The organism is Kribbella sp. NPDC049227 (assembly GCF_043197265.1).
GTDB lineage: Bacteria > Actinomycetota > Actinomycetes > Propionibacteriales > Kribbellaceae > Kribbella.
On sequence record NZ_JBICST010000006.1, the window covers coordinates 222,799 to 279,818 of the forward strand.

Annotated in this window: 51 protein-coding genes (2 of these 51 only partly in view); 31 read left to right on the forward strand and 20 right to left on the reverse strand. The window is 68.5% G+C overall.

The window, feature by feature from the left end:
* Window positions 1–485: the 5' portion of a TetR/AcrR family transcriptional regulator gene (locus ACGFH6_RS27105; protein ID WP_393389313.1), read on the reverse strand. Its footprint begins 88 nt before the window's first position; 485 of the gene's 573 nt are visible here — the first part of the coding sequence; its start codon is at window positions 483–485; the stop codon falls past the left edge of the window.
* A 44-nt stretch (window positions 486–529) separates the two neighbouring features.
* Here ACGFH6_RS27105 and ACGFH6_RS27110 point away from each other — a divergent pair, with 44 nt between their 5' ends.
* A complete protein-coding gene (locus ACGFH6_RS27110) occupies window positions 530–1,408 on the forward strand; it encodes an MFS transporter (RefSeq protein WP_393389316.1) in 879 nt (292 codons plus the stop codon).
* Window positions 1,409–1,708: 300 nt separating this feature from the next.
* Here the strand turns inward: ACGFH6_RS27110 and ACGFH6_RS27115 are convergent, their stop codons facing one another.
* From ACGFH6_RS27115 to ACGFH6_RS27125, 3 genes are read right to left on the reverse strand one after another with little or no spacing between them, the layout of a single operon-like run.
* On the reverse strand, window positions 1,709–2,392 hold the full coding sequence (locus ACGFH6_RS27115) for a class I SAM-dependent methyltransferase (protein ID WP_393389318.1): 684 nt from the start codon (window positions 2,390–2,392) through the stop codon (window positions 1,709–1,711).
* Window positions 2,385–3,965: an ATP-dependent DNA ligase gene (locus ACGFH6_RS27120; protein WP_393389321.1), complete on the reverse strand. Its 1,581-nt coding sequence runs from the start codon at window positions 3,963–3,965 to the stop codon at window positions 2,385–2,387. The genes ACGFH6_RS27115 and ACGFH6_RS27120 overlap by 8 nt, the downstream gene beginning before the upstream one ends.
* A gap of 36 nt (window positions 3,966–4,001) precedes the next feature.
* On the reverse strand, window positions 4,002–4,967 hold the full coding sequence (locus ACGFH6_RS27125; RefSeq protein ID WP_393389324.1) for a Dyp-type peroxidase: 966 nt from the start codon (window positions 4,965–4,967) through the stop codon (window positions 4,002–4,004).
* 48 nt (window positions 4,968–5,015) lie between these two features.
* Between ACGFH6_RS27125 and ACGFH6_RS27130 the strand changes: the two genes are divergently transcribed.
* From ACGFH6_RS27130 to ACGFH6_RS27140, 3 genes are all read left to right on the forward strand, one after another.
* Window positions 5,016–6,242: a CPBP family intramembrane glutamic endopeptidase gene (locus ACGFH6_RS27130; protein WP_393389327.1), complete on the forward strand. Its 1,227-nt coding sequence runs from the start codon at window positions 5,016–5,018 to the stop codon at window positions 6,240–6,242.
* A gap of 46 nt (window positions 6,243–6,288) precedes the next feature.
* A complete protein-coding gene (locus ACGFH6_RS27135; RefSeq protein ID WP_393389330.1) occupies window positions 6,289–7,005 on the forward strand; it encodes an HAD family hydrolase in 717 nt (238 codons plus the stop codon).
* Between the two features lie 99 nt (window positions 7,006–7,104).
* Window positions 7,105–8,004, forward strand: coding sequence for an endonuclease/exonuclease/phosphatase family protein (locus tag ACGFH6_RS27140; protein ID WP_393389332.1), 900 nt, complete (start codon window positions 7,105–7,107; stop codon window positions 8,002–8,004).
* A 60-nt stretch (window positions 8,005–8,064) separates the two neighbouring features.
* Here the strand turns inward: ACGFH6_RS27140 and ACGFH6_RS27145 are convergent, their stop codons facing one another.
* From ACGFH6_RS27145 to ACGFH6_RS27160, 4 genes are all read right to left on the reverse strand, one after another.
* On the reverse strand, window positions 8,065–9,024 hold the full coding sequence (locus ACGFH6_RS27145; protein ID WP_393389335.1) for an RNA polymerase sigma factor RpoD/SigA: 960 nt from the start codon (window positions 9,022–9,024) through the stop codon (window positions 8,065–8,067).
* Window positions 9,025–9,416: 392 nt separating this feature from the next.
* Complete coding sequence (locus ACGFH6_RS27150; RefSeq protein ID WP_393389338.1) at window positions 9,417–11,495, reverse strand: S9 family peptidase; 2,079 nt, start codon at window positions 11,493–11,495, stop codon at window positions 9,417–9,419.
* A gap of 57 nt (window positions 11,496–11,552) precedes the next feature.
* Window positions 11,553–12,356, reverse strand: coding sequence for an exodeoxyribonuclease III (gene xth, locus ACGFH6_RS27155; RefSeq protein ID WP_393389341.1), 804 nt, complete (start codon window positions 12,354–12,356; stop codon window positions 11,553–11,555).
* Window positions 12,357–12,365: 9 nt separating this feature from the next.
* Window positions 12,366–12,956, reverse strand: coding sequence for a TetR/AcrR family transcriptional regulator (locus tag ACGFH6_RS27160; RefSeq protein WP_393389342.1), 591 nt, complete (start codon window positions 12,954–12,956; stop codon window positions 12,366–12,368).
* A gap of 73 nt (window positions 12,957–13,029) precedes the next feature.
* Between ACGFH6_RS27160 and ACGFH6_RS27165 the strand changes: the two genes are divergently transcribed.
* The 4 genes from ACGFH6_RS27165 to ACGFH6_RS27180 all read left to right on the forward strand — a co-directional run bounded on the left by ACGFH6_RS27165 (window position 13,030) and on the right by ACGFH6_RS27180 (window position 16,261).
* Window positions 13,030–13,914 carry an SDR family oxidoreductase gene (locus ACGFH6_RS27165; RefSeq protein WP_393389345.1) on the forward strand — a complete coding sequence of 295 codons (885 nt, stop codon included), beginning with the start codon at window positions 13,030–13,032 and terminating at the stop codon, window positions 13,912–13,914.
* A complete protein-coding gene (locus ACGFH6_RS27170) occupies window positions 13,911–15,047 on the forward strand; it encodes a saccharopine dehydrogenase family protein (protein WP_393389348.1) in 1,137 nt (378 codons plus the stop codon). The genes ACGFH6_RS27165 and ACGFH6_RS27170 overlap by 4 nt, the downstream gene beginning before the upstream one ends.
* A gap of 93 nt (window positions 15,048–15,140) precedes the next feature.
* The gene (locus ACGFH6_RS27175; protein ID WP_360445936.1) at window positions 15,141–15,533 is read left to right on the forward strand and encodes a YccF domain-containing protein; all 393 of its coding nucleotides are present in this window, start codon (window positions 15,141–15,143) and stop codon (window positions 15,531–15,533) included.
* Window positions 15,530–16,261 carry an MBL fold metallo-hydrolase gene (locus ACGFH6_RS27180; RefSeq protein ID WP_393389350.1) on the forward strand — a complete coding sequence of 244 codons (732 nt, stop codon included), beginning with the start codon at window positions 15,530–15,532 and terminating at the stop codon, window positions 16,259–16,261. Before ACGFH6_RS27175 ends, ACGFH6_RS27180 begins: the two co-directional genes overlap by 4 nt.
* A 3-nt stretch (window positions 16,262–16,264) precedes the next feature.
* Here ACGFH6_RS27180 and ACGFH6_RS27185 read toward each other — a convergent pair whose 3' ends face one another.
* Complete coding sequence (locus ACGFH6_RS27185; RefSeq protein WP_393389352.1) at window positions 16,265–16,774, reverse strand: hemerythrin domain-containing protein; 510 nt, start codon at window positions 16,772–16,774, stop codon at window positions 16,265–16,267.
* 69 nt (window positions 16,775–16,843) lie between these two features.
* On the opposite strand from ACGFH6_RS27185, the gene ddaH reads away from it, so the two are divergent.
* Window positions 16,844–17,605 carry a dimethylargininase gene (gene ddaH / locus ACGFH6_RS27190; RefSeq protein ID WP_393389354.1) on the forward strand — a complete coding sequence of 254 codons (762 nt, stop codon included), beginning with the start codon at window positions 16,844–16,846 and terminating at the stop codon, window positions 17,603–17,605.
* Window positions 17,606–17,696: 91 nt separating this feature from the next.
* Here ddaH and ACGFH6_RS27195 read toward each other — a convergent pair whose 3' ends face one another.
* Window positions 17,697–19,052 carry a DNA polymerase IV gene (locus ACGFH6_RS27195; RefSeq protein WP_393389356.1) on the reverse strand — a complete coding sequence of 452 codons (1,356 nt, stop codon included), beginning with the start codon at window positions 19,050–19,052 and terminating at the stop codon, window positions 17,697–17,699.
* A 36-nt stretch (window positions 19,053–19,088) separates the two neighbouring features.
* Here ACGFH6_RS27195 and ACGFH6_RS27200 point away from each other — a divergent pair, with 36 nt between their 5' ends.
* From ACGFH6_RS27200 to ACGFH6_RS27245, 10 genes are all read left to right on the forward strand, one after another.
* Complete coding sequence (locus tag ACGFH6_RS27200; RefSeq protein WP_393389358.1) at window positions 19,089–19,850, forward strand: MBL fold metallo-hydrolase; 762 nt, start codon at window positions 19,089–19,091, stop codon at window positions 19,848–19,850.
* 79 nt (window positions 19,851–19,929) lie between these two features.
* Complete coding sequence (locus ACGFH6_RS27205; RefSeq protein ID WP_393389360.1) at window positions 19,930–21,408, forward strand: glutamate--cysteine ligase; 1,479 nt, start codon at window positions 19,930–19,932, stop codon at window positions 21,406–21,408.
* Between the two features lie 379 nt (window positions 21,409–21,787).
* On the forward strand, window positions 21,788–22,201 hold the full coding sequence (locus ACGFH6_RS27210; RefSeq protein WP_393389363.1) for a universal stress protein: 414 nt from the start codon (window positions 21,788–21,790) through the stop codon (window positions 22,199–22,201).
* Window position 22,202: 1 nt separating this feature from the next.
* Window positions 22,203–22,823, forward strand: coding sequence for an HhH-GPD-type base excision DNA repair protein (locus ACGFH6_RS27215; protein WP_360445922.1), 621 nt, complete (start codon window positions 22,203–22,205; stop codon window positions 22,821–22,823).
* A gap of 273 nt (window positions 22,824–23,096) precedes the next feature.
* Window positions 23,097–24,416 (forward strand): RNA polymerase sigma factor, encoded by a 1,320-nt coding sequence (locus ACGFH6_RS27220; RefSeq protein WP_393389367.1) that lies wholly within the window; start codon window positions 23,097–23,099, stop codon window positions 24,414–24,416.
* Entirely contained in the window at window positions 24,416–24,682 is a 267-nt protein-coding gene (locus tag ACGFH6_RS27225; protein ID WP_393389370.1) for a DUF6412 domain-containing protein, read from the forward strand. Before ACGFH6_RS27220 ends, ACGFH6_RS27225 begins: the two co-directional genes overlap by 1 nt.
* A gap of 47 nt (window positions 24,683–24,729) precedes the next feature.
* The gene (locus ACGFH6_RS27230; protein WP_393389372.1) at window positions 24,730–25,407 is read left to right on the forward strand and encodes a YidC/Oxa1 family membrane protein insertase; all 678 of its coding nucleotides are present in this window, start codon (window positions 24,730–24,732) and stop codon (window positions 25,405–25,407) included.
* Window positions 25,408–25,496: 89 nt separating this feature from the next.
* The gene (locus ACGFH6_RS27235; RefSeq protein WP_393389375.1) at window positions 25,497–26,657 is read left to right on the forward strand and encodes an ROK family protein; all 1,161 of its coding nucleotides are present in this window, start codon (window positions 25,497–25,499) and stop codon (window positions 26,655–26,657) included.
* Entirely contained in the window at window positions 26,654–27,496 is an 843-nt protein-coding gene (locus ACGFH6_RS27240) for a sugar phosphate isomerase/epimerase family protein (RefSeq protein ID WP_393389378.1), read from the forward strand. Before ACGFH6_RS27235 ends, ACGFH6_RS27240 begins: the two co-directional genes overlap by 4 nt.
* Window position 27,497: 1 nt before the next feature.
* Entirely contained in the window at window positions 27,498–28,553 is a 1,056-nt protein-coding gene (locus ACGFH6_RS27245; protein WP_393389380.1) for a Gfo/Idh/MocA family protein, read from the forward strand.
* Window positions 28,554–28,565: 12 nt separating this feature from the next.
* On the opposite strand, the gene ACGFH6_RS27250 is transcribed toward ACGFH6_RS27245, so the two are convergent.
* A complete protein-coding gene (locus ACGFH6_RS27250; RefSeq protein WP_393389383.1) occupies window positions 28,566–29,297 on the reverse strand; it encodes a TetR/AcrR family transcriptional regulator in 732 nt (243 codons plus the stop codon).
* A 134-nt stretch (window positions 29,298–29,431) separates the two neighbouring features.
* On the opposite strand from ACGFH6_RS27250, the gene ACGFH6_RS27255 reads away from it, so the two are divergent.
* Window positions 29,432–30,934, forward strand: a complete 1,503-nt coding sequence (locus ACGFH6_RS27255) for an MFS transporter (protein ID WP_393389386.1) — start codon at window positions 29,432–29,434, stop codon at window positions 30,932–30,934.
* A gap of 24 nt (window positions 30,935–30,958) precedes the next feature.
* On the opposite strand, the gene ACGFH6_RS27260 is transcribed toward ACGFH6_RS27255, so the two are convergent.
* A complete protein-coding gene (locus ACGFH6_RS27260; RefSeq protein ID WP_393389388.1) occupies window positions 30,959–31,777 on the reverse strand; it encodes a phosphotransferase in 819 nt (272 codons plus the stop codon).
* 114 nt (window positions 31,778–31,891) lie between these two features.
* Between ACGFH6_RS27260 and ppk2 the strand changes: the two genes are divergently transcribed.
* Window positions 31,892–32,800, forward strand: coding sequence for a polyphosphate kinase 2 (gene ppk2, locus ACGFH6_RS27265; protein WP_393389391.1), 909 nt, complete (start codon window positions 31,892–31,894; stop codon window positions 32,798–32,800).
* Between the two features lie 24 nt (window positions 32,801–32,824).
* On the opposite strand, the gene ACGFH6_RS27270 is transcribed toward ppk2, so the two are convergent.
* The 4 genes from ACGFH6_RS27270 to ACGFH6_RS27285 form a co-directional block, all read right to left on the reverse strand.
* Entirely contained in the window at window positions 32,825–34,318 is a 1,494-nt protein-coding gene (locus tag ACGFH6_RS27270; RefSeq protein ID WP_393389394.1) for a sensor histidine kinase, read from the reverse strand.
* Window positions 34,318–35,019: a response regulator transcription factor gene (locus ACGFH6_RS27275; RefSeq protein ID WP_360448976.1), complete on the reverse strand. Its 702-nt coding sequence runs from the start codon at window positions 35,017–35,019 to the stop codon at window positions 34,318–34,320. Before ACGFH6_RS27275 ends, ACGFH6_RS27270 begins: the two co-directional genes overlap by 1 nt.
* Before the next feature lie 69 nt (window positions 35,020–35,088).
* Window positions 35,089–35,622 (reverse strand): hypothetical protein, encoded by a 534-nt coding sequence (locus ACGFH6_RS27280; protein WP_393389397.1) that lies wholly within the window; start codon window positions 35,620–35,622, stop codon window positions 35,089–35,091.
* Between the two features lie 112 nt (window positions 35,623–35,734).
* Entirely contained in the window at window positions 35,735–36,220 is a 486-nt protein-coding gene (locus ACGFH6_RS27285; protein ID WP_393389400.1) for a DUF456 domain-containing protein, read from the reverse strand.
* A 42-nt stretch (window positions 36,221–36,262) separates the two neighbouring features.
* On the opposite strand from ACGFH6_RS27285, the gene ACGFH6_RS27290 reads away from it, so the two are divergent.
* Window positions 36,263–38,254, forward strand: a complete 1,992-nt coding sequence (locus tag ACGFH6_RS27290) for a glycogen debranching N-terminal domain-containing protein (protein ID WP_393389403.1) — start codon at window positions 36,263–36,265, stop codon at window positions 38,252–38,254.
* Here the strand turns inward: ACGFH6_RS27290 and ACGFH6_RS27295 are convergent, their stop codons facing one another.
* Window positions 38,255–38,878 (reverse strand): LysE family translocator, encoded by a 624-nt coding sequence (locus ACGFH6_RS27295; protein WP_393389406.1) that lies wholly within the window; start codon window positions 38,876–38,878, stop codon window positions 38,255–38,257.
* Between the two features lie 88 nt (window positions 38,879–38,966).
* On the opposite strand from ACGFH6_RS27295, the gene ACGFH6_RS27300 reads away from it, so the two are divergent.
* Window positions 38,967–40,442 (forward strand): PLP-dependent aminotransferase family protein, encoded by a 1,476-nt coding sequence (locus ACGFH6_RS27300; protein ID WP_393389408.1) that lies wholly within the window; start codon window positions 38,967–38,969, stop codon window positions 40,440–40,442.
* 193 nt (window positions 40,443–40,635) lie between these two features.
* On the opposite strand, the gene ACGFH6_RS27305 is transcribed toward ACGFH6_RS27300, so the two are convergent.
* Window positions 40,636–40,878: a hypothetical protein gene (locus tag ACGFH6_RS27305; protein WP_360448960.1), complete on the reverse strand. Its 243-nt coding sequence runs from the start codon at window positions 40,876–40,878 to the stop codon at window positions 40,636–40,638.
* A gap of 459 nt (window positions 40,879–41,337) precedes the next feature.
* Here ACGFH6_RS27305 and ACGFH6_RS27310 point away from each other — a divergent pair, with 459 nt between their 5' ends.
* Window positions 41,338–43,422: a type IIA DNA topoisomerase subunit B gene (locus tag ACGFH6_RS27310; RefSeq protein WP_393389412.1), complete on the forward strand. Its 2,085-nt coding sequence runs from the start codon at window positions 41,338–41,340 to the stop codon at window positions 43,420–43,422.
* Window positions 43,422–44,066, forward strand: coding sequence for an HAD family hydrolase (locus ACGFH6_RS27315; RefSeq protein ID WP_393389415.1), 645 nt, complete (start codon window positions 43,422–43,424; stop codon window positions 44,064–44,066). The genes ACGFH6_RS27310 and ACGFH6_RS27315 overlap by 1 nt, the downstream gene beginning before the upstream one ends.
* Here ACGFH6_RS27315 and ACGFH6_RS27320 read toward each other — a convergent pair.
* Window positions 44,035–46,056, reverse strand: a complete 2,022-nt coding sequence (locus ACGFH6_RS27320) for a hypothetical protein (RefSeq protein ID WP_393389418.1) — start codon at window positions 46,054–46,056, stop codon at window positions 44,035–44,037. The two genes, ACGFH6_RS27315 and ACGFH6_RS27320, sit on opposite strands and share 32 nt — an antisense overlap.
* 219 nt (window positions 46,057–46,275) lie before the next feature.
* Here ACGFH6_RS27320 and ACGFH6_RS27325 point away from each other — a divergent pair, with 219 nt between their 5' ends.
* The 6 genes from ACGFH6_RS27325 to ACGFH6_RS27350 all read left to right on the forward strand — a co-directional run bounded on the left by ACGFH6_RS27325 (window position 46,276) and on the right by ACGFH6_RS27350 (window position 55,339).
* On the forward strand, window positions 46,276–47,376 hold the full coding sequence (locus ACGFH6_RS27325) for a LacI family DNA-binding transcriptional regulator (RefSeq protein ID WP_393389421.1): 1,101 nt from the start codon (window positions 46,276–46,278) through the stop codon (window positions 47,374–47,376).
* A gap of 210 nt (window positions 47,377–47,586) precedes the next feature.
* On the forward strand, window positions 47,587–50,721 hold the full coding sequence (locus ACGFH6_RS27330; RefSeq protein ID WP_393389423.1) for an endo-1,4-beta-xylanase: 3,135 nt from the start codon (window positions 47,587–47,589) through the stop codon (window positions 50,719–50,721).
* A gap of 4 nt (window positions 50,722–50,725) precedes the next feature.
* Entirely contained in the window at window positions 50,726–52,207 is a 1,482-nt protein-coding gene (locus tag ACGFH6_RS27335; protein ID WP_393389426.1) for an extracellular solute-binding protein, read from the forward strand.
* Window positions 52,207–53,199 (forward strand): carbohydrate ABC transporter permease, encoded by a 993-nt coding sequence (locus ACGFH6_RS27340; RefSeq protein WP_393389429.1) that lies wholly within the window; start codon window positions 52,207–52,209, stop codon window positions 53,197–53,199. The genes ACGFH6_RS27335 and ACGFH6_RS27340 overlap by 1 nt, the downstream gene beginning before the upstream one ends.
* The gene (locus ACGFH6_RS27345) at window positions 53,196–54,026 is read left to right on the forward strand and encodes a carbohydrate ABC transporter permease (RefSeq protein ID WP_393389432.1); all 831 of its coding nucleotides are present in this window, start codon (window positions 53,196–53,198) and stop codon (window positions 54,024–54,026) included. The genes ACGFH6_RS27340 and ACGFH6_RS27345 overlap by 4 nt, the downstream gene beginning before the upstream one ends.
* 11 nt (window positions 54,027–54,037) lie before the next feature.
* Window positions 54,038–55,339: a Gfo/Idh/MocA family oxidoreductase gene (locus tag ACGFH6_RS27350; protein WP_393389435.1), complete on the forward strand. Its 1,302-nt coding sequence runs from the start codon at window positions 54,038–54,040 to the stop codon at window positions 55,337–55,339.
* Here ACGFH6_RS27350 and ACGFH6_RS27355 read toward each other — a convergent pair.
* On the reverse strand, window positions 55,336–57,020 hold the end of the coding sequence (locus ACGFH6_RS27355) for a BTAD domain-containing putative transcriptional regulator (protein WP_393389437.1). The gene runs 2,395 nt beyond the window's last position; the window shows 1,685 of its 4,080 coding nt (coding positions 2,396–4,080); the start codon falls outside the window, past its right edge; it ends in the stop codon at window positions 55,336–55,338. The two genes, ACGFH6_RS27350 and ACGFH6_RS27355, sit on opposite strands and share 4 nt — an antisense overlap.

Sequence of the window (57,020 nt, forward strand, 5' to 3'; positions counted from 1 at the left end):
AGTTGGAGCAGAGTGCCGTCGAGCGTGATGAGCGAATACGTCACCAGGTGGTCCAGCGGGACATCGGTACGCACGGATCCTACGTCCCGCAGGGTCTGCAGCCGGTCGCGGACCGCCTCGACGACGACCTGTCCCCGCTGCTCCCAGCGCTGCCGGAAGTCCGGATCCGTCAGCAGCTGGCGCCCGACCTCGAGATAGCTCGCGGTGTACCTGAGCCCGGTCTGCGCGTAGTCGTCGACGACCGCACGCAGACCGCCTTCACGCCACCGCTGGGCGCCGCGGGCGGAGTCCTCCTCGGCGAGAGCGATGAAGATGTCGAGTTTGGTGGGGTAGTAGTTGAAGATCGCCCCGCTCGACAGCCCGGACTCGGTCTCGAGTTCGCGGATCGTCGTCAGTTGGTAGCCCTTCCGGGCGAAGCAGGTGCGGGCGGCGTCGAGGATGAGCGTCCGTCGAGCGGCCTTGTGGGTGTCCGAAACGCGCGGCATGGGTCCCAGTTTACAAAACCGAGCGCGCGCTTTATTTTGGCTGGGTGGACACTCTGAGCGCGCAGCGTGGTCTCCGGCCGCTACTCGTCGCCGAGATCGCGTCGTCGTTCGCGCTGGCCGTGCAAGCGATGGCGATTCCGTGGCTGGTGCTGACCAACGGCGGCAGCGCGACGGACGTCGGTGTCGTGATGACCGCGGGGCTGGCGCCGGCGATCGTGCTCGGGATCCCGCTCGGTGGGCTGGTCGAGCGGGTCGGGGCGCGCCGCTGGATGATCGGATCCGACGTGGTCAGCGTCGCGTTGGTGGCCGCCATCGTGACGCTCGCCGAGGCGGATGCCCTGCCGTTGTCGGCCTTGGCCGCGCTCGTCTTCGTCCTCGGGTCGCTGCGGACGCCGTACATGGGAAGCCAGCAGGAGCTTCTGTCCAAGCTGGTCGGCGACCGGGAGAGTCTGCTGGCGCGGGCGACCAGCATTCTTCAGGGTGCGAACCGCACCTCATTGCTGCTCGGTCCGCCGATCGCCGGCGTACTCGTGACTGCGATGGGAGCGGCGCCAACGCTGCTCGTGACGATCGCGACCCTGATCGTGGTGATCGCGATCCTGCGGCTCGCCGTACCCCGGGAGACTCGGCAGGTGACGGCCGCTCGGCCGCGCCTTCTCGACGGGCTGCGCGAACTCCGGCGCGACCGGCTGGTGAGTTCCTGGATCTCGGCCAGCACGTTCAGCGAGGCCGCGTACCAGGCGCTGTTCGTGGCGATCCCGATCCTCACGGTTCAGCGGTACGACGCGACCGCCGCGGCAGCCGGCGTACTCACCGGAGCCTTCGGCGGCGGCGCCGTCGCCGGAAGCTTCGCCGCGATGGCGTTGGCCTCCCGAGTCCGGTCTGTTCGGCTGGCCCTGGCCGGGAAGTTCCTGCAGGCGTGACGTTCGCGGGCCTGATCCTCGCCGTCCCGCTGTGGGGCGCTGTCGCCCTGATCGCGGCGCTCGGCGTCGCGAACGGGCTGACGAACGGCCCGTCATCTGCGGTGATGATCCCGCGACTGGGCGAACGCCACCGTGGCAACGCGCTGACCGCCGCAGCGACGATCATCATGAGCGGAGGTGCTGTCGGGAGCGCCGCGGCCGGACCGGCGCTCGACCACACCTCGGCGGAGGCACTGTTCACCGTCGCCGCGATCCTGATGGGCGTGAGCTGCGCACTCTATGTCCGCGGCGCGGTCCTGGCTAGTCGCGGAGGTACTCCGCCCGCCAGCGAAGGATCGTGGGATCGACCGGACTCGGAGACTGATCGAGTTGGATCAGGCGCAGGTCCGGCGTCGCGAACGACTCGATAGCGGTACGGGTCAACGGCCACGGCGGACCTTCGACCTCGGAGTCCGGAACGTCCTCCGCGCGAGAGGCCGCGATGACGAGCAACGTCCCGTCGGGGGCGACCTGCTCGCCGACCTGTTTGATGGCGGCAGGCTGGAGGTCGAGCGGCAGCGCCTGCACGGTGTAGATCTCGACGACCAGGTCGAAGGCGCGGTGCCACTCCGCCGGCGGGGCGAGCAGATCAGCGGTGACGTACTGCGCCTTGGAGTCGGGATGGTTGCGGTGCGCGGCCTGGACGGCTGTGGGGGAGATGTCGAACGCGGTGGTCTCAAAGCCGAGGTCCGCGATCAGCTCCGCGTCCCACCCGGTGCCGGCTCCCACGATCAGCGCGGTCTTCCCGGTCCCGTCCGGGTGCGATTCGTCGACCCATTCGGTGAGCATCGGGTGCGCCGTACCTCGGTCCCACGGGACGACGGCGGCACCGTCCTCGGCTGCGGAGTAGAGCCGATCGAACCAGCCGGTCGGATCGTCCTGGGACAGCGACTCGTGGGCGATCCGGCGCGACACGACGTCCGGATCCTCTTGTGGCTCAGGCATCCGCGCCACCTTCTCGCTTCGCGTCGGCTTCGAGACCTTCGTGGATGGCTCGCACCGTCTGGACGGTATCAACTTGATCAGGTCGCTTGTCGTCCCGGTAGCGCAGTACCCGGGCGAACCGCAGCGCCATGCCCGCGGGGTAGCGCGGCGAGGTCTGAACGCCGTCGAAGGCGATCTCCACGACCACCTCCGGGCGGAGATAGACGGTGTACTCGTCGCGGCGCTCCTCGAGCTCCTGGAATCGCTCGGTCTGCCACCGCAGCAACTCGTCGGTCAGCCCTTTGAACGTCTTGCCGAGCATCACGAACTCGCCGGTCGCCTCGTCCCGCGCGCCCAGATGCAGGTTCGACAGCCAGCCAGTACGACGCCCGTGGCCCCACTCGGCCGCGAGCACGAGCAGGTCGAGCGTGTGGGTCTGCTTGACCTTGACCCAACCGGACCCGCGCCGGCCGGCCTCATAGGGAACGGTCAGGGACTTCACCATCACGCCCTCGTGGCCGCGCTTCACCGCGTCGAGGAAGAACGCATGTCCGGCCTCCGCGTCGTCGGTCACGAGCCGCGGGATCCGTTGTTCCTCAGGGATCAGCTTGCTCAGCCACTCGTGCCGCGCGGCGCCGTCGAGACCGATCAGGTCCTGCCCGTCCTGATGCAGGATGTCGAAGAAGTACGGCGTCAACGGCACCGACTCGGGCCCGGTCGCCGCCCGAGTCGCCGTCCGCGACCCGGTGACCTGGAAGGCCTCCGGCCGGCCGTCCCGCCGCAGGGCGATCAGCTCACCGTCGAGCACGACCTGCTGCGCGTCGAGCGCCAGTACGGCGCTGACCACCTCGGGCACCCGCTTGGTGATGTCGTCGAGCGTGCGGGTGTAGACCACCACGTTGTCGCCGTCGCGATGCGCCTGGATCCGGATCCCGTCCAGCTTCCACTCGAGGGCGGCCGGCGTACCGGTCTTGGTGAGAGCTTCCGCGACGCTCGTCGCGGACTGGGCGAGCATCGGCTGCACGCCGCGCCCGACCTCCAGCCCGAACTGCGCCAGCCCCGCCTCGCCCTCGGTCAGTACGGCCACCGCGACCGGCGCGGCCGCGCCACGCAACATCGTCGCGGCTCGAATCTTCTCCAGCGGGATCCCGGTCGCTCGGGCGACCGCATCGGCCATCACGCCGTCCAGCGCGCCCTGCCGCAACTCACCGCCGACCAGCAGCCGCAGGAACCGCTGCTCGTCCTCGGTCGCACGGCCGAACAACGCGTCGATCGCCTCCCGTCGGCGGGCCTGTGACCCGGCACCGGACATCTCGGCCAGCTCGGCGAACGCGCTGTCGACCTCCTCGACCGTCAGCGACGGGGTTTCGGCGGGCGTCGGCGCGTCCATCAACGTCCGCCACCCGACGCCGGTACGTCGCTGGCGCAGCTCACCGGACAGGTACGTCACCACGATCTCGGTCTCCGCCGGCTCGGTCGCCCGCGACAGCAGCCCGGCGATGAACTCCGCCTTCTTCAGCCGCGACCGCGTCCCGGCCAGCGCGGTCGATGTCTCGACCACCTCGGTGAGCAACATGACCCCAGTCTCGCCCATCCCACCGACAGTCCGGCGTACCCGGAATTCCGAGGGTCAGGGTGCGGGCGGGAGATCGTCGAGGAACTCGGCGGTGGGGGTGAAGAACAGCGATCCGGTGACCGCGGTGGAGAAGTCGAGGATGCGGTCGTAGTTGCCCTCGGGCTCGCCGATGAACATCCGCCGCAGCATCAGCTCGGTCACCGACGGGGTCTTGGCGTAGCCGATGAAGTAGGTGCCGAACTCCTGCGTCCCGATCGTCCCGAACGGCATGTTGTCGCGCAGGATCTGCAGCTCGTTCCCGTCCTCGTCCTCGATGACGTTCAGCGCGATGTGTGCGTTGCTCGGCTTGTCGCCGTCGGACAGTTCGATGTCGTCGAGCTTGGTCCGGCCGATCGCCAGCTCCTGCTGCTCGACCGTCAGCGCGTTCCATGCCTTCAGGTCGTGCAGGTACTTCTGCACGATCACATAGCTGCCGCCCGCGAAGTCGGGATCCTCGGCACCGATCAGTACGGCGTCCTCCGCCTCTGAACCGGCCGGGTTCTCGGTGCCGTCGACGAAGCCCAGCAGGTCGCGCATCTCGAAGTACTTGAAGCCGTGGACTTCGTCGACGACGGTGGCGGCGCCGTCGAGCGACTTCATGATCTGGCCGGCCAGCTCGAAGCACTGGTCGAGGTGCGCGGCGCGGATGTGGAAGAGCAGATCGCCGGGAGTGGAGACGGCGCGGTGCTTGGCGCCGTCGAGTTCGATGAACGGGTGCAGGTGGGCAGGCCGCGGCCCGCTGAACAGCCGGTCCCAGGCGTCCGACCCGATGCTGGTGACGCAGGACAGATTTCCGGCTGGAACCCGGAAGCCGACGGACCGGATCAGACCGCTGACCCGTTCGAGCAGATCGCGGGTGGTCTCCTCGCCTCCCGGCTCGATCCGGACCACGAGGAAGATCGCCGAACCGGTCAACGGCATCAGCACCGACTGCGGCAAGGCCCGCGTCGTGGCTGCTGCACCAAGGGTCGGATCAGTCACCACTGTGTTCTCCTCCAGCTCCTTGGCCCGATCTTCTAGAGTCCATTCATGGACCCGCAATCGGGCGAACCGCGCCCACAGGACCCGCCGCCCCCCGGCAACCAACCGAACCCGTGGGTCCCGCCGTACCAACCGGGCCCATCCTCGCAGCCCGGTCAGTACCCGCCGCCCCCGCCCTACCCCCAACCGGGTCCCTACCAACAGCCCGGCCCCTACCAGCAGCCCGGCCCCTACCAGCCGCAGTGGCCCGGGCCGCACCAGCAGCAGCAGTACGGCGCACCGCCGCCGTACCCGGGTCAGTACGCCTACCGCGAGCCGCGCATCATCCCGGCTCCTCCGGGTACGCCGTACCACCGGCTCGCGCGGACGCCGAAGCACAGATGGTGGCGGCCGATCGTCGGGACGCTGTTCCTCGCCTCCGGCGCCTTCTTCCTCACCGCGGCGGTGCTCGTCGGCTGGGAGATCGTCCACACGCTGATCGCCGGCGAGTTCGTCCAGCCGCAGGGCAATGACATCTTCCCGAGCGACACCGAGAACCTGGCCGTCACGCTGGTCATGCTCGGAGTCCTCACGCCGTTCGTCATGCTGACCGCCTGGGTCGTCCAGCGCCGGCCGGCCTGGAGTGTGGCGTCCGTCCTGAACCGGATCCGCTGGCGCTGGCTGCTGATGTGCTGCCTGCCCGGCCTCGGCTACCTGGCGCTGTCCTACGGGCTGGGGATCGTCGCCGACGCGATCTTCCCGAGCAGTGACGCGACGGCGACCGACGACGGTTCGTGGGTCGGCTTCAGTCGGTTCATCGTGCCGGCGCTGGTCATCCTGCTGCTGGTGCCGTTCCAGTCCGCGGCCGAGGAGTTCGTGTTCCGCGGCTGGCTGCTGCAGGCGATCGGCGCCTACGGCCCGGACCGGCCGGAGGGTCGCGCCCGCAGGCTCCGGGTGCTGTTCCGTTCGCCCTGGCCGGGCATCGTGATCAGCAGCCTGGCGTTCGTGTCGGCGCACGGGTACACCGGGTGGGCGATGGCGGACATCTTCCTGTTCGCGGTCACCATCGCGTGGCTGACAGTGCGGACCGGTGGGCTGGAGGCCGGCATCGCGCTGCACGCGATGAACAACCTGTTCGCCTTCTTGTTGCCTGCGGCAACTGGACAGCTGGACGGCTGGGACCAGCAGGGCGGCGCCCCGTGGACCCTGCTGGCGCTGGACATCCCGTGCCTCGCGTTCTACGCGGCCGCCGTGGTGTGGCTGGCGAAGCGGAACCGGATCGCCCGGGTGAGCTGACAAAAACCGGGCGAGAATTGTCCGGGCCGTCTGCCAGGGTAGACGCGTGACGAACACGAAGATCGAGGCCGTCCTGTTCGACTGGGGCGGCACACTGGCGACCTGGCACACCATCGACCTGTACGCCGTCTGGCGGACGGTGGCGGCGGCGATCGACGAGGCCCGGGCGGACGAGCTCGCCGGCCGGCTGTTCGAGGCGGAGACCTCGGTCTGGGCCCGGTCGCGCGACCAGCACCTGAGCAGCACGCTCGAGGAGGTCTGCCTGCTGGCCGACGTGGTGATGACCCCGGCGGCCCAGGTCGAGTACGAGCGGCAGTGGCACCCGCACACCGAGCTCGAGTCCGACGCGATCGACACGCTGCGCGATCTCCGGGCCCGCGGGCTCAAGGTCGGCGTGCTGTCGAACACGATCTGGTCGCGGAGCCGCCACGAGGAGATCTTCGAGCGGGACGGCGTACTGGGGCTGCTGGACGGGGCGGTCTACACCAGCGAGATCCCGTACACGAAGCCGCACCCGGAGGCGTTCCTGTCGGCCATGCGGGCGGTGGGGGAGTCGGAGCCGTCGCGGTGCCTGTTCGTCGGCGACCGGCTGTTCGACGACGTGTGGGGCGCGCAGAACGTCGGGATGCGGGCGGTGCACATCCCGCACAGCGCGATCCCGGTGGAGCAGATCGGTCACACCGAAGGCGAGCCGGACGCGACCGTCCAGCGGCTGTCCGAGCTCCCCGCGCTGATCGACACCTGGAACAAGGCCGTCGCCTGACCGGTCACGTCATGTGCTCGACGCGCTACGGCTAGCGGCCGGCCACCGAGTCTGGTTAACGTCCAACCTCCGAGCATCCCGCCCTTGGAGGTTTCCAACATGTTCACCCGTCGTACCTTCACCGCGCTCGTGGCGGCGGCTGCCGCCGGCCTGACCCTCGTCAGTGGGGTCTCGCCGGCGGCCGGCGAGACCGAGGCCGAGGCCGCCGTCACCGACGGTCCGCTCCACGTGATGTCGTTCAATCTGCGCTACGCCAGCGACACCCCACCGAACACCTGGACCGACCGGCGTCCCGTGATGCGCGAGCTGCTGCGCCGGGCGCGGCCGGAGCTGATCGGGACCCAGGAGGGGCTGTACTCCCAGTTGCAGGACATCTCCGCCGACCTCGGGCCGACGTACGACCACATCGGGCTCGGACGCGAGGGTGGCAGCAAGGGGGAGTTCATGATGATCTTCTTCGACCAGCGCCGGCTGGAGCCGCTCGAGTACGACCACTTCTGGCTGTCGGACACCCCGAACGTGATCGGCTCCCAGACCTGGGGTGGATGCTGCCCGCGGATGGTGACGTGGGTCCGGTTCAAGGACAGGGCGACGTCGCAGGAGTTCTATGCCGTCAACACGCACCTGGAGGCGTTCGACGCGACGGCACGGTCGAAGTCGGCCGACCTGATCCTGCAGAAGCTGGCGGCGTTCGACCCGGCGCTGCCGGTGATCATGACCGCCGACTACAACGAGGCCGCCAAGCCGGGGCTGACGGTCTACGACAAGCTCGTGACCAGCGGCAAGCTCGCCGACAGCTGGGTCACCGCTGAGCAGCGCAGCCCCCTCTACGCCACCTTCCACGGCTACAAGCCGCTCACCCCGAACGGCGACCGGATCGACTGGATCCTCACCACCCCCGGGATGCGTGTCTCGAAGGCGAACATCAACACCTTCAGCCGCGATGGTCAGTTCCCGAGCGACCACCTGCCGGTGGAGTCGTGGGTCCACCTGGGCTGAGAAATGAAGGACCCCCAGCCGGTGTGGCTGGGGGTCCTTCGAGGGGTTTCGGGGTGGGGGTTACGCGGCGAGGGTCGGGTCTGCCAGCAGGCGGAGGCGGCCAAGGGCCTCGCGCTCGATCTGGCGGACGCGCTCGGCGGAGATGCCGTGCACGGCGCCGATGTCGGCGAGTTTGGCCTGCCGGCCGTCGTGCAGGCCGTACCGCCGCCGGATCACGTCGGCCGAGCGCGGGTCGAGCTGGTCGACCAGGCTGAACAGGCCCGAGCGGTCCGACGCGTCGGCGACCAGCTGGTCCGGGCCCGGCGCGGTCTCGGCCGCGATCAGGTCGCCCAGCGAGGTCTCGCCCTCGTCGTCGATCGGGTTGTCCAGGCTGATGTGGTCCCGGCCGATCCGGATCAACTCGGTGACCCGCTCCACGTCCAGGTCCAGCTCCGCCGCGATCTCGTCCATCTCCGGCTCACGGCCGAGCTTGCGCTCGAGCGTCCGCCGGGCGGACCCGATCTGGTTCAGCTGCTCCACCACGTGCACCGGCAGCCGGACCACTCGGGCCTGCTGCGCGATACCGCGGGTGATGGCCTGCCGCACCCACCAGGTCGCGTACGTCGAGAACTTGAATCCCTTCCGGTAGTCGAACTTCTCCACCGCCCGGATCAGACCCGTGTTGCCCTCCTGGACCAGGTCCAGCAGCGGCATCTGGGATCGTCCGTACCGGCGTGCGATCGACACCACCAACCGGAGGTTCGCGGTCACGAACCGCTGCTGCGCGCGCTGGCCCTCTTCGGCCAGCCACTCCAGCTCTTCCTCCGTCGCATATTTGGGCGCTCCGCCCTTCTTGCGTCCAACCCGCCCCTCGGCCAGCAGTTGCTCCGCCAGGAGTCCTGCCTCGACCGTTTCAGCGAGCTCGACCTCTTCCTCAGCCGTCAGCAAAGGTGTCCGCGCGATCTCCTCGAGATAGAGACCGACGCTGTCCTTGCCGTCGATACCGTCGTCCGCCGAGCGGACACGAGCCATGCGAGCCACCGAAACTCCCTTCGTCGTTACATGGAGAGCAACGCTCGAGTGAGGTTCAAGATTCCACGACGAGTGTGTAAACACCCTGAAGGTTCCCTGAGAGTTCCTGGCACGATCACGCCCTGGAAACCGATGTCCAGGAGCCGCTCGTGTCCGCTTCCCGGCCGCCTTTGCGTCCGCGCGTCCGAATTCCCCTTTGCTTTGCGCGGGAATTCGCCTCCGGTGCCCGGCGGCACCCCGCGGAAGAAACCTGAGAATCTGTCCAGAATCACCACCGCCTCCGGTGCCTTGTGTGTTGCACAACACACGCCGTGCGTGGTGCCGGGGGAACCCAGCCTCCAACCTCTCCAACCAGCAGCAACGCCGCCGGTACCCGCCGTGTTCCCGCCCGAAACGCGGGGTCAGGCCAGACCGAGGGTGTCGAGCTCCCAGGCCAGGCTGAAGGCGATCTCGTGCCACGCGTCGTACCGTCCGCTGCGGCCGCCGTGGCCGGCGTCCATTTCGGTTTTCAGCAGTACGTCGGCGTCCGCGACCGCGCGGAGTTTGGCCACCCACTTCGCGGGTTCGACGAAGAACACCCGGGTGTCGTTCAGGCTGGTGATCGCGAGGATCCGCGGATACCGCTGGGCGGTGACGTTTTCGTACGGCGAGTAGGACTTCATGTACTCGTACACGTCCGCGTCTTCGAGCGGATTACCCCATTCCTCCCACTCGATCACCGTCAACGGCAGCGACGGATCCAGGATCGTGGTCAGCGCGTCCACGAACGGCACCTCGGCGACGACTCCGCCGAACGCCTCCGGCGCCAGGTTCGCCACTGCGCCCATCAGCAGGCCGCCGGCGCTTCCGCCCTGCGCCACGATCCGCTCCGGCCGGGTCCAGCCTTCCTTCACCAGGTGCTCGGCCGCGGCGACGAAGTCGGTGAACGTGTTCCGCTTGGCAAGCATCTTGCCGTCGTCGTACCAGTGCCGGCCGAGCTCGCCGCCGCCGCGTACGTGCGCGATCGCGAACACGACGCCGCGGTCCAGCAGCGACAGCCGCGGGATCGAGAACCACGGGTCCATCGAGCTCTCGTAGGAGCCGTACCCGTACAGCACGACCGGCGCGTTGCCGTCCTTCGCGACGTCCTTGCGTGCGACCAGCGAGATCGGCACCTTTGTCCCGTCGCTCGCCGTCGCCCACTCGCGGTACTGCGTGTACGCGCCGAGGTCGACCCCGCCGAGCACGGGTTGCCGCTTCAGCAGCCGGCGCTCACCGGTCGCCACGTCCACGTCGTACGTGGAACCGGGCGTGACGAGAGACGTGTAGCCGAACCGGTAGCGGGTCTCGTGCCACTCGTCGTTGCGGCCGGGGGACACGGTGTGGATCGGCTCGTCGAACTCCAGCACCTCGGGCGCCCCGAAACCCCCCTCGGTACGGCGCATGATCGCGAGCTCGGTGAGGGCGTCCCGACGGCGGTGCAGGACGACGTGGTCGGCGAACGCGTCGACACCGAGCAGCCGGCTCGACGCGTCGCCCTCGAGCAGCGTGGTCCAGGAGCCGGGGGAGTCCAGCGGCGCGGTCGCGAGGGAGAAGTTCGCCGCGTCCGCGTTGTGCGTGATCAGCAGTTGGTCTCCGGCGTGCTCGACGTCGTACTCGACGCCGTCGCGGCGGGGCGCGACGACGACCGGCTCGCCGGTGGGGTCGTGGGCGTCGAGCAGCCAGACCTCGCTGGTGATCTTGCTGCCGAGCGCGATCAGGATCGCCTGCTCGTTGCGGGCCAGGTCGACCCCGACCCAGAACCGCTCGTCGGGCTCCTCCTTCACGAGCACGTCCTCGGTCGCGCCGAGGGTGTGCCGCCAGACCTGGTACGGCCGCCAGGCGTCGTCGACCTTGGTGTAGAAGATCGTCGACCCGTCCGCGGACCAGGCCGAGCCGTAGTGCACCTCGGGCAGCTCGTCCGGCAGCAGTTCGCCGGTGGCGAGGTTCTTGATCCGCAGGGTGAACCGCTCGTCGCCCTTGAGGTCGACGGAGTACGCGAGCAGCCGGCCGTCGGGGGAGACGTCGACGGTGCCGAGGGAGAAGAACTCCGAGTCGCCGGCCACCTCGTTGCCGTCCAGCATCACCTCTTCGCCGGCGATCTCGCCGTCGGTGGCCGGGGGCTGGTCGCCGTCCACCTTCACCCGGCAGTGGATGCCGTACTGCTTGCCCTCGATCGTGCGGGCGTAGTACCAGTACCCGCCGCGCCGGGCCGGCACGCTCAGGTCGGTCTGCAGGGTGCGGTCCGAGATCTCCTTGAAGATTGCCTCACGCAACGATTCGAGGTGCGCCGTCCGGGCCTCGGTGTAGCTGTTCTCGGCGCGCAGGTGGTCCAGCACCTCGTCGTCGGTCTTGTCCCGCAGCCACTCGTAGTCGTCGACGAACACGTGGCCGTGGTGACTGCGTTCGATCGGCTTCCGGGCAGCGACCGGGGGCTTCGGGAGAGAGTTCAAGTCGGACATGCCGCGAGACTACCTGCCGGACACCGGACGTGGCTGCCGGTTTCCGTAGCCGCCCGATCAGACGTCGTACGTCGCGACGACCGGGGCGTGGTCGCTCCAGCGTTCGGCGTACGTCGGGGCGCGGTGGACGACGCAACCGGTGGCGGATCCGGCGAGTTCGGGAGAGGCGATCTGGTAGTCGATGCGCCAGCCGGCGTCGTTGTCGAACGCCTTGCCGCGCCAGGACCACCAGGAGTACGGGCCGGGGCCTTCGCCGCCGAAGCGCCGGCCGAGATCGACCCAGCCGGACTCGAACAGGCGGTCCATCCAGGCGCGCTCCTCAGGGAGGAAGCCGCTCTTCTTCCGGTTCGCCTTCCAGGCCTTCAGGTCGACCTCGCGGTGCGCGATGTTCAGGTCGCCGCACATCAGCACGTACCGCCCGTCGGCGCGCAACTCGGTCAGCCGCGCGGTGATCGCGTCCAGGAACGCGTACTTCTCCTCCTGCCGCGGTGGCGTCTCGAATTCACCCGTGAACACATACGTGCTCACCGCCGTCAGCGTCGTGCCGTCGTCCAGTACGACGTCCGCCTCGACCCACCGGCCACACCCGGCGAACCGCTCCGGACCGATGTCTCTCCGCTCGTCCTTGATCGGCCGGCGGCTCGCCACTGCGACTCCCGCACGCCCCTTGTGCCCGTCGATCGACGGCTCGGCGTGCGCGATGTTCCAGTCACCGCCGAGCTGCTCCCGCAGTACGTCGTCCGTCGCGCGAACTTCCTGCATCAGCAACAGATCCGGATCGGTCTGTTGCAGCCACGGACCCATCCCGCGCCGGAACGCGGCCCTGACACCGTTCACATTCACCGTGGCAACCTTCAGCACCCGTGAACCCTAACCCTCGGTGGTCGTGAGGATGGCGTCGAGGGACTGTTCGCAGAGGTGTTCGAGGGCCTCGGCGGAAATGGTGGGGTTGTCGATCCAGGTGAGCAGAGTCTGCTCGACGTACCCCTGCCAGCCGTGGCAGGCGAGCTCGACCGTCGGGGTGATCTCGATGCCGCTCTGGGCGACCGCGCTGACGACCCACGTGCTGAAGACCCGGCGGATCTCGGAGTGCAGTGCGCGTACGTCGGGGTCGCCGGCGGCCGACATCAGCAGGGTGGCGCGGTAGAGCTGAGGTGCTTCGAGGACCGCACGGACGAAGGCGCGGATGCCGGACCGGAGTTGCTCGCCGGGAGGCAGCGACGGGTCGGGTGCGGTGCGCAGCATGACTTCGGCAGCCGCTTCCTCGATGACGGCGTACTGGAACTTCTTCTTCGAGCCGAAGTAGTGGAACAGCAGCGCGGGGGACACCTTGGCCTCGGCGGCGACCAGTTCGACCGTGAGTTCGCGGTGCGGGTCGGCGACCAGGACGCGGCGGGCGGCCGCGAGGATCTGGTTGCGGCGTTCGCCGGGGCGCAGCCGGGCGGACGAGGTCTGGGTCATACGGCCAGTCTATTGAGTAATCGGTCAACAAGCACTTACTGTTGAGTATCCACTCAACAAGCTGGAGGTCCAGATGCGTGGTCAGGTCGTCCTCATCACCGGTGCGTCCCGCGGAATCGGCGCCGCGGTCGCCCGGAAGCTGGCGCGGGACGGCGCCACGCTGGCACTGATCGGTCTGGAGCCGGACGAGCTGAAGAAGGTCGCCGAGGACTGCGGGCCGGACGCGGGGTGGTGGGAGGCCGATGTCACCGACACCGAGTCGCTGCGGGCCGCGGTCGAGGCGGTGGCCGAGCGGTACGGCCGGATCGACGTCGTGATGGCGAACGCCGGCATCGCCGCGCCAGGGTTCAGCCGGAGCATGGACCCGGCGATGTGGGAGCGCGTCGTGGACGTCGACCTGTTCGGCGTCTGGCGGACCGTCCACCTGACGCTGCCGTATCTGCTGGAGAGCAAGGGCTACCTGCTGCTGGTCTCGTCGCTCGCGGCGATCGTCCATATCCCCGGGCTGGCGGCGTACAACGTGGCGAAGGCCGGCGTGGAAGCGATGGGGGACACGCTGCGCCCGGAGCTCAAGCACCTGGGCGTACGGGTCGGTGTCGCACACATGACCTTCGTCGACACCGACATGGTGCGTGGCGCCGACGAGCACCCGGTGTTCGGCAAGATGCGCACCGGCATCCCGCTGGCGAGCAAGGTGTACCCGCTGGACTTCGCGGTCGACAAGTTCGTCGACGGGATCAGGAAGCGCCGTCGGACCGTGCACGTGCCGGGCTGGATCGGGGCGATGAAGGTGTTCCGCTGGGTGATCCCGCACGTCATCGAGGCGGGCTCGCGGTTCAGCGTGCCGAAGGCCGATCGGGCCGCGCTCGCCGACGTCCAGGCGCGCGGCGCCGCGGCCTCCTCCCGGGCGACCGGCGCCGGCGGCCGCGCCGACGCCGAGAAGGCCGCGGGCAGATGAGCCGCGAGTACGACGTCGTCCTGCTCGGCGCCAGCGGCTTCACCGGAGCCCTGACCGCGGAGTACCTGGCCAGGAGCGCGCCGCCGGACCTCAAGTGGGCCGTTGCCGGACGCAACCAAGGCAAGCTCGAGGCCTTCGGCAAGGACGTCCTGCGCGCCGATGTCACGGATCCCCAGTCTCTGCAGGCCCTTGCCGAGTCGGCCAAGGTCGTAGCCACCACCGTCGGTCCCTACATTCGGTACGGCGAGCCAGTGGTGGCAGCCTGTGCGGACGCGGGGACCGACTACCTCGATCTGACCGGTGAGTCCGAGTTCGTCGATCGCATGTACGTGCGCCATCACGGACGTGCCGTTCAGACCGGTGCCCGGATCGTGCACGCCTGTGGCTTCGACTCGATCCCGTACGACCTCGGCGTCCAGTTCACCGTCGAGCAGTTGCCGCGGCGCGTCCCGATCCAGGTCGACGGTCTCCTGCGGGCCGGCGGCCGTCCGTCCGGGGGCACCTTCCATACCGCGATCACGGCGTTCTCCCGGCCGAAGCAGCACCTCGAAGCACACCGGGCACGTCGCCGCGCCGAGCCAGGGCCGGACGGTCGGAAGGCCAGGGCGGTCTCCGGCAGGATCCACCGGCAGCAAGGCTTCTGGGCGGTTCCGTTGCCGACCATCGACCCACAGATCGTCGGCTACTCCGCCCGGCTGCTCGAGGAGTACGGCCCGGACTTCCGGTACTCGCACTACGCCGCGCTCAAGCGCCTCCCGATGGTTGCCGGAGGCATCGGTGGGGCCGCCCTGCTGATGGCGGCCGCCCAGATCCCGCCGGCCCGGAACGCGTTGCTCAAGCGGCTGCAGCCAGGCGACGGGCCGAGTCCGGAGCGCCGGGCGCGGTCCTGGTTCAACGTCCGCTTCGTCGGCCGTGGTGGCGGCAAGCAGGTCATCACCGAGGTGGCCGGCGGCGATCCCGGGTACGACGAAACCGCCAAGATGCTGGCCGAGAGCGCTCTGTGCCTCTGTCGCGACGACCTCCCCACGACAGCCGGCCAGACCACCACGGCCGCCGCGATGGGACCGGCGCTGCGGCAGCGCCTGGTGAACGCCGGGATGACGTTTGCCACCCTGAGCACCGACGAGTACTAGGACGCCTGCTCCCGAGTCAGGGTGCCCCGGAATGATCCCGGGCTTATGGCGCGGAGCGGTCTGGAGCACCCCGTGGGGTGGCACGCTGGCAGCATGAGGACACTTCTCAACCTGATCTGGCTGGTGCTGGCCGGGTTCTGGCTGGCGGTCGGCTACGCGATCGCCGGTGTGATCTGCTGCGTGCTGATCGTGACCATCCCGTTCGGCATCGCGTCGTTCCGGATCGCCGGGTTCACGCTGTGGCCGTTCGGCCGGACCATGGTCGACAAGCCGAGTGCCGGGGCGGGCGCCGTACTGGGCAACATCATCTGGGTCGTCTTCGCCGGCTGGTGGCTGGCGCTCGGACACCTGGCCACCGGGATCGCGCTCTGCGTGACGATCATCGGGATCCCGCTCGGCCTGGCCAACTTCAAGCTGATCCCGATCTCGCTGCTGCCGCTGGGCAAGGAGATCGTGCCGACCGACCAGCCGTTCGCCGTCCGTTGAGGGCGCTCACCGTCCTCGGCTCGTGCGGCGCCTGGCCGGAGGCCGGGCGAGCGTGCGCCGGCTTCCTGCTCGAGTACGACGGCTTCAGCGTCGTACTCGATCTCGGGTACGGCGCTCTGCCGCGACTGCTGGAGCATCGGCCCAGGGGTGAGGTCGACGCGGTCGTCGTCACGCACCAGCATCCCGACCACTGCGTCGACGTGAGCGGTCTCGCGCGCGTTCGCTTCTACGAGGCACCGGACGCACCGCCGGTCCCGCTGCACTGTCCGCCGGGGGTGGTCGACGTACTGCGGGCGCTCGAGCCGGACCCGGATCCGGCGACCGTCTTCGACGTACACGACCTCGCGGCGACCAGACGGCTCGGTCCGTTCGCGGTCGAGACCGTGGAACTGCCGCACTACAAGACCAACTTCGGTGTCCGCCTGACCGCGCCCGGGGTGTCCGTCGCCTACACCGGCGACAGCGGTCCGTCACCCGATCTGCGGAAGCTGGCCGAGGGAACGGATCTGTTGATCTCGGACGCGACCCATCAAGGCCCGTCACCGGACACGACGCCGCGCTATCTGATGACGGCGACCGAGGCTGGTCGGCACGCGCGCGGAGCGAAGCGCTTGCTGCTGACGCATTTCTGGCCCGGCTCCGACCGGTCGATCTCTGTCGCCGAGGCACAGCAGGAGTTCGGCGGCGAGGTGATCGCGGCCGAGGAGGGCCTCACAGTCCCGCTGTGAGCCTCAGGCACTCTCGACAATCTTGCGGACGTTCGTGATGTGGCCGCAGCCGGACTCGATCAGGCGGGCGCGTTCTTCGGCGAAGGCGTCGCCGAGGTTGCGCCGGGTCTCCTCGGACACGTCGGTGCGAGCGGGGTTGAGAACATCACGCTCCTCCTCGTCCAGGTGGTGCGTGAGGGCCTCGGACAATTCATGCAGGTTCTCGCTGAACTTCTCGCTGCCGGTGTCGTCGACCTCCATCAGCGCGAGTAGCGCTGCGTTGCCTTCGTCGTGCTCGTGTTCGGAGTGCTCGACCTCGTCGGCGTCGATCGCGTCCTTGCGGCGCAGCATCGGGTAGACCTTCGACTCCTCCGCCTCCGCGTGCGCGATCAGCACGGTCGCCAGGTCGGCCAGTACGGCGGACCGATCGCTGCGCACGTCCCGCAGTTCACGTAGCGCCTCCTCGAACCACCGGTGGTCCGCCAGGATGATCTCGACCACGTCGCCGCCGGTCGCCGGCAGGATCTTCGGCATTGGTTGCCCTCCACATCTAGAAACGTCAGCCCGGCCGGTACCCAGGCCGGCACCGGCTAACCTGCACGCATGCCGTCCGCCCTGGTCCGACGCCCCAGCCCGCGCCTCGCCGAGGGCCTGGTCACCCACATCCGACGCACGCCGGTCGACGTGGACCTCGCCGTACGCCAGTGGCAGCAGTACGTCGACGCCCTCGAGGCGCACGGCTGGACCACGATCGAGGTGCCGGCGATCGACGGGTGCCCGGACGGCGTCTTCGTCGAGGACACGATGGTCGTGTACGGCGACCTCGCGGTGATCGCCCGATCAGGCGCGGACGAGCGACGACGCGAGGCAGCCGAAGCCGAGCGCACCGTCGCGGCACAGGGCTACCGCACCACCCACATCACCGAGCCCGGCACCCTCGACGGCGGCGACATCCTCAAGATCGGCTCGATCGTGTACGCCGGCCAAGGCGGCCGCACGAACGACGAGGGCATCCGGCAACTCCGTGAGGCCTTCGCGCCACTGGGAGCCGAGGTCCGCGCCGTGCCGGTGCAGAAGGTGTTGCACCTCAAGTCCGCGGTCACGGCGCTACCGGACGGGACCGTGATCGGCTATGAGCCGCTCGTCGACGACCCAGAGGCGTTCGAGTCGTTCCGCCCGATGCCTGAGGAAGCCGGGTCGCACGTCGTACTGCTGGGGGAGGGTCGCCTGCTGATCGCCGCCTCGGCACCGGAGTCCGCGAAGCTGCTCGAGCAACTCGGCTACAGGCCGGTCGTCGTCGACATCAGCGAGTTCGAGAAGCTCGAAGGCTGCGTCACGTGCCTGTCGGTGCGCCTTCGGCGGTGAGCAAGGCCTCGCAGCCTCGACCGCCTGAAGATCGCGCCTCTTACCGCGCGCCGCACCGACACCGCAGGCCTCGATAGGCCCCCGCTGTTCCTCATTCGTTCAACCCGTTCTGGCCGGGCTCGGGTTCGTCGTCTCCTTCCGCTGAGGCGATAACAACTTTGGTCAAGGCCGGGTCGTCGATCGCGAAGGTCCGGACCGGACCCGGCGGCGTGTCCGCGGTCTCGAACCGCACGGTCACGCGGCCGCGGCCCGAGCCCCAGACCCAGCCGCGCCCATAGTCGGGATGAGCGACGTCCTGACCCGGGTAGAACCCGAGCTGGTCGCGCGTCCGCTCCGGCAACTCGACCACCTCGACCGGGGCGTCGGCGTACTCGCTCTCGGTGAAGAGGTCGTCCTGGATCCAGTCGGCGAGCGAGGAAACGCCCACTCCGAGCAGGCGGATCCCGCCGCCGATCTCGCTGTCGTCGAGCAGCCGTCGCGCCACTCGCGCGATCACCCGGGCGTCGTCGGTCGGCCCGGCCAGCGTGGACGACCGCGTGTGCGTGGTGAAGTCGTGCATCCGCGTCTTGACCGTGACTGTGCGGCCGGAGAGCTGCGCCTTCTGCAGCCGCTCGGAGACGCGGTGCGCCATCCGGTCGCCGATCGCGGCCAGCAGTGAACGGTCGATGATGTCGGTCTCGAAGGTGTCCTCGACGCTGACCGACTTGGTCTCCCGGTCGCTCACCACCGGACGGTCGTCGGCCGCGATCGCCAGCCGGTACAGGCTGCTGCCGTGCGCGGAGCCGACCTGGCGGATCAACTCGTCCTCGTCGAGTTGCTGGAGGTCGGCGACGGTGCGCACGCCGGCCATACTGAGCCGCTGCGCGGTCGCCGGCCCGACACCAGGGATCACGGTGACCTGCATCGGCGCGAGGAACTCCGCCTCGGACCCGGCCGGCACGACGACCACGCCGTCGGGCTTGTCCAGGTCGCTGGCGATCTTCGCGATCAGCTTCGACGTACCGGCGCCGACCGACGCGGTCAGGCCGCCGCTTGCCTTCCGGATCGCGGCCTTGAGATCCAGGGCGATCGCCTGCACGTCCTCGACGGTGAGCCCGGTCAGCCCGGACGCGGACAGATCGACGAACGCCTCGTCGAGCGACAACGGCTCGACCAGCGGCGACAACGCCCGCATCTCGGCCATCACCGCCTGGCTGCTCCGCCGGTACACCTCGAAGCGTGGACCGAGGTACGCCGCGTGCGGACAGCGGGATCGTGCCTCCGCGGTCGACATCGCGGAACGCACGCCGTACTTGCGGGCCTCGTACGACGCGGTCGAGACGACACCGCGGACGCCGACGCCACCGACCACGACCGGCTTGCCCCGCAACGACGGCTTGTCGCGCTGCTCGACCGCCGCATAGAACGCGTCCAGGTCGACATGCAGCACCGACGGATCCCCTCGCACGGCACCAGTCTCCCTGGCATGACCGACAATTCTGGAATGACATTCCCCACGCACTGGGACGACGGCACCGACCCGGCCAGCCCAGAACACCAGATCCACTGGTACGACGAACGTACGGCGATCATCCGCCAGTCGCTTCGGACCAGTTTCGAAGGACCGTTCATCTACCTGTTGCTGGGCACCGAACGTGCCCTGCTGCTCGACACCGGCACCGGTGACGCCAAGCTGCGGCCGGTGGTGGAGAGTCTGCTGTCCGGTCAGGAGCTGATCGTCGCGCACACCCACAGCCACGGCGACCACGTCGGTGGCGACGACGAGTTCGACCAGGTCGTCGGCAGGACGGCCGAGGACGTTGCGGCGTACTTCGGGATCGCGGACTGGCCGAACGAGGTGGTCCAGCTCGATCTCGGCGACCGGGTGCTGGACATCATCCCGATCCCGGGGCACCACGCGTCGCACATCGCCGTCTACGACCGGACGTCGAAGGTGCTGTTCAGCGGCGACTCGCTGTACCCGGGCCGGTTGTACGTCTTCGACTGGCCCGCGTTCCGGGCGAGCGTGGCCCGGCTGGCCGGGTTCGTCGCCGCGGGCAATCCGGTCGAGCAGATCCTGGGTGCGCACATCGAGCTGACCCGGGAGCCCGGCCGCGACTTCGAGATGGGCGCCGACAAGCATCCGGACGAGCACGAGTTGCCGCTCGATCCCGGCGTACTGACCGAGCTGGCCCAGGTCCTCGACGAGGCCGGCCCGGAGCCGGTCCGCATCGTGCGCGATCACTTCATCGTCTATCCGGTCTGACTCCAGCACGCGATTGCGTCTCACACAGGTGGGCACCCTTCAGGCACACTGAGGCCAGTAGCCACCAGGGGAGGCGCAGATGGGCGAGGAAGTCGACCGGGTCGAATTCACCCGGGCGGATCGGACGGCGTTCCGCAACCAGGTCCATCGCAATCTCGACGCCTTCGCGCGGATGCTGCGCGAGGCCCGGTTCGCGCCCGAGCGGCCGATGACGGGGATCGAGATCGAGCTGAACCTGGTCGACGAGAACTGCGATCCGGCGTTCAAGAACTCCGAGGTGCTGAGCGCGATCGAGGACGACGCGTTCCAGACCGAGCTCGGCCAGTTCAACATCGAGATCAACGTTCCGCCCGGGCAGATCGACGGCATCGGCCTGGACACGATGGAGTCGAACATCCGCGACAGCCTGAACGCGGCCGAGGAGAAGGCGGCCCGGACCGGCTCGTCGATGGTGGTGGTCGGGATCCTGCCGACGCTGCTGACCGAACACATCCATCGCGAGGCGCTGAGCACGAACCCGCGCTACGCCTTGCTCAACGACCAGATCTTCGCCGCCCGCGGCGAGGACGTGCAGATCGGGATCGACGGCATCGAGCGGTTGCAGGTCACCGCGGACAGCATCGTGCCCGAGGCCGCGTGTACGTCGACGCAGTTCCATCTGCAGGTGACACCGGAGGCGTTCCCGCGGTACTGGAACGCGGCCCAGGCGATCTCCGGCGTACAGCTCGCCGTGGGTGCGAACTCGCCGTTCCTGTTCGGTAAGGAGCTATTGCGGGAAACGCGGATCGCCTTGTTCGAGCAGGCCGCCGATACCCGCACCCACGAGTTGAAGACGCAGGGCGTCCGGCCGCGGGTGTGGTTCGGTGAACGATGGATCACCTCGATCTTCGACCTGTTCGAGGAGAACTCCCGCTACTACCCGGCGCTGCTGCCGGTCACCTCCGACGAGGATCCGATCGCCGTTCTCGATCGCGGCGACACCCCAGCTCTTTCGGAGTTGCGGCTGCACAACGGGACGATCTATCGCTGGAACCGGCCCGTGTACGACGTTGTCCGGGAGAAGCCGCATCTGCGGGTGGAGAACCGCGTGCTGCCGGCCGGCCCGACCGTGGTCGACACGATCGCGAACGGGGCGTTCTACTTCGGCCTGGTCCGTGCCCTGGCCGACGACGAACGGCCGATCTGGTCACAGATGTCGTTCAGCGCGGCGGAGGAGAACTTCCACGAAGCGGCCCGGCACGGCATCGACGCGGAGGTGTTCTGGCCGGGCGTCGGGACCGCCCGGGCGACCGAGCTTGTGCTCAGACGCCTGCTCCCGTTGGCTTCTCGCGGTCTCGACGCCTGGGGCGTCGACGCCGCGGTGCGCGATCGGCTGCTGGGAATCATCGAGCAGCGGTGCCTGACCAACCGCAACGGTGCGTCGTGGCAGGCCGACGAGTTTCACCGACTGTATACAAAGGGATCGCACGGACGGCGGGACGCGCTGCGCGGAATGCTCCATCGGTACCGCGATCACATGCACGAGAACACGCCTGTGCACGAGTGGCCGGTGGACTGAACCGGTTAGTTGGTTTCCGACAACGTCGGACAGTCCGGGCGGAACTGAGGTCCCTCCGGCGGAACCGCTGCGACCTTGCCCAAGGCAACTGGGTGGACGAGTTCGATAACGACCCGGACTACAGGGGTGGCGCGTCGGGTGACAGCCCTGCAAAGGTGTGGCCACCGGAAGGTTAGACAGTCTTCTCGCGGGTAGTACTCGGGCACCGGCGTGGCTGCCACATCGGCGGCCGGGGCGGTGGTGGAGTACTACCCGCGCGACGATCAGCCGTCCGTCACGGCCGCGACACAGCTGGTGTAAATCCAGCGGATGCCGACCACGGTCGGGAGCAGTATCGTTCGAGACGGGTCGACACGACACCCGGAGGTGAGGCAGGGCGATGACGACCATCGTCGTGGGTTACGTGCCGAAGGCCGAGGGCCGTGCGGCCCTGCGGCGGGCGGCCGAAGAGGCGACGCTTCGCGACGCCAAGCTGGTGGTGGTCAACTCACACCGGGGTGGGCGCAGTTTCGACAGTGGTGAGGCCGCGGCGAGCGATGCCGCGTTGACGGAGGTACGTGAGCAGCTCGACTCGACCGGTGTGCCTTACGAGGTGCGGCAACTGGTGCGTGGACTCGACCCGGCGGAGGACCTGGTGGCCGTCGCCGAGCAGGTGCATGCCGAGTTCATCGTGATCGGGCTTCGGCGCCGGTCCCCGGTCGGCAAGCTCATTCTCGGCAGCAATGCCCAGCGGGTGCTGCTCGACGCTCCGTGTCCGGTGCTGGCCGTGAAGGCCGACGAAGGGGAGGACTGAGGTGACTTCGACACGCAGCAAGAAGCTGTGCCTCGCACAGCAGCCCGACGCCGACGAGATGCTGAGCAGAGATCCTTTCGCCCTGCTGGTGGGCATGTTGCTGGACCAGCAGATTCCGATGGAGCGCGCGTTCGCGGGACCGGTCGCGATCGCCAAGCGGATGGACGGCCCCTTCGATCCGTCCACGGTGGCGCACTACGACCCGGACGCGTTCGTCGAGGTGGTGGCCGGTCCGCCGGCCGTGCACCGGTTCCCGACCGCGATGGCGGCCCGGATCCAGACGCTGGCCAAGCACCTGGACGAGGAGTACGGCGGTAACGCTTCGGGCCTGTGGTCCGATGTGAAGTCAGGGGACGACCTGCTGGCCAGGTTGTCGGCCCTGCCGGGCTTCGGCGCGCAGAAGGCGAAGATCTTCGTCGCGCTGCTCGGCAAGCAACTCAAGGTCCGGCCGCGGGGCTGGCGCGAGGCATCCGAGCCGTACGGCGAGGACGGCGCGTACAAGTCCGTCGCGGACGTGATCGACGTGGCGTCTTTGGTGAAGGTGAGACAGTTCAAGCAGGAGCAGCAGTTGGTCCGGCAACGCGTGGTGGCCCGTCCACTGCGGCAGACCCGGAACGGCTGAGAACGGACGACCGCAAACGCACTGTTCGACGGCGGTACCGACCAGGCCTCCACCGGAGCGGGGACACCCGCCCGGCGGAGGCCTGAGCGCGCCGATCGGGGGGTCGTGGCGCGCCCGGGCTTGGTTCGCGGATTACAATGTAGTGTTGCCGCCGCCTGACCAGCGAGCAGCCGCACACAGTCATACCCAAGAACACCCTGAGTACGTGGCATCACCAGCACCAACACAACGTCGTACCGCCGTACAAACCCTGCGTCAGACGAGAGGTAATTCGTGTCGTCCAGCTCGTCCGAGAATCTTCCCGCCGAGTCAGCCCGGGCCGTGGCCGCCACCGCCCGCAGCACGGCTCCGAGGACCAGCGCCCGAGTGACCGAGCCTGCTGCCAAGAAGGCGGCAGTGAAGAAGGCCGCGGCCAAGTCTGCCGCCGGCACCAAGGAGGACGGTATCCCCGCGAAGAAGGCCGCCGCGAAGAAAGCGCCGGCGAAGAAGGCCGTCTCCGAAGCTGGTCTGGCGATCGACCCCAAGACCGGCAAGCCGCGCTCGCTGGACGATGTCGATGAGGCCGACTTCAGTCCGGACGCGGTCAAGCCGCTGGAGAAGGAGCTGACCGAGGACGAGGGCTTCGTCGTCTCCGAGGCCGACGAGACCGACGAGCCCGAGCAGCAGGTGATGGTCGCCGGGGCCACCGCCGACCCGGTCAAGGACTACCTGAAGCAGATCGGCAAGGTCCCGCTGCTGAACGCGGAGCAGGAGGTCGAGCTCGCCAAGCGGATCGAGGCCGGCCTGTTCGCCGAGGAGCAGCTGGGCGACGAGGCCGCCAAGCTGAAGGAGAAGGTCCGCGACGAGTACGACTGGATCTCCGAGGACGGCCGCCGGGCCAAGAACCACCTGCTCGAGGCCAACCTGCGCCTGGTGGTGTCGCTGGCCAAGCGCTACACCGGCCGCGGCATGCTGTTCCTGGACCTGATCCAGGAGGGCAACCTCGGTCTGATCCGCGCGGTCGAGAAGTTCGACTACACCAAGGGCTACAAGTTCTCCACCTACGCCACCTGGTGGATCCGGCAGGCGATCACCCGCGCGATGGCCGACCAGGCGCGGACGATCCGTATCCCGGTGCACATGGTCGAGGTGATCAACAAGCTGGCCCGGGTGCAGCGGCAGATGCTGCAGGACCTCGGTCGCGAACCCACTCCGGAAGAGCTCGCCAAGGAGCTCGACATGACCCCGGAGAAGGTCATCGAGGTGCAGAAGTACGGCCGTGAGCCGATCTCGCTGCACACGCCACTGGGTGAGGACGGCGACTCCGAGTTCGGCGACCTGATCGAGGACTCCGAGGCGATCGTGCCGGCCGAGGCGGTCTCGTTCACCCTGCTTCAGGAGCAGTTGCACGCGGTGCTGGACACGCTGTCCGAGCGCGAGGCCGGTGTGGTCTCGATGCGCTTCGGCCTGACCGACGGCCAGCCGAAGACGCTGGACGAGATCGGCAAGGTGTACGGCGTCACCCGCGAGCGGATCCGGCAGATCGAGTCCAAGACGATGTCGAAGCTGCGCCACCCGTCCCGCTCGCAGGTCCTGCGGGACTACCTGGACTGATGACGATGGGTCAGGCACTCGCCGGCGTACTCGCGCTGGTGATGCCTGTCCTCGACACGGCAACTCTGGCCGCCGCCGTCTTCACGGCGGCGGCCTTGCTGTTCACTCTGCTCCTGGTGGCGCGCTCGTCGGCGCGAGGCTCGGTCGCCTCGCCGCTGCCGGCGCGCGTCAGCGCCACCCGGGCCAACGCCCGGCGTACCGCTTATCTGTCTCTCCGCGATCCCGACGCGGCCGGTCGGCCACGTCCACGAGCACCGGGACGGTAGCGCTCTTCCTCGCGCTACCCGTTCCTTCTCACTCGTGGAGTTCTGCTGTGCCTTCCTTCCTGGAGGCACCGGTCGCCGGTGCCTATCACTTGCTCACGTCCCTCGTCACCGCCATCGAACCGCTCGCCGGCAGCGCTGCCGCCGTGATCGCGATCGTTGTCTGCACCCTCGTCGTACGGCTGTGTCTGGTTCCACTCAGCGTGCGGGCGCATCGAGGGGTGCGTGCTCGCGCCGAACTGATGCCGCAGCTGAAGAAGCTCAGCGATCGTCACCGCGGTGATCCTGAGCGTCTCCAACGAGAGCTCGCCAAGCTGCAAGCGGAGTCCGGTACGTCGATCTTCGCCGGTCTGCTGCCGACGCTCGCGCAGCTGCCGTTCTTCTGGCTGATGTACACGCTGTTCTCCCGGGCGATGGTGGCGGGGGAGTCGAACCAGCTGATCAGCGGCAGCCTCCTCGGCGCACCGCTCGGCCTGCACTGGCCGGTGCTCACCGGTACGCCGGCCTTCCTCGTGCTCGCCGTACTGCTGGGAGTCGTCGCCTGGTTCTCGGCCCGCCTGCAGCTTCGCCAACTCGACGAGACCGCGACGCCCCTGTCCCGCCGGCTCGCCCGGATCCTGCCCTTCGGCACACTGCTGAGTGCCGCCTTCCTCCCGCTCGCCGCGGGGCTCTACCTGCTCACCACGACCACCTGGACCGTCGTCGAACGCACGATCCTGCAGCGCTGACGGTTGCCGTGAGCAACGATTGGTTGCGACCCGGCGACTGATTCTGATACCGTCTTTAATAAAGCCGGTTGCATAATAAGTTGGGGTCGATGGACACTGCACGAGGAGCCGCTCAGGCGGAGCGATCGGCCAACCAGGTCGCCTGCCTGCGCGCCCTGGCCGACGCCGACGACGCGCAGACCGTCGGCGTCATCAGCGCGGAGACCGGACTGTCGCGACCCACGGTGCACGCCGTGCTCGACGATCTCGTCGAGGCTGGTCTGGTCGTGCCCACCGATCCGTCGATCGTGGGGCCGGGGCGGCCTGCGCGTGCCTTCCGGTTCGCCCGGGAGGCGGGACTCGTGGCCGGAGTGGACCTGGGCCCGCGCGGGGTGCGAGCCATCATCTGCGACCTGTCCGGGCGCCGACTGGGCTACACCGAGGTGAAGCGGGACCGGCCGGCCGAGATCTCGTCGATCCAGAGCGCGATTCACGCCGCGGCGGACGAGAGTTCGCTCGATCTCGGACGCCTTCGTGCGGTCGGACTGGCTCTCCCCGGTGTGGTCGAGGCGGACGGTCACCTGCGCGCCAGTCTCGCGCTCCCCGAACTGGTCGGCCTGCCGATCGCGGAGACCGTGTCGCAGGACCTCGGCCGCCCGGTTGCCATCGACAACGACATCAAGCTGGCCGCCCTGGCCGAGCAGCGTGGCGGCGCGGGACGCGGGTACTCCGATGTCGTCTATCTCCAGATCGGCCATCGGCTGTCCGTGTCGATCGTCCTGAACGGAGTCATTCGGCAGGGACGCCACCGCCTGGCCGGCGAGCTCGGAGCGCAGCGAGGCATGCGCTGGACGCGCAACGCGGACCGCGGACAGCTGATCTGGACCTCACACCCGACCGGTGAGGCCGTGCTGCGAGCGGCGGCCGCCGGCGACGCGGCCGCCCAGGCCGAGATCGACGACTTCTGTGCGCAGATCGCCGGACGCATCGCCACGGTGTTGCTGGTCGTCGATCCCGAGATCGTGGTCGTGCGGGGTGGACCCGCGCAGGAGAGTGCCGCGCTGCTTCGTTCGCTCGAGGCCGCGGTCGAGAGGGAGTTGCTCTTCCCCGAGCGCCCACCGTTCGTCGCCTCGGCCCTCGGCCGCGAGGCCGTGGTGCTCGGGGCGGTCGGCACAGCGTTCGACCAGTTCAGTACACGCATCTACGGCGTTCACGACTACCCGAGTCCGTGGCGCCGGATCACTCACGACCTGGAGAGGACCAGCACGTGAAGCTAGGAGTCAGCTCGTACTGCTTTCGCAGCCTCATGGCCAGCGGCGAGATGGACCTGATCGCAGTACTGGATTGGGTCGCGTCGTCACCCGCGGGACATCTGGAGATCGCCGCCATGGACGGCGAGTACTACCTGGAGAACGACGGTGTCGTCCGTGATGCGGCCGCGCACGCCGCCGACCTCGGCGTACCGATCGTGAACTACCTGGTCAGCGGCGACCTGCGGACGGCGGAGGACAAGGAGATCGACCGCCTCCGCCGGCAGTTGGACGTCGCGCACCGGTTCGGCGCTCGCATCTTCCGTCACGACGTCGCCCCGTGGTCGTGGCGTGAGAAGGACCCGGGGGAGTTCGAGGCGACGTTCGAGAAGGTCGTCGAGGGCTGCCGTGCGGTCGCCGACCACGCCGCCGAGCTGGGCATCGTGTCGACGATCGAGAACCACGGCTTCTTCATGAACGGGAGCGACCGGCTGGCCCGGCTGGTGCACGCCGTGGATCGCCCGAACTTCCGGGTCACGCTGGACCTCGGCAACGGACTCTGCGTCGGCGAGGTGCCCGGCAAGACCGCCGCCGGACTCATCGACATCGCGGCCATCGTGGGCGTGAAGGACTTCCACATCCGCCGATCGGCGGGGGACGGCTGGCTGAAGACTCTGTCCGGCGACTACCTGCTCGGCACGATCGCGGGGCACGGAGACCTGGACCTGGCGAGCCTGCTCGCGCTGGTCGGCACCAGGCCCGAACTGCATGTGAGCCTCGAGTTCGAGGGCCTGGAGTCGACTCCGAACGCCATCGAGCGCTCGCTCAACAACATCCTCGGACTGGCTGGAGCTGCCTGACATGACGACTCGCATTGCTGTGATCGGGGTGGGCTCCATCGCCACCCAGCACCTGATCTCGTACCAGAAGAATCCGCAGGCCGAACTGGTCGCCGTGTGCGACATCGACCGGACCCGCGCCAAGGCGCAGGCCGACAAGTTCGGCGTACCGAAGGCGACGGATGTCGTCGACGAGATCCTGTCCGATCCCGAGGTCGACGCGGTGAGCATCTGCGTGCCGAACTTCCTGCACGCCAAGTTCGCCGAGGCGGCGCTGCGGGCCGGCAAGGATGTGCTGGTCGAGAAGCCGATGTCCGTGAACGTCGCCGAGGCCGAGGCACTGGTCCGGGCGACCAAGGAGACCGGGCAGGCGCTGCAGATCGGCTACGTACGCCGTTTCGCTCCGAACGCCCTGGTCACCAAGCGGTTCCTGGACGAGGGCGAGTTCGGCGACATCTACGCCGCGCGGGCGACGATCATTCGCGCCGCCGGCAACCCCGGTGGCTGGTTCGGTGACGTGACGGTCTCGGGCGGTGGCCCGCTGATCGACCTGGGTGTGCACATCATCGACCTGTGCTGGTACCTGATGGGGATGCCCGCTCCGGTGTCGGTCTCGGGTGCGACCTTCTCGCCGCTGGGTGCCCGGGACAACATCAAGCATCTGACCCGGTACCGGGCCGCGTCGGAGACCCGGGTGAACAACGTCGAGGACTACGCGACCGCGCAGGTCCGGTTCGAGAACGGGGCGGTTCTCGACGTGGACACGTCGTACTCGCTGCACGCGCGGAACTCGACGAGTGTGAAGATCCACGGCGACAAGGGCGGCGCGGAGATCGAGCCCGAGCTGCTGATGATCACCGAGCGGCACGACACCCTGTTGCACATCCAGCCACAGATCGATTCGCTCGGGTTCGACTTCACCGTCGGATTCGCCAACCAGATCGACCACTTCCTGCGGATCTGCCGCCGGGAGATCCCGGCCGACGCCACGGCGGAGCACGGTCTCGAGATGGCCCGGATCCTGACCGCGATCTACGAGTCCGCCCGGAACGGGTCCGAGGTCGCCATCACCCGCTGAGCGGTACCGGCTTCAGCTACGTCCCAGCCGGGCCTCGAGACCGTCGAGGATCCGGCCGAGGCCGTAGCTGAAGCCGTCTTCGGCGCCGGCCTGGAGGTCGGTGCCGCCATAGGCGGCGTACAGGGCGCGCATCCGCGAGTACGGCTCGGCCGCTCGCACCGCCGCCGGCCAGACTGCCGCCTGCCATTCGGCCATGTCCTTGCCGCTGCGGTGCAGTTTGCTGATCGTCGCCGCCTCGACCGAGGCGATCCCGATGACGTAGCCGAGCACGGTCTTGGAGGCCTGGTCCGCCTCGAGCAGTCCGAATCCAGCGGTCAGGTAGATGCCGAGCATCTCGTCCGAGACGCGCATCAGGTTCGGACCCAGGTAGTTCATCCCGACATCGGCCAGGGTCGGCGCGACCCACGGGTGGCGCACGATCATCGACCGCAGGCTGCGCGCGGACGCTTCGGCCGCCTCGCGCCACTGCGCCGCGTCGGCTGCCTGGCGGACCTCGATCTCCCCGTGCACCTCGTCGACGACGAGCTCGAGCAGCTCCTCCTTGTTCGCGACGTGCCAATAGACCGCGGTGGCGACCGCGCCGAGGGCGGCGCCGAGCTTCCGCATGGTGAGCGCCTCCAGGCCGTCGGCGTCCAGCAGCTTGATCGCCTCCGCGACGATCTGGTCCTGGGTGAGCGCGGGCTGCTCCCGCCGCCGGCCGCGCTTCGGCCGGGTCCAGACGGACGTGTACTCCTCGGTCGCCATCCTCATCCTCCTCGTCGGCCTCCACTGTAGCCGAGTACCTGAACGATGTGCAGGACTTGACCAGCGTTCAATCCTCACTGCACACTGTTCAAGCAAGCTGCACACCGTTCAATTAAGACCCGAGGAGGTTCGTGATGACCGCTCGTCATCCGCGTCGGTGGCTGATTCTGATCGTGCTCTGCCTGAGCACCCTCGTCCTGGTGCTGGACAACGGTGTGCTCAACGTGGCCATCCCGGTGCTGACCGAGGACCTCGGGGCGACCGCCCAGGAGATCCAGTGGATCGTGGCCAGCTACATCCTGGTCTTCGCCGGCCTGCTGCTCACCGCCGGCAGCCTGTCCGACCGGTACGGCCGGAAGAAGGTGATGATCACCGGCCTGGCGATCTTCGGTGCCGCCTCACTGGTCGCGACGTACGCCGGAAGCCCGGAGATGCTGATCACCGGCCGGGTGCTGATGGGGATCGGCGGCGCAATCGTGATGCCGAGCACGCTGTCGGTGCTGATCACGGTCTTCGACGACGACGAACGCCGCAAGGCGATGTCGATCTGGAGTTCGGTACTGATGGTCGGCCTGATCGGTGGCCCGGTCCTGGGCGGTGCGCTGATCGCCAAGTTCTGGTGGGGTTCGGTCTTCCTGATCAATGTGCCTGTCGTCGTACTGGCGATCGCGGCCGCGGTGATCCTGATGCCCGAGTCGAAGAGCCCGTGGCGTAAGCCCGACCCGCTCGGAGCGCTGCTGTCGATGGTCGGTCTGGTCTCACTGGTCTGGGTCATCATCGAGCTGCCCGAGCACGGTGTGTCCTGGCCGATGCTCGCGATCGCCGTCGTCAGCCTGACCGCCTTCGTCGCCTGGGAGCTGCGTACGCCGGTGCCGATGGTTCCGCTCGAGCTGTTCCGGAGCCGCAACTTCAGCGGCGGCAGCCTGTCGCTGGTGCTGCTCCAGGTCGCCAACGGTGGGTTGATCCTGGCGCTGACGCAGTACATGCAGTTCGTGCTCGGGTTCTCGCCGACCAAGGCCGGCCTGGCGATGATCCCGATGGCGGTCGGCGTGATCGTCGTCAACGGTGTCGGGGCCACGCTCGGCCAGAAGATCGGCAACCGGCCGATGACGGTGGCCGGACTGGTCGGACTGGCCGTCGGCTTCTGGGTCATGTCGACGCTCTCCGCCGATGACGGCTTCGGCATGGTGACGGTCGCGCTGGTGGTGTTCGGCGTCGGTGCCGGATTGGCGCAGCCGGCGGCGACCGCCGCGCTGATGGGTGCGGTGCCGCACGAGCACGCCGGTGTCGGCTCAGCGCTGAACGACACCGTTCAGCAGGCGGGAGCGGCGCTCGGGATCGCGATCCTGGGCAGCGCCCTGGCCCACAACTTCACCGCGAAGATGCCGGAGTCCACACCGGCCCAAGCACGTGGCTCGATCGGTGAGGCGCTGGCCGTTGCCGCGAGCAACGGTGACGACGCCCTGGCCCAAGTCGCCAAGACCACGTTCGCCCACGCGATGTCCGGGACCTTCGTCGTCAGCGCGATCGCGGTTCTCGGATCCGCGGTGCTCGCCTTCGTCCTTCTCCGCGACAAGAAGGCCGGCGCCGACCCCGAGGCCGGCGCCGCCGAGGAGACCCCGGCGGTTGTGCACTGATCCGGCGAATCCTGCAGCCCTGCTCTAACCGAGCAGGGCTGCGGTGATGGAGTCGGCGTTGTCGTCCAGCCAGACCTGGCGGTGCTTGATCGTGTCGCCCACGCCTTCGTCCCACATCCGCTGCCAGCCGCCGCCCAGGGTGTCCGCGCGGTACTTCATGTTGTGCCAGCCCCGCTCGTTGAGCGCAGACGACAGACCCATCAGTCGGTGACGGTCCGGCAACGAGAGCCCATACGCGTCGGCGATCAGCCGGCACCGGCGCGGGCGATCCAGGCCACGCTGGGCCGGGTCGAGATCGGCGTCGTCGCCGAACGGCGCCCACCACAACATGAGGTTGACCAGCTCACGAGCCCGGCTGACCGGGCGGGCGAAATCGAAGTCGATCAGCGCGTACGCGCGGCCGTCGCGGAACACGACGTTGTCCGGAGTGATGTCCTGATGACCGACCAGCTCCGGCGGATCATCCAGCGTCGGCAGGCCGGGCGGCTCGATCGGCGCCGGCAGGTCGGTAGGGATCCCGAATCCCTCGACCGCGTCGTGGTACGCGCGGACCAGTCGAGCGACCGAGGTCATGCGCTCCTCGTCGGCCATCCAGCCGGGCTGCGGCCGGCCGGCGACTTCACCGTCGATGTAGCTGAGCACCTCGCGGCCGGCGGAGTCGACGCCGAGGAAACGCGGGGCGCCGTCGAACCCGACCGACTCCAGGTGCCGCAGCAGGTCCCGGACCATTTCGGTCCGCTCGCCGGGCGGACGCCGTACGGTGTCGCCCACGCGGACGAGCCCTTCGGTCACGTCACCACCGGTCAGCGGGATCTCTTCCCCGTCATCGGTCCAGGTCTGCACGGCGCCCCCAGTTCGTAGTCCCGGACACGCTATCTGATCTCGACCTGGCGTTCACCGGACTTTCGCCGAGCCAGTTCACCTGGATGTCACCGGCGCAGCTGAGTCTTGGGTCCCATGAGCCCCCCTGACCTGGTCCAAGAGCTCGGCTTCCGTGTCGTCGACGAGGAGGACGACGACCCGGTGCTGTTGCGCGCGGACGGTACGCCGGTCGACACCTGGCGCGAGGGTTATCCGTACGGCGAACGGCTCGCGCGGGAGGTCTACGACCGGGACAAGCGGCTGCTGCAGATCGAGCTGCTCAAGCTGCAGTACTGGGTGAAGCGGTCGCACCAGAAGCTGGTGATCGTCTTCGAGGGACGCGACGCGGCCGGCAAGGGCGGCACGATCAAGCGGTTCATGGAGCACCTGAACCCGCGCGGCGCACGGATCGTGGCCCTGGAGAAGCCGACCGAGCGCGAGCAGTCCCAGTGGTACTTCCAGCGGTACGTCGAGCATCTCCCGTCGGCCGGCGAGATGGTGCTGTTCGACCGGTCCTGGTACAACCGCGCCTGCGTCGAGCGGGTGATGGGGTTCTGCGCGCAGGACGAGTACGAGGAGTTCATGCGGCAGGCGCCGGAGTTCGAGCGGATGCTGGTCCGGTCGGGCATCCTGCTGGTGAAGCTGTGGTTCTCGGTGTCGCGGGCCGAACAGCAGACCCGGTTCACGATCCGCCAGATCGACCCGGTCCGGCCGTGGAAGCTCTCGCCGACCGACCTCGCGTCGCTGGACAAGTGGGGCGCCTACACCGAGGCCAAGGAAGCGATGTTCCACTACACCGACACCGCCCACGCGCCGTGGACCGTGGTCAAGAGCAACGACAAGAAGCGTGCCCGGCTCGAGGCCATGCGGCACGTGCTGAGCCTGTACGGCTACGCCGACAAGGACGTCGAACTCGTCGGCCGCCCGGACCCGAAGATCCTCGGACCGGCCGCCGAGGTTCTCGAACACGGCGAGTCCGCCACCCGCGTCTTCCCAGTGCTCTAGCCCGTCCGGCGCTGACCCGGGGCGCTAGGGGTTCAGCGGGAGGAGGACGGTGAAGGTGGCTCCGTGCGGGTCGGTGTCGGTGACGGTGACTCGGCCGCGGTGGGCGGCGACCAAGGCAGCGACGATCGACAGGCCGAGGCCGGAGCCGCCGGTCGAGCGGGTCCGGGCCGAGTCGGCGCGATAGAAGCGTTCGAAGACACGCGCCTTCTGGTCGTCGGTCAGCCCGGGACCTGAGTCGCTCACCTCGAGCACGGCCTCGCCGTCGCGCGTCCCGACCGAGACCAGGATCGGTGCGTCCGTCGGCGTGTGGTGGAGCGCGTTGCTGATCAGGTTGCCAAGCACCTGACGGAGTCGGGTCTCGTCGCCTTCTACCACGGGCGCTTCCGAGTCCGGCAGGATCTTCAGCGCGATGTTCCGCTCGGGCTGCACCGCCTGTGCGTTGTGCAGCGCGTCGGCGGCGATCGGGAGCAGATCGACCGGCTCCATCCGCAACGGTCGCTGCTGGTCGAGGCGGGCCAACAGCAACAGATCGTCGACGAGCAGGCCCATCCGCTTCGCCTCGTCCTCGATCCGGCGCATCGTGTCGGCATCGCCGCTGTCCCCGCGCTGGCGGGTCAGTTCGGCAAAGCCCCGGATGGACGTCAACGGCGTACGCAGCTCGTGCGACGCGTCCGCGACGAACCGCCGCATCCTCTCCTCCGACTGCCTCGCCGCCTCCTCCGATCTCCGGGCCACGTCCTCGGACCGGCGCGCGGCGAACTCCGACGCGGTGCGTTGCGCGAAGGCGGTCTCGATCTGTCCGAGCATCTGGTTCAGCGCGAGCGACAGCCGCCCGACCTCGGTCCGCGGATCCCGTTGCGGCACGCGCCGGCTCAGATCACCGCCGGCGATCGCGACAGCGGTGTGCTCGACATCCTCCAGTCCGCGAAGACTGCGCCGTACGACGAAGGTCCCGACGCCGGCCAGCAGCACGAGCAGGATGACGCCGGCCGCGGCCTGGACACCGACCAGCCGCTGCAACGTGCGGCTCATGTCGTGCAGGCTCTGGGCGACCATGACCGAGCCGCTGCCGTCGGACAGCGGTACGGCGAGCACGCGCCAGGACGCACCACCCGACACCGCGTCGACGTTGAACGGGTGCCCGTCGAGCGCCCGGACCTGGTTGAGGTCGAGCGTGGGCAGGTCTGGCAGCGGCGCCTCGCCCTCGACCAACTGGGCGCGGAACGGTCCACCGCTGGCCTGGCCCTCGGAGTCGTTGAACTGCACGACGAACACACTCGGCAGGGGCCGTCGCCGGCCGTCGCCGGGCCCCATCGGCCGGTCCAACGGGTTGCGCTGCAGTGGCATCGAGGCTTGCTGCAGTTGCTCGTCGACCCGGTCGACCAGGTACCCGCGCATGATCGTGGTCGCCAATACACCGGAGGCGACAAGTGCCAGCGCCACCAACGTCAGCAGGACGACGACGATGGTGACGCGAAGCGGGTACCGGTCGGTGAAGCGCCGGTGGTTCAGCTGCATCAGTTGGGGCCTCGTGGGGTGCGCAGAACATAGCCGACCCCGCGGACGGTGTGGAGCAGCTTCTGGTCGCCGGTGTCGACCTTACGGCGCAGGTACGACATGTACGACTCGACCACGCCTGCGTCGCCGGCGAAGTCGTAGTTCCAGACCGCGGACAGGATCTGGCCCTTCGACATCACCCGTTCGGCGTTCTCCAGCAGGCAGCGCAGGAGCTTGAACTCGGTCAGCGACAGCTGGACAGCCTCACCGGCTTTGAAGACCTCGTAGCTGTCCTCGTTCAGCTCGAGATCCGCATACTTCAGTACGGCGGCATCCGGCGTGGCCTGCTCGCGGTGACCGGACCGGCGCAGCAGCGCCCGGACCCGGGCGACGAGCTCGTCCAGGCTGAACGGCTTGGTCACGTAGTCGTCGCCGCCGGTGTGCAGGCCGAGCACCTTGTCCTCGACCGCGTCGCGCGCGGTGAGGAACAGCACCGGCACGTGCCGGTCCTCACCGCGCAGCCGGCGGACCACCTCGAAGCCGTCCAGTCCGGGCATCATCACGTCGAGCACGACCAGGTCGGGCTCCACCTCGCGCGCCTTGCGCAGCGCCTCGGCGCCATGGGTCGCCGTGGTCACGTCGTACCCGGCGAAACGCAGGCTCGCGGACAGCAGCTCGACGATGTTCGGCTCGTCGTCGACCACCAGCAGATGCGGACTCATGTCCCCAGTCTGCCGCCGGCACCCGTGGGAACCCTGGAAGGTTCCTGGCAATCAGCTGTGAGTCGCCGGTCAGCGAGGCCCGTGCTTGAAGCCCCACTTGTCGCCGGCCGCCTGCCGGACGGTGCCGTCGTTGACCGAGCTCGCGGTGGCCTTGCCGTCCGCGACCACGGCGGTCACCTGGACGGTGTTGCCGACCTTCACATCGTCGATCCCGTCCCGGGCGGCGTTCACGAGGGTGTCCTCGGTCAGGGTGTAGGTCCGGCTGTAGCCGTCCTCGCTCTTCACCGTGATCGATTCCTTGCTGACCGCGGTCACCTCACCACGCTGGGTCGCTACGGTCTGGTAGCCGCCGCCGTCCTTCGGCACCACGAACTCGCCGTGCAGCGCGCCGCCGATCCCGAACTCGCCGCGGTGGCCGAGGCCCTTGCCCGGGCCAGGCTCGTTCGACGGAGCCGAGGGGGAGGCGGAGGGCGAGGGGGACGGCGTCGGGTCGGCGTTCGTCGCTGCCCAGGCGACACCACCCGCGGTCGTGGTCGCCGCGACGGCGGCGACTGTGCCGGCGATCCGCCAGCGCTTGTCCGAGAGCTTCTGCAACGTCGCCATGGGTCAACTGCCTTCCGTACTGCGTGCCGGCCGAATCACCGGCACTGGTACTGCCCACGCTGCCGTACGGAACTGAGACGAGGCTCCGGTGGACCTTGGAAAACCCTGGCAATCAGACCAGGAACAGCACCGCGCCGAGCCAGACGGCGGCGGCCAGCGACGCACCGATGAACTCGATCAGGATCGACACCCCGGTCGCGCGGAGCGCGTGCTTGGTCGACCTCCAGGCGTCCGCATGCGTCCTCAACCGCTGCCACTCGGACAGATAGACGCCGAGGGGGAAGCCGACGAACATGCCGACCACCGGGATCAGGAAGAAGCCGACGATGCCGAGCAGCGCTCCGACGACCATCGACCGCCTGGGTACGCCGGATTCGCGCAGTTGCCGCTCCGGTACGACGTACTTGACCACCTGGCTGGCCCCGATCAGGACGACCGCGGCGGAGAGCACGACCCAGGCCGTCGGGCCCTTCTCCACGAGCGCCCAGACCAGGATCGCCGCCAGGCTGAGGATGGCGCCCGGCAGCACCGGGACCACGATCCCCAGAATGCCGACGAAGATCACCAGCCCGATCAAGAACGTGCCAAGAGTGTCCACGGGGGCAACTGTGCCGCAAAACCGGGCCCTTAGGGTGGAGGTATGTCCCAGCTGCACGAACTGGTCACCGCGCTCGCTGCTCCGTGGGTGGTCCTCTCGCCGCGTTCCGGTCAGTTGACCGGGAGCAACGGCGTGGAGGGCGTCTACGCCCAGGACCGCCGGATCCTGTCCCGGTCGATCGTCACGATCAACGGCCGCGAGCCGCTGCCGGTGCACGCCGACGAACGAGGTGCGGCATCCCACCAGTACGTCGCGCAGGTCGAGGGCGTCGGAGACACCCGGCACGACCCGACCGTGATGCTGTACCGGACCCGCGACGTCGACCGTCACGGCATGACCGAGCGGATCACGCTGGTGAACCGGTCGCGGGAGGCGATCGAGTGCCGGCTTGATGTTGCCCTGGGCACCGATCTGGCCCCGATGGCCGCGGTCCGCAACGGCACGGCGGACGAGCTGCCCGGCCTGACGCCCGAGCGCGACGGAGAGTCCGCTCTGCACTGGGAGAGCGCGGGCACCCGGGTGAGCGCGAGCCTCGACCCCGGTGTCAGTGCGACGCCGCGGCTCGGACCGGGGGAGGAGTTCACCCTCACGGTCCGCGTGACCGCCGAGTTCCCGCCGTCGACCACCGGCTTCAGCATCGACCCGCCGCCGGCGACGCCGGAGTACGAGCTCGACGTCAACTGCGATGACAAGAGGGTCGAGCGCTGGGTGGAGCGGTCGCTCGAGGATGTGCGGGCGCTGCAGCTCGCAGCCGGCGACGACCGCTATCTCGGCGCCGGACCGCCGTGGTTCCTGACGCTCTTCGGCCGCGACTCGCTGATCGCGTCCGGCATGCTGATCCCGGTCGATCCGGAACTCGCCGCCGGCACGCTGCGTGCGCTCGCGGCCAAGCAGGGCACCAAGGTCGACCCGGACACGGCAGAGCAACCGGGCAAGATCCCGCACGAGCTCAGGGTCGAGGATGCCGACCACGGCGGCGGTCTGGTCCTGCCGCCCGTGTACTACGGAACGCACGACGCGACGCAGCTGTGGATCACGACGCTGCACAAGGCGTGGCGCTGGGGCATGCCCGCGGACGAGGTGCGGGACCTGCTGCCGAACCTCGTCCGCGCCCTGACCTGGATCAAGGAGTACGCCGACCCCGACGGCGACGGCTTCCTCGAGTACATCGACGAGTCGGGACACGGACTGGCCAACCAGGGCTGGAAGGACTCGGGCGACGCGGTCCAATGGCCGGACGGCACGCTCGCCACGGCACCGATCGCGCTGTGTGAGGTGCAGGGCTACGCCTACGCGGCGGCTGTCCAGGGCGCCGAACTGCTGGAGGCGCACGGTGAGTCCGGCGACGAATGGCGGCTGTGGGCGACCGCGATGCAGGAACGGTTCCGCAGCGCGTTCTGGGTCGACGGCTATCCGGCCATCGCACTCGACGGTGCCAAGAACGCCGTGGCCGGCCGAGCCTCGAACATGGGGCACCTGCTCGGGACCGGACTGCTGGACGCCGAGGAGGAGCAGACCGTCGCCGAGGTCCTGGCCGGCGACGATCTGGACAGCGGGTTCGGTCTGCGAACGTTGTCCACGGCAATGACCCGGTTCAATCCGCTCGGCTACCACACCGGCAGCGTGTGGCCGCACGACACCGCGATGACGGTCCAGGGCCTGTACGCCACCGGTCACGCGGCGCTGGCTTCGTCGTACGTGGATGGGCTGATCCGTGCCGCGGAGGCCTTCGGGTACCGGCTGCCGGAGCTGTTCGGCGGGCGGGGGATGACGGCGGAGCGGACGCCGACGCCGTACCCGCCGTCCTGCCGGCCACAGGCTTGGGCGGCTGCCTCGGCGATCGCGGTTGTGGTGGCCGCGCTCGGGATCGAGCCCGACGTTCCTGGTGGCCGGCTGGTCCTGAACCCGGCCGACGATCTGCCGTGGGAGCGCCTGGAGGTCAGCGGTCTGCGGCTCGGCGGCGAGCTCCTGTCGGTGCGTCTGGAGGGCGGGAAGCTGACCGTGCTGGAAGCCCCGAAGGATCTCCAGTACTGATCAGACAGTGAGTACGGCGGCTGTCGCCAGGACGAGGTAGACGGCGGCGACGAGCCGGTTCCGCCACGCGCTCGACGTCCGGGCCGAGCGGACCCGGCGGCCGATCGCGTCAGCGCCGACGGCGTAGCACAGGTCGAGGGACAGGCCGATCAGCATCGCGCCGGCGCCGAGCAGCAGCATCTCGGTGCGGAGCTGATCGGGTCCGGCGTCGCGAGTCGTGAACTGCGGCAGGAAGGCGAGGAAGAACAGCGCGGCCTTCGGGTTCAGCAGGTTCACCACGATGCCGTCGCGGAAGATCCGGCCGAGTGGTGCGGGCGGAACACCGCCGTGCGGCTCCGTCGTCGGAGCCTTCAGCATCTTCACGCCGAGGAGGGCGAGGTAGAGCGCACCGGTCAGAGTGATCGCGGTGAACAGCGTCGGCGACGCCTTCACGAGGGTCGCCAGGCCGAGGGCCGCAACCACGATGTAGACCAGCGTGCCGGTCTCGATCGCGAGTGCGGACACCACGCCGGCCCGGCGTCCCTGGGTCAGGCTGCGAAGCGAGATGTAGAGGTTGTTCGGTCCTGGCATCCCGACCAGCACCACCGTCGCGCCGGCGAACCCCACCAATTGCCCGATCCCCATGATCCCTGCCTCCCACTCGAACTGGACTGCCTCCTGCGTCTAGCCTGGCGGCGCGGGAACCAGTCCACCCGAGCCAATAGGGGGAGAAGTGGACCGTTCTGGAGACCCGGCTGTCCTGGCCGACCTGATCGGCAGTCGGCTGACCGGTCAGGCAGGTGGCCTGTATCGACGGCTGGCCGACGCCATCGCGGCGTTGATCGGATCGACCGAGCTCCCCGTCGGCGCGCGCCTCCCGGCCGAACGCCGGCTCGCCGAGGCTCTCGCGATCAGTCGCTCCACCGTCGTCGCGGCGTACGACGAACTGCGCGCCCGCGGGCTGGTGGAGAGCCGCCGGGGGAGCGGTACGACGGTCGCCCGGGCAGCGGGACGTGGTCGTTCACGAGCGGACAAGCGAATGCCGGCCGGGTACGGCGAGTCGCTGTTCCACCGGATCGCGGTCGGTCCGGGCGAGGTCATCTCCCTCACCTACGCCGTCGACCCGGGACTGCCGGAACTCGCGGACGAACTGATCGACCTGGCGAGTGGAGACCTGCCCGCACTGCTCGACGATGTCGGGTACCACCCGCGGGGTCTGGCGGTGTTGCGTGAGCGGATCGCTGATCACTTCTCCGATTCCGGACTGCCGACGGCGCCCGACGAGATCGTGGTCACCACCGGGGCGCATCAGGCGATCGCGCTGGTCACGCAGATGTACCTGCGGACCGGCGCGGCGGTCGTCATCGAGCAGCCCAGCTGGCCGGGGTGCTTCGACCTGTTCGGCGCGGCTGGTGGGCGGGTGGTCGGCGTACCGCTGGACGATGCCGGCATCCGGCCGGATCTGCTGACGGCCGCGTTCGCCGAGCATCAGCCGGCCATGTTGTTCGTGATGCCGACGTTCCACAATCCGACCGGTCGGCTGATGTCCGCGAACCGGCGTCGGCAGGTTGCCGAGATCGCCGCGAAGCATGGCGTGGTGGTCGTGGAGGACAACGCGTACTCGGCGTGGGACCCGTCCGGGCCGGCGATTCCGCCGCCGCTGGCGGCGTACGCGCCGGACGGGTGTGAGGTGCTCACCATCGGGTCGGTGTCGAAGGCGGTGTGGGGCGGATTGCGGATCGGGTGGATCCGGGCGTCGCGGCCGCTGGCTGAGCGGCTGGCGCGGCACAAGGCGCTGGCGGATCTGGGGAGTCCTGTGATCGATCAGGCGCTCACGGCGCGGTTGCTGCCGCGGCTGGCGGAGGTGACGGCGGCGCGGGCGCGGGTCTCGACGGCGCGGAAGAAGCTGATGGGTCAGTTGCTGAACGAGCGTTTGCCCGAATGGGAATGGTCGGAGCCCGAAGGCGGGTCGGCGTTGTGGATCCGGCTGCCGGATGCGGACGCGCGGGTCTATGCGCAGGTGACGTTGCGGCACGGTGTCGAGGTGGTCGCCGGGCGGGCGATGGATCCGACCGGAGCGCATGACGATTACCTACGGGTGCCGTTCGCTTACGCAGAGCCAATACTTGACGATGCAGTTTCCCGGTTGGCCGCCGCCTGGCACGAACTCCGCCGGCACGGCCCCGGCCCCGGCGTACCTGTCGTCTGAGGTCCACCCGAACACAGGTCCGCCGCCCGGACACAGAAGGATGGCGGTCACCCCTCCGGGTGGACCGCCATCAACAAACCCCACATCTCGTTCTTCTCCCCGCACAGAAGGATGGCGGTCACCCCTCCGGGTGGACCGCCATCAGGTCCTGCAGGTCTTTGGCGCCGCCGTTGGCGCGTTTATGAGGCCGAGATCACCGTTCGTCTTCAGTGGCGATGGCCGGGGTGGCTTCGAGCCGACCGGTCTCGTCGTGGATGGTGATCGCGATGTTGCGCAGCTTCTCCGCGTGCTCCCGGCCGTGGTGGGCGCAGAAGAGGAGCTCCCCACCGCTGGTCAGGGTGACACGGACGTAGGCCTGCGCACCGCAGCGGTCACAACGATCCGCGGTCGACAGCGCCGAACTCGGGGCGAGTGCTGTAGTCACTTGAGGCCTCATCTCATCTAGTTCCGTACTCACCAGATAGCAACATCCTGACAGACGGATCGCTTCCCAGTAGGGGCAGCGTGTCCGAATGTGAGACGAACCGCCTGTTCCCTTATGACGCATCTTGACGAGGAATCGTTTCCGATGTCGTCGATTTCTCGCGTGGCGGCGGGCGCCGGGCGTGTCTTCTTTCACTGTGCGCCATGAGGTGCTCACAGTGCGCTGATGTTCGGAGTGTCGAAGACCACTCCCGGATCGAGTCCGGATCGATACCTGCCGAAACACCTTTTCCCTGCCACGCCGTGGGTTCGGAGCGGACCAGGTGACGGATGTCCGGTACCCGAGCCGCAATCGCGGACCGCCCCGCCTGCCGGGTTTTGGGGGTCGGTCCGCATAGGCTGTGAACATGCGTTCGGACCGGCGGTCCGGCCCCGGGCGCGCAGTTGGCTTGTGAACCAGTGAAGGAGCCCAGTGGCCGCCCCGACGCCTCGCAGTACCGAACTCGACCCGACGTACAACGCCCGCAACCTGCTCGTCCTCGAAGGACTCGAGGCGGTCCGGAAGCGGCCCGGCATGTACATCGGGTCCACAGACAGCCGCGGCCTGATGCACTGCCTGTGGGAGATCATCGACAACTCCGTCGACGAGGCCCTGGCCGGCCACGGCGACCGCATCGACGTCGTCCTGTACAAGGACGGCTCGGTCGAGGTGAAGGACCGCGCCCGCGGCATCCCCGTCGACATCGAGCCGAAGACCAAGCTCAGCGGTGTCGAAGTGGTGTTCACCAAACTGCACGCCGGCGGCAAGTTCGGCGGCGGGTCGTACAACGCCTCCGGTGGTCTGCACGGTGTCGGCGCCTCGGTGGTGAACGCGCTGTCCGCGCGGCTGGACGTCGAGGTCGACCGTGGTGGCACGGTCTGGACCACCTCGTTCCGGCGCGGTGTCGCCGGTGAGTTCGACGCCGAGGGCGCGAGCGCGGGCTTCACCCCGGCCAAGGGCCTGCGGAAGGCCGGCCGGGCGAAGAAGGGCGTCACCGGCACCCGGATCCGTTACTGGGCGGATCGGCAGATCTTCACGCGGGACGCCAGCTTCAACTACGACGAACTGGTCACCCGGGCGCGGCAGACGTCGTTCCTGGTGCCGGGTCTGCTGCTGGTGATCCGGGACGAGCGTGGCGACGAGGTCACCGAGGAGCACTTCAAGCACGACGGAGGGATCAGCGAGTTCTGCGAGTTCCTGGCGACCGACCAGAAGGTGACCGAGGTCGTCCGGCTGACCGGGACCGGCCACTTCACTGAGACCGTCCCGATGCTGGACGACGCGGGCCACATGACGCCGACTGACGTCGAGCGGGACCTGGACGTCGACATCGCGGTCCGGTGGGGCGACGGGTACGAGACCGAGGTCCGCTCGTTCGTGAACATCGTGTCCACGCCCAAGGGCGGCACGCACGTGGCCGGGTTCGAGCGGGCGCTGTCGAAGAGCTTCACCAACGCGCTGGACGGCACCCGCCTGCTCAAGAACGGCGAGGAGATCACCAAGGACGACGTCCTCGAGGGTCTCACCTCGGTGGTCACGGTCCGGCTGGCGGAGCCGCAGTTCGACGGGCAGACCAAGGAGGTCCTCGGGACGCCGGCCGCGTCGCGGATCGTCGCGAAGGTCGTGCAGAGCGAGCTGGAGTCGTTCCTCACCTCGAACAAGCGCGAGCACAAGGCGCAGGCGCGCGCGGTGCTGGAGAAGGTCGTCGCCGCGTCCCGGACGCGTGTGGCAGCTCGTCAGCATCGTGAGCTGCAGCGGCGCAAGACCGCGCTGGAATCGTCGGCGCTGCCGGCGAAGCTGGCAGACTGCCGCAGCAATGATGTCGACCGGTCCGAGCTGTTCATCGTCGAGGGTGATTCGGCCCTCGGTACGGCGAAGCTCGCGCGCAGCTCGGAGTTCCAGGCGCTGCTGCCGATCCGGGGCAAGATCCTGAACGTGCAGAAGGCGTCGGTCGGCGACATGCTGAAGAACACCGAGTGCGCCTCGATCATCCAGGTGGTCGGCGCCGGCTCGGGCCGCAGCTTCGACCTCGAGCAGGTCCGCTACGGCAAGATCATCTTCATGGCGGACGCCGACTCCGACGGCGCCCACATCCGCTGCCTGCTGGCGACGCTGTTCTTCCGCTACATGCGGCCGCTGGTCGATGCCGGCCGGGTCTACACCGCCGTACCGCCGCTGCACCGGTTCGAGCTGACGAACCCGAAGAAGGGGCAGGACAAGTTCCTGTACACCTACAGCGACGCGGAGTACCAGCGCAAGACGGCCGAACTGATGAAGAAGGGCGTCCGCTGGAAGGAGCCACCGCAGCGCTACAAGGGTCTCGGTGAGATGGACGCCGACCAGCTGGCCGAAACCACCATGGACCCGCGCCACCGCACCCTGCGCCGCATCACCGTCGACGACGGCGAAGCCGCCGCCCAGGTCTTCGACCTCCTGATGGGCAACGACGTCGCTCCCCGCAAGGAGTTCCTGGTCCAGGGCGCCTACGAACTGGACGAGAACCGCATCGACGTCTGATGGCTCGGCTGGCCTGCTTCGATCTCGACAACACACTGATCGATCGGGACGGGGCGTTTCTGGCCTGGGCTCGGTGGTGGGTCGGGCGTGCCGGTCTCGGTGCCGGCGCGGTCGACTGGTTGGTTGCTCAGGACAACGGTGGGTTCACGCCGCGCGGTGAGTTGTTCGAGCGGTTCCGGGAACGCTTCGGGGTTGCGATCTCTGTCGACGAGTACGACTGGGAGCATCCGTCGTTCACGTGGGTCGAGCCGGGGGTGCTCGAGGGGTTGAGGTCGTTGCGTGGGGCGGGGTGGCGGGTGGTTGTGGTGACGAACGGTGGGGTGGTGCAGCAGAGCCGGAAGCTTGCGCACACCGGGATCGCCGATGTGGTCGACCATTGCTGCATCTCGGAAGCGTTGGGGGTGCGGAAGCCTGATGCGCGGATCTTCGAGATGGCCGCCGAGGAGGTGGGGGCGTCCCTCGACGGCGGGTGGATGGTCGGCGATCACCCGGCGTACGACGTTGCGGGTGGTATCAACGCCGGGCTGCGGACGATCCGGGTTGGCAGCCATCACTCCCTCGACGTGCCGCGCGCGGATCATCAGGTCGAGTCTGTGGAGGAAGCGTTCGCGATCATCTTGGCGGCACGACCTGGCCTGCACTGACGGGACTACCGTCGACGGTGATCTCGGTGTGGTCTGGTGCGATCACGACGTCGATCCTGTGGTCGCGGTAGGTGAGGCCGCGGAGTTCGACGGTGCCGGCGGAAACTGGATTCGGGTTGATGTGGAGTGAGCCGTCGGGGTGCGGGCGGATGCCGGCGAGGCCGGTGAGGATGGCTTCGGCGCCGGCCAGGCCGGCGATGATGTTGATGCGGCGGCCGGTGGCGGGCGCGCCGGGCTTGTCGCAGTAGTGGTCCTGCGGGAAGTACGGGTAGTGCTCGCCCATCCAGAGCAACCGGCGCAGGACATCCCAGGCGATCTCGGGCCGGCCCTGTTCCCACAGGGTGAGGGCGAGTTGCGGTCCTTCGCCGGTGTACGCGCCGGCGCCCGACCAGTCGATGTCGGCGGTCTCGTAGTGACGTTCGTCCTCGGCGCTGACGCTGCTGACGCCGTACTCACCGAGGAACGCACCGGGTCGCAGATGCTTGACCAACGCATCCGCGACCTCAGGTGGGCAGGCGCCGGACCGCAGTACGTCGAAGGCCTGGATCGAGTAGGCGAGTTCGGTGTGGCCGTCGGGGTAGCGGCTGCGAAACCACCCGGCCTCGCTGTCCCACAGTTGCCGGATCACCTCGCTGCGGATCTGTTGCGCGGACTCCCGCAACTCCTCGGCCGGCAACGCGGCGCCGGTGATGTCGGAGAGTTCCGCCAGCGTTTCGAGCGCCCAAGCCCGCTCGGCGTTCGGACTGGCGACGACATGCTCCCAGCCGGATCCCCGCATCTCGAGCAGGTTGCTCTGGTTGCCGTAGTCCCGCAGTACGCCGGTCTGGTCGTCGGGCTGGAACCCCTTGTCGAGCGTGATCAGTACGTCGTACAGCCGGGCGACGATGGCCGGGTCGAGAGACCGTTCCGCCGCGGCGGCGCGCGCCAGGGCAACGAGTGACCAGCCGCTGTACGCGTAGGCGACGCCGAGTCCGGTCCCGTCCGGAGCGATGGCGTAGCGATCGGTGAGGTCGGCTTCGAGCAACGAGTCGATGATGGAGAGTACGTCGCCGCCGAGCATCAGGCTGAGCACGTTCGGGGCGTAGCCGCCGGTGTCCCAGGCGTAGGCACAAAGAGCACCGCCGTCGAGTCCCGACGTCGCGATGAACGGCGTCGTGACGAAGTCCGGGTGGTCCCACCAGCACACGAGACCGCTGGCCAGCGAACGCCGGTAGTACTGCTCGAGCCCTGGGATGTCCGAGGTGACAGTAGGGAGCTGGCCGACGGCCTGTGCCACTCGGGACTCCCAAACGCGCAAGGCGTCGGTGGTCGGCACCTCAGTGGTGCCGATACCGAGGTTGAACGTGACCGAACTGTGCGGCTCGACGGTCGCGGTCAGGGCGTCATGGGTCAACGTGATGGCGTCGCCGGAGCCGGCCTCGGGAGGCACCCAACCCCAGTCGGACAGCGGGACCTGGCGGGCGCGGGCAGGTGACAACTCCGGCTCGATCACAACCGCGTGGGTGTTGCCGGTGCGGTTGCTGATCGTGAGGACGAGCTCGTAGCCGGGGGAGCCGTGCCGCGGCGTGAGCGTGGATTCCACGGCCAGCGAGACGAGCTCCCCATCGGCGTAGTGGTGGTAGGTGCCGCGCCGGGTCAGGCGATCAGGCCGCCAGGTGCCGCCGGTGGGAAGGAGACCGCGGTCGCCCGCGCCAGGCCGGGCGGCGTCGACGATCGATCGCCCGTCGACCTCGAACGAGACGGTGAGCCGGCTGTCCGGGGCGGCGTACGGGGGAGCGAACCATCCACCGACGCCACACACCGTGCCGGCCAGTTGGGTGACCGTCCCGGTGCCGCTGCCGACCCAGATCTCGGCTGGGGGTACGGCGCGGCGCAGGTCGAAGGAGAAGTCGTCGAGCGAGTACGGCGGCATGGGCGGCCTTCCGGTGACACGGGTGAACGAGCTGGCAAGGGCGATCGGCGTACCGCGCAACGCTCCGCGGCCGAGCACGGGTGAGAGCCGTGCCGGACCGATCCCGGCAGGTGATCCCGGCCTGCGTAGGACCGGTCCAACACGGTGGCTCGATGGTGGCACGAGAACCGGCGACAGGGCAATGCCTCGCGGCGGAAACCGATTGCGGGCTGCCTGTTGACGTGGATCGGGCGCGCTGTTACGTTCCGGTGCACAGCCGTTGGACCAGTCCAACGGCCACGATCAAAGGAGGGCCGGATGGCGAAGCTGACGATTCGCGACATCGCCGCGCTGTCCGGCCTGTCCAAGTCCACCGTCTCGCTGGTGCTGAACAACAGCCCGAAAGTGGACCCGGCGACCCGGCGGCACGTGCTTGCGGTGATGCGCCGGAATCGCTACGTGCCGAGCTTCGCGGCGACCGCTCTGGCCAAGGGCAGCACGCGACTGATCGGCATGGTCGTGCCCGGCCTGTCCTGGCACATGGTTGCCTCGATCAACCTCGGGGTCGCGGCTGTGACCGAGCAGCACGGGTTCGACATCATCCTGTACACGGCGACCAACGACCGCGACTACGGTTCGCTGATCGACCGGGTCCTGACCTCGAGCATGTCCTCGGGTCTGCTCGTGGTCAGCCACGAACAGCCGCTCGAGCCGCTCGTCCAGCTTCACCAGGAGGGCATGCCCGTCGTCCTGGTGAACACCATCGACGCCGACGTGGCCCTGCCGTCGGTCACCGCCGACAACTACGACGGTGCCCGGACGGCAATGGACCACCTGATGCAGTTGGGTCACGAGCGAATCGCTTGTGTGCAAGGCCTGATGCGCTATCGGTGCTGCCAGGACCGGTACCGCGCGTACCTGGACGCTCTGCGTGAGGCCGGCATCCAGCCCGATCCCGAGCTCACCAAGCCAGGTGACTTCGTGCCCGAGCAGATTCGTGCGCGGTCCCGCGAGCTGTTCGCACTGCCCGCCGACCAGCGTCCGACGGCGGTCTTCGCGCAGTCCGACGTGACGGCGTACGGCGTGATGACCGCAGCCGCCGAGGCGGGGCTGCGGGTGCCGGAGGACGTGTCGGTGCTCGGGTTCGACGACATCGAGTCGGCGGCACAGATCCGGCCGCCACTGACCACCATCCAGCAGCCGTTCGTCGAGATGGGCAAGCGGGCCGCCGAGCTCCTGCTGTCCGAGATCGGTACGAACGACGACGACCCCGGCACCGATGCGGAGCCGGCCGGTGCGAAGCCCACGGCCGACCTGCCCCGTCTCGTCATGCCGACCAGCCTGATCGTCCGGGCGAGCTGCGGGCCGGTGCCCGTCACCCGCAGCCGGCGCGGACGATCCCAGACCACCAAGGCCTGATCCTCCGGATCGAGGTCCCGCCCGACCGAGCAGACGACTGCTGGCGCTTGATCCGGCGCCGCCCACCCACAGAAACCGCGGCAGTAACCACACCGACCCCGGCCGACGGCCGGCGGGTCAGGCGCTGCTGCGCGCCTTCTGGAAGGAATCCGGAGCATGAGGCCCTTTCCGCTCACCAGAGCCAGAGTGTCCAGAAAACTGACCATCGGCATGTCCAGAAAAGTGATCATCGGCGTGGTCCTGGCCGTTGTCGCGGGGGTGGCCGTCCAGCCGGTCGCGCAGGCCGACGCCACGCCGTTCGAGGTACTGCCGACCGACCCGCTCGCGAACTTCAACGAGTTCAAGAGCCTCCCCACCGACGCCACCCAGCAGGTCCCGATCACCGGGAACCCCAACTTCAGCAAGGCGCTCGAGATCACTGTCCCGAACGGACCGCAGAGCCCGGGTCTCGACGGCGAGTACGAGATCACCCTCGGCGTCCCGACTGCCGCAACCGTGACCGTGGGAGACGCGATGGTCGCGACCCTGTGGGCACGCTCGATCGAGCCGACCCAGGGCGCCACGACCGGCAACGCGCACGTGGTGTTCGAGACCGACGGGTCGCCTTTCAAGAAGTCGCTGAACGCGGCGATGCTGTACGGCTCGGACTGGCAGAAGTTCGAGTTCCCGTTCCGCGCCGCCGTCACCTACACCGCGGGCACCGCGACCGCCGCACACCTGAACCTCTGGCTCGGGTACGGCGCTCAGAAGTTCCAGATCGCCGGCGTCTCGGTCCAGGACTGGGGCCCGGGCTCGCCGGCCGGCTACCCGCAGGCGACGTACGAGGGCCGCGACGCGAACGCCGCCTGGCGCGCCGAGGCCAATGCGCGGATTGACCAGTACCGCAAGGGAAACCTGGCCGTCTCGGTCGTCGATCCGACCGGTCATCCGGTCAGCGGTGCGACGGTCTCGGCGGTGCAGCAGACGAGTGCCTTCAAGTTCGGCGCCGCATCGGACGGCGCCCGGCTGATCGGCGATCCGTCCGGCGGGATCAGCGGGAACGACCTGCAGCAGTACCAGAGCAAGGCGTCGACACTCTTCAACCAAGGGGCCCTGGGCAACAACCTGAAGTGGAACCACTGGGAGACACCGACCGAACGGGAGACCATCACCCTGCCCGCGCTGCAGTGGATGCGCGAGCACGGGATCCGGATCCGCGGTCACAACCTGGTCTGGCCGTCGTGGGGCGTGATGCCGCCGGACCTGGTCAACCTGCAGAACGATTCGGCCGCCCTCCGGGCGCGGATCAACACCCATGTCACCGACGAAGCCTCAGCCCTGGCCGGGATCGTGGACGAGTGGGATGTGGTGAACGAGCCGTACTCGGAGCACAACGTGCAGGACATCCTCGGGCCGGACGAGATCGCGTCCTGGTTCCGGCTCGCCCACCAGGCCGATCCGAACGCCGAGCTCGCGCTGAACGACTACGGCATCGTCGAGAACAACGGCTGGGAGAAGCGGCACCGCGACCACGTCTACGACCTGGTCCAGTCGATGAAGTCCTCCAGTACGCCGATCGACCTGGTCGGCTTCGAGAGCCACTTCAACGGCATGCAGCTGACCTCGCCGGACGACCTGATGACGATCGTGGACCAGTTCGCCGGCCTCGGCGTGAAGGTCGCCATCACCGAGTTCGACGTGGACACCGACGACCTGCAACTGCAGGCGGACTACACCCGCGACTTCATGACCGCGATGTTCTCGAACCCGAACGTCAACCAGATCAGCAACTTCGGCATCTGGTCGAAGAACATCTACAACCCGCGCGTCGCGCTCTACAACGACGACTGGTCACCCAAGCCGAACGGTCTGGTCTGGGAAGACCTGATCAAGCGTCAGTGGCACACCAGCGTGAACGGTCAGACCACCGCCGCCGGCACGTTCGGCACCCGCGGGTTCCTCGGTGACTACCTGGTGACGGTCACCGTGAACGGCATATCCAAGCAGGTGAAGGTCGCGATGCCGACCACGGCCGGCGCCTCGGTGAAGGTCATCGCCGACGGCATCGCCACGACGGTCCGGACCGACACGCCGAACCCGATCGGCGACGGCGACTTCGAGACCGGCACCCGTGGCTGGACCTCGCTCGGCACCGGCCCGGGTACGGCGGCGAACGCACACAGCGGACACACCGCCCTGTCGCTCGAACCGGGATCGGGCGTGACGCAGAACGTCACCGGTCTGACTCCGGGCACGAGCTACCTGCTGTCCGGGTGGGGGAGGCTCAACGCCGGCGGCACCCAGTGCTACGTCGGTGTGCGCGGCGGAGCCAGCGCAGGTACGCCGACCTTCCAGTACGCGCTCACATACGCCGACGAACGCGCCTACACGCAGAAGCTCGCGGCCTTCACGCCGCCGACCGGGACGAAGTGGGTCCAGGTGTTCGCCTGGTCCAACCCCAACCCGACCTCGGCCCAGTGCACCCTTGACGACCTCGCGATCACGCCGACGGACGGCACCCCGCCACCCGCTCAGGGTCCACCGGCCATCGCGCCGACTCTGCCGACTCCGTCGGTGCTGGGGAACGGGAGTCTGGAGTACCAGTCGGCCACGACGGGTTGGTACTGCCTCGGCTCCTGCACCCTCAAGAACGCGTCGACGACCCCGCACTCCGGTAGCGGCGACCTGTCGGTGACCGGTCGTGAAGCGGCCTGGGCCGGCCCGGCACAAGGCGTGGCCGTCACCAACGGCGGCCTCTACGACTCGTCTGCCTGGGCCCGGATGGCCAGCGGATCCGACACCGCCATGGTCAGTCTCAAGCTGACCACGTCGACCGGATCGACGACCATCCGACTCGGCTCGGCACCGGTCACCTCGACCGGGTGGACCCGGATCTCGGCTGCCAACACGAACGTCTCCTGGACCGGGACGCTGACCAAGGCCGAGTGGTGGATCAGTACGACGACAGGTGCCGGCAACCTGCTCGTCGACGACGCCTCCTTCGCGCCGATGGCCAAGACCGTCGCCAACCCGCCCTCCGGCCCGGCGGAGACCGCATTCAACCCCGTGCAACCGACCGCTGCCTGCGTCGTACGCAACGTTGCCGACAGCACCTACACGGCCTACTTCGGCTACTCGAACGCCAACAACTACTACATCCCGGTTCCGGTCGGCAGCGACAACTCGTTCAGCCCCGGCCCGTCCGACCGCGGCCAGACCGTCTCGTTCCTGCCCTTCCAGCGGCCGCGTCGCGTCGCGGTCACCTGGGACGGCAGCCCGCTCACCTGGCGGCTCGGCTCCCTGACCCAGACCGCCTCGTCCACGTCTCCGGCGTGCGGCGCGGCTGCCAGTACTCATCGGAGGTAATGCAATGTCATCCCGCATCTCACGACGGACCCTGCTCCGGGGCGCAGCCGCTGTGGCCGGCGCCGGCGCGGCCGGCGCACTGGCCGGCTGCTCGTCGGACGACAACAGCAGCGGCACCGGCTCGAAGGCCCAGACCACCATCACCTACTGGGACTGGTACGCCAGCCAGGCCGGGTGGGTGGACAACGAGATCAAGCTGTTCCAGCAGGCGCATCCGGGGATCGCGGTCAAGAAGACCACGCAGGTCAGCGACAAGTACGCCGACCTGGTCTCGCTGGCCTACCGCAGCAACAACCCGCCGGACATCCTGATGGTGCCGAAGAGCCCGCAGCTCAGCCAGCAGGTGACGCAGGACTGGCTGCTGCCCGTGGACAAGTGGGCGACGAAGGACTGGCAGTCCCGGTTCCCGCAGAGCAGCTTCGTCGAGGGCGTCGACATGTTCGACGGCAAGATCTACACCGCGCCGTTCGCGGCACCGGCGCCGTCGCTGCAGCTGTACATCCACCACAAGGTGTTCAAGGACGCCGGACTCACCGAGTCCGACGGCAGTGTGAAGCTGCCCAAGACCTGGGACGACGTGACGCATGCGGCCGAGGCGATCGCGTCGAAGAGCGGCGGCAAGGTCGCGCCGTTCGGGTTCGGCAACTCGACGAACACGACCCTGGCCTGGTGGCTCGATCTGTTCGTCCGCGGCGCCGGCTCGCCGGGCGGTGCCGCCGTCGGCGGGATCGACGGGATGGACTACCGGGTCGGCCAGTGGACGTTCGGCACCGACCGGAACTACGCCGACGTGATCAACCTGCTGCTGGAGTGGAAGAACAAGAACTGGTTCTACCCGAACTCGATGAGCATCTCGGACGAGCAGGCCCGGGCGTTCTTCGAGCGCGGCCGGTTCGGGATGACGATCGGCGGCGTCTGGAACCAGCCGGAGTGGACCGAGCACAAGTTCACCGACTACAGCCTGGTCACCCTGCCCGCGCCGGACGGTAGCCCGAAGGCGTTGTTCTACGGGCCGCCCGGCGGCAAGTTCGTCGCCGTGTCGTCGAAGTCCAAGCACGCCGACGAAGCGTGGGCGTGGTTCGACTGGCTGTACAGCAAGGACGCCGGCAAGCGCTGGGTCGAGCAGGGCCAGGGGCTCTCGGTCTACGCCGACAACAACGACCCGAAGGGCGTCACGTTCGCACCCTTCGCGCAGTACGTCGCCATGTCCGGGACGGCTGTGGTCGGGCCGCAGCCGACGATCCGCAATCCGCTGCTGACCAAGCTCGAACTGCCCGCGGTGAAGCCGGACATCAACGATGTCCTGTCGGGCATCTGGACCGGGCAGCTGAAGGATGTCCAGGGCACGCTGACGTCGCTGACGGACAAGATGAACCAGGCGCTGTCCGACGCGGTGAAGAAGGTCGGCACCGGTGCGAGCCTGAAGGACTTCGCCTTCCCGGACTGGGACCTGACCAAGCCGTACACCACCAAACCGGGCGCCTGATGGCTGTCACCGTCAGCGTCCGCGAGGACGTCGCCACGGCCGAGCCGCCCCGCTCGGCCGGACGGCGGCGGGCGCGACGCCGGACGTACCTGTGGTCGTACGTCTACCTGGCCCCGATGATGGTGCTGCTGCTCGGCTTCGTGGTGTACCCGATCGTGGCGTCGCTCGGGTACACGTTCTACAAGTGGGACGGGATCGGTGACCCGTCCGACTTCGTCGGGCTGGACAACTTCCGGCAGATCGTGCACGACAGCATCTTCTGGCGCTCCCTCGGCCACACCTTCGTGTACGCCGCCTTCGTCGTACCGATCCAGCTGGTCCTGGCGCTGGCGCTCGCGCTGGTGCTGAACAACAAGCGGCTGCGGTTCGCGTCGTTCTACCGCACGCTGTTCTTCCTGCCGGTGGTGACGTCGGCGGCGGTGATCGGAGTCGTCATCCAGTTGCTGGTGTCGAACTTCGGCGACTCGATCAACGACCTGCTGCTGAAGCTGCACGTGATCGACCAGCGCGTCGACTGGCTGGGGGACCCGCACTTCGCGCTGGCGATCATCATCCTGGTCGGGATCTGGCACACGTTCGGGTACAACCTCGTGTACTTCCTGGCCGGGCTGCAGACGATCCCGGACGAGCTGTACGAGGCGGCCCGGCTGGACGGCGCCGGTCCGCTGGCGACGTTCCGGTACATCACGATCCCGATGCTGCGAGCGGTCGGCGTGGTGATCGTGATCCTGGCGGTGATCGGGACGTTCCAGATCTTCGACCTCGTCCAGGTGCTGACCAGTGGTGGGCCGTACTTCTCCACCGAGGTCGTGAACACCTACATCTACCACCTGGCCTTCGGTGGCAGTAATGCGAACGCGGTGCAACCCGACATCGGTCTGGCCTCTGCCGCGTCGTTCATCTACGGCGTCCTGCTGATCGTCTTCTCGGTCGTGCAAGTCGTCGTACTGCGCTCACTCGCGAAGCGCCGGGCAACAGGGAGCAAGTCATGACGCGCCGTCGAGTGGTCACGGTGATGACCCATGTCGCCTTGCTGGTCAGCGGTCTGGCCTGGCTGTACCCGTTGTTCTGGGCGCTGGGCAGTTCGCTCAAGGGCGACGACGACTTCTTCAGCGAGGGGCTCAACCCGATGCCCTCGCACTTCCTCTGGGCGAACTACCTCGACGCGTGGCGCGAGGCGTCGTTCGGCATGTACTTCCTGAACACTTTGGTGATCACCCTCGGGACGGTGGTGGTCACTTTAGTAGTCACTTCCACCGCAGGGTACGTACTTGCCCGTACACGCTTCCCGGGGCGCGGCTTCTGCCTCGGGCTGGTGTCGGCGACGCTGTTCCTGCCGCACGGCTACACGATCATTCCGGTGTTCGACCTGATGCAGCGGCTGCACCTGCTGAACAGCCTGTGGTCGGTGATCATCGTGCAGGCGTCCGGCGGCGTGGTCTTCGGCACGTTCCTGTTCATGGGCTACTTCATGGCCATCGACCGCGAGCTCGAGGATGCGGCCCAGGTCGACGGCGCGAACTTCCACCAGACGTTCGCCCGGATCATGCTGCCGCTGTCCGGCCCGATGCTGGCCACGGTCGGGCTGTTCACCGCGATCAGCGCCTGGAACAGCTTCTTCATCCCGCTGGTCTTCACCCTCGGGCGGCCGGAACTGCGGACGCTGGCGATCGGCATGTACGCGTTCATCGGCGAGAACTCGACCGAGTGGACGCTGCTGTGCGCCGGCACGGTGATCACGCTGGCGCCGATCATCCTGCTCTTCCTGCTCCTGCAACGCTTCTTCGTCAACGGCCTGGCCGGCGCGGTCAAGCAATAGGAGGACTCTGTATGCCCACCCCCGTACGGACCGCGATCGTCGGCACCGGCAACCGTGCCCAGCTGTTCACCGAAGGGCTGGCCAAACGCGACGGGTACGACGTCGTGGCGCTGTGCGACCCGAACTCGGTGCGGATGGCGTTCCACAACCGGATGCTGCTGGCCGCCGGTCGCCGGCCGGCCCATCAGTGGCCGCCGGCCCGGTTCGACGAGATGATCCGGGTCGAACGGATCGAGCTGCTGGTGGTCACCACCGTCGACGCGACTCACAACCGCTATATCGAGGCCGCGCTGCGGGCCGGTGTCCGGGTGATCAGCGAGAAGCCGATGACCACCGACGCGACCAAGGCGCAGTCCATCCTGGACACGGTCCGCGAGACCGGCGGCGAGCTGGCGGTCGCGTACAACTACCGCTTCAATCCCGTCCACCGGAAGGTCCGTGAGCTGTTGGCCGGCGGAGCGATCGGCGACATCCACTCGGTGCACTTCGAATGGCTGCTCGACGTCTCGCACGGCGCGGACTACTTCCGTCGCTGGCATCGCGACAAGGCGAACTCCGGCGGCCTGATGGTGCACAAGGCCAGCCATCACTTCGACCTGGTCAACTGGTGGCTCGGCGCGGAGCCCCGGATCGTCTACGGCCAAGGCCAGTTGGCGTTCTACGGGCCCGACCACAAGCACGGGTACGCGCGGGAGTATGCGCGAGCTCATGGATCGGAGGCAGCGCTCGATGATCCGTTCGCCTTGCATCTGGCGGACAACGCGACGCTGAAGGAGCTCTACCTGGACGCCGAGGTCGAGGACGGGTACTACCGGGACCGGAACGTCTTCGCACCTGGCGTCACGATCGAGGACGACATGGCGCTGCTGGTGTCCTACGACAGCGGCGCGTCGATGAGCTACCACCTGACCGCGTACTCGCCGGCCGAGGGCTATCGGGTGATGTTCAACGGATCGGGTGGCCGACTCGAACTGAATGTCGAAGAGTCGACATGGACGATGCCGCATCTGCGCGTCGCGTCGGCCCGTGGAGCAGTTCACGGCGACCTTGCGGCACCGACGGCGGGCCGGACGAGCATCACCCTACGGCCGCTGTGGTCACCGCCCGAGGACCACACGGTCGACCACAATCACGCCGGCCATGGCGGAGCCGACGCACGCGTCCTCGCCGCGTTGCTGGACGACGACCCGACCCACGCAGCGGATGTTGCCGACGCCCGCCAGGCGGCGCTGGCCTTGGTCACCGGCCTCGCCGCGAACCGGTCGTTCGAGACAGGTCAGCCGGTGCGGACCAGCGACGTACTCGATCTCTAGGGGCAGGTCTGCTGGTAGGGGCGGTCGGGGAAGGTCTGCTTCCATTCGGAAGCCGTCAAATTGCGCCCGGCCATCGTGCACGCCTGCGCGAGGGTGTGGGCGCTACTGATGTTCCATTGGTAGACCTTGCCGTCGTACGACGGGATGGAGATGACCTCGTCACCTCGGGCGAAGCGCGGGGTGACGGGCATCGGATCGGCTTCTGTGCCGACGGCGACCGTGAGCAGATCGTCGAGCGTACGGGCGTCCCAGACGGTGACGGTACCGTCCGCCGCGCCGGAGACGAGGCGCGTTCCGTCCGCAGAGAACCGCACAGAGACCCCTTCCGCCTTGCGGTCGCTGGGTGGCGCGGACTTGAGTGCGCCGGAGGCGGTCTCGATGGTGAACACGCCGGCGGTCCCTGTGAGTGCGATGAGACGGCCGTCGGGCGAGTAGGCGGCCGAGTTGGCCAAGGTCGCCAGTGTGCCTGTCCGAACGACTTCACCGGTGGCCGATCGGACGATGGCCCAGGACATCGTGGCACCCCGCACGCCCTCCTCGAAGCGTACGGTCGTCATTCCGTCTGGGGAGGACGCGGTGAAGGCGAACGACGAGGCGTTCTTGCGGTGTGTCGACAGGATCTTGCCGGACTCGGCGTCAACGGTTGCGGTCAACTCGACGCCCTGGACGACGAGGCGGCGATCGTTCGGGTGCCAGGAGGCCGGTGCGGAGGCCTGTTGCTGGACTTCGAACCCGAGCCGGGTTGGTGGAGTTACTCGGCCGCTGGTCGAGTCCGCGATGCTCAACCACGACGTACCGACTTCGTTCCACAGGTACGCCGTTCGCCGGCCGTTGTCGGAGGCAAGGACTTGGGTGTAGCGGCGGGGTGGCACGGCCTGGGTCCAAGGCAGGTATCGCTGCTGCCCGCCGAGATCGTAGGCACGCAGCATGCCTGCGTCGCCGGCCGTGTACAGAGTCCGCCCGTCCGGACTGAGCGCGACTCCCCACGACACCTCCGCGGTACGCAGGCGTTGCGTCGCCTGTCCCGTGGCCAGGTCCCAGATGACGACCTCGCCCCCGTAGTGAGCGGTGGCCAACAGCTTGCCGTCGGCCGAGAAGGCTGCGTCACGCGGTGGGTCGTTGGAAGTCCGCAGCACCCAGACGGTCTTCCCGGTGCGCGCATCGACGACCGTTGTCGTCGTCCGCTCGGTGCGGACCGGGCCGGGAGGCAGATAGGCGAGCAGCTCACCGTTCCTGGAGGTCTCCACGACGGGCGGACCGACGCTCGGAGTGAGCACGGGATCGCCCTTGAGGTCGGGGCGCTGCCACTTCTCCCGGCCGGTGGTCACGTCGAACGCGGTGAGCGGCCAGGACCGGTAGACCGTCCGGCCGTCTGGGCTGAGGGCTGCTCGCTGCGGCCCCGAGCTGAGATTGACCCGTCGGGGCGGTCGATCGAGCGCACCGACTTCCCAGACGAGAGCGAACGCCGCGTCGCTGTTCGGATCGCGTGCTCCGGCGACGAGATGGCTGCCGTTCTCGCTGAACGCGAGATTGTTCAGCTGAGGTCGTCCGGTGCGTGGAAAGACGGGCTGCGGGTCCACAGGTTCGAGCGTGTCGGCGTTCAGCATGCGGATCGGCCAGGCGGGGTCGATCGGGTTCATGTAGTTGTCCACCGCGATCACTGCGATCAGGCTGCCGTCGG

Bases quoted from the DNA above. Each gene is read 5' to 3' on its own strand.
- ACGFH6_RS27335 (WP_393389426.1), top strand. From the start codon at position 50,726: ATGTCATCCCGCATCTCACGACGGACCCTGCTCCGGGGCGCAGCCGCT.
- ACGFH6_RS27330 (WP_393389423.1), top strand. From the start codon at position 47,587: ATGTCCAGAAAAGTGATCATCGGCGTGGTCCTGGCCGTTGTCGCGGGG.
- ACGFH6_RS27280 (WP_393389397.1), bottom strand. From the start codon at position 35,622: ATGGCGACGTTGCAGAAGCTCTCGGACAAGCGCTGGCGGATCGCCGGC.
- ACGFH6_RS27205 (WP_393389360.1), top strand. From the start codon at position 19,930: ATGGGCGAGGAAGTCGACCGGGTCGAATTCACCCGGGCGGATCGGACG.
- ACGFH6_RS27290 (WP_393389403.1), top strand. From the start codon at position 36,263: ATGTCCCAGCTGCACGAACTGGTCACCGCGCTCGCTGCTCCGTGGGTG.
- ACGFH6_RS27160 (WP_393389342.1), bottom strand. From the start codon at position 12,956: ATGACCCAGACCTCGTCCGCCCGGCTGCGCCCCGGCGAACGCCGCAAC.
- ACGFH6_RS27275 (WP_360448976.1), bottom strand. From the start codon at position 35,019: ATGAGTCCGCATCTGCTGGTGGTCGACGACGAGCCGAACATCGTCGAG.
- ACGFH6_RS27185 (WP_393389352.1), bottom strand. From the start codon at position 16,774: ATGCCGAAGATCCTGCCGGCGACCGGCGGCGACGTGGTCGAGATCATC.
- ACGFH6_RS27165 (WP_393389345.1), top strand. From the start codon at position 13,030: ATGCGTGGTCAGGTCGTCCTCATCACCGGTGCGTCCCGCGGAATCGGC.
- ACGFH6_RS27250 (WP_393389383.1), bottom strand. From the start codon at position 29,297: ATGGCGACCGAGGAGTACACGTCCGTCTGGACCCGGCCGAAGCGCGGC.
- ACGFH6_RS27170 (WP_393389348.1), top strand. From the start codon at position 13,911: ATGAGCCGCGAGTACGACGTCGTCCTGCTCGGCGCCAGCGGCTTCACC.
- ACGFH6_RS27350 (WP_393389435.1), top strand. From the start codon at position 54,038: ATGCCCACCCCCGTACGGACCGCGATCGTCGGCACCGGCAACCGTGCC.
- ACGFH6_RS27315 (WP_393389415.1), top strand. From the start codon at position 43,422: ATGGCTCGGCTGGCCTGCTTCGATCTCGACAACACACTGATCGATCGG.
- ACGFH6_RS27255 (WP_393389386.1), top strand. From the start codon at position 29,432: ATGACCGCTCGTCATCCGCGTCGGTGGCTGATTCTGATCGTGCTCTGC.
- ACGFH6_RS27225 (WP_393389370.1), top strand. From the start codon at position 24,416: ATGACGATGGGTCAGGCACTCGCCGGCGTACTCGCGCTGGTGATGCCT.
- ACGFH6_RS27305 (WP_360448960.1), bottom strand. From the start codon at position 40,878: ATGAGGCCTCAAGTGACTACAGCACTCGCCCCGAGTTCGGCGCTGTCG.
- ACGFH6_RS27200 (WP_393389358.1), top strand. From the start codon at position 19,089: ATGACATTCCCCACGCACTGGGACGACGGCACCGACCCGGCCAGCCCA.
- ACGFH6_RS27235 (WP_393389375.1), top strand. From the start codon at position 25,497: ATGGACACTGCACGAGGAGCCGCTCAGGCGGAGCGATCGGCCAACCAG.
- ddaH (WP_393389354.1), top strand. From the start codon at position 16,844: ATGCCGTCCGCCCTGGTCCGACGCCCCAGCCCGCGCCTCGCCGAGGGC.
- ACGFH6_RS27295 (WP_393389406.1), bottom strand. From the start codon at position 38,878: ATGGGGATCGGGCAATTGGTGGGGTTCGCCGGCGCGACGGTGGTGCTG.
- ACGFH6_RS27270 (WP_393389394.1), bottom strand. From the start codon at position 34,318: ATGCAGCTGAACCACCGGCGCTTCACCGACCGGTACCCGCTTCGCGTC.
- ACGFH6_RS27175 (WP_360445936.1), top strand. From the start codon at position 15,141: ATGAGGACACTTCTCAACCTGATCTGGCTGGTGCTGGCCGGGTTCTGG.
- ACGFH6_RS27120 (WP_393389321.1), bottom strand. From the start codon at position 3,965: ATGGGCGAGACTGGGGTCATGTTGCTCACCGAGGTGGTCGAGACATCG.
- ACGFH6_RS27130 (WP_393389327.1), top strand. From the start codon at position 5,016: ATGGACCCGCAATCGGGCGAACCGCGCCCACAGGACCCGCCGCCCCCC.
- ppk2 (WP_393389391.1), top strand. From the start codon at position 31,892: ATGAGCCCCCCTGACCTGGTCCAAGAGCTCGGCTTCCGTGTCGTCGAC.
- ACGFH6_RS27115 (WP_393389318.1), bottom strand. From the start codon at position 2,392: ATGCCTGAGCCACAAGAGGATCCGGACGTCGTGTCGCGCCGGATCGCC.
- ACGFH6_RS27345 (WP_393389432.1), top strand. From the start codon at position 53,196: ATGACGCGCCGTCGAGTGGTCACGGTGATGACCCATGTCGCCTTGCTG.
- ACGFH6_RS27245 (WP_393389380.1), top strand. From the start codon at position 27,498: ATGACGACTCGCATTGCTGTGATCGGGGTGGGCTCCATCGCCACCCAG.
- ACGFH6_RS27340 (WP_393389429.1), top strand. From the start codon at position 52,207: ATGGCTGTCACCGTCAGCGTCCGCGAGGACGTCGCCACGGCCGAGCCG.
- ACGFH6_RS27140 (WP_393389332.1), top strand. From the start codon at position 7,105: ATGTTCACCCGTCGTACCTTCACCGCGCTCGTGGCGGCGGCTGCCGCC.
- ACGFH6_RS27150 (WP_393389338.1), bottom strand. From the start codon at position 11,495: ATGTCCGACTTGAACTCTCTCCCGAAGCCCCCGGTCGCTGCCCGGAAG.
- ACGFH6_RS27325 (WP_393389421.1), top strand. From the start codon at position 46,276: ATGGCGAAGCTGACGATTCGCGACATCGCCGCGCTGTCCGGCCTGTCC.
- ACGFH6_RS27210 (WP_393389363.1), top strand. From the start codon at position 21,788: ATGACGACCATCGTCGTGGGTTACGTGCCGAAGGCCGAGGGCCGTGCG.